The organism is Nostoc sp. XA010 (assembly GCF_020829625.1).
Classification (GTDB): Bacteria; Cyanobacteriota; Cyanobacteriia; order Cyanobacteriales; family Nostocaceae; genus Nostoc.
The window spans coordinates 1-57671 of the sequence record NZ_JAIVFX010000002.1 but is presented as its reverse complement, the minus strand read 5'-3'; the positions used below and the strand labels follow the sequence as shown (position 1 = coordinate 57671).

Below are 57671 nucleotides of genomic sequence, written 5' to 3'. Positions count from 1 at the left end.
ATGCCTTTAACCCCAAAGCTACTGTACCCCAAATGCATGATTATACAATTGTCCATTTAGCGACTCATGCAGGCTTTGTCGTCGGTAAACCAGAAGATTCGTTTATTTTATTCGGGAATGGCGATCGCGTTAACTTCAGAAATGTCGGCACTTGGTCAGCGAGAAAATTCATTAAAAATTCATAATTCATAATTGATAATTCATAATTGCGTTATGCAAATAGATTTAGATCCAATCAAAACGGGGTTGCTTGCTTGATAGTTGCAGGTTCTTTTAACCTGGCTTTTAATTATGAATTATGAATTAGTAATTATCCTGTGCGTTTTACTAACCTTCCAGCTAAAGGCTCAGAATCCGGCTCGTGAGGTTTTGGCAGATACAAAAAAATGTGCGATGGGCCAGCCACGGGCCAATCACTTAATGGTAATGGAGAACAGGTAAGAGCGATCGCTAACTAAGCCACCGTTACCAATTACCAATAATCAATTTCTAATTTGCCATCGGCCTTTGGAACCTTAATACTTCTTGGCAAGAGTTTTAGAGCCTGTATCGGTTTGCATAGATTGCTTGACAAGATCAGCCAGATCGTCTAATTGGCTAATCGCCTCTGCACCTTCTAGCTTCATTAATTCGCGGTCATCCCGCATTTCCGTCCAAGTAATCCCGTAATCGGACACCAAAAACCGAATCAGGTGGTTATCACCAAGGCTAACCATAAACGATGCACTATTCATTTGATCGCCACAGGTGTAGCAGGATGCAGGATATCCGCGCCGTTCTAATACAACGGCCAAGGCTTGCAGGTTCATTACCAAGTCTTGGACGAATTGTCGATGTTGATGTGCTAGTCTCAGAAACACTTTTGTCCTCCAGACACCACAGTAATTTGAGTTTCTTTTATATTTTCTTTAGATTTTCTCATCCATTGGTATTGTAAACTATTCAATACAATTACCAGACAGATGATATTGAGTCGTTAATTGACTACCTTGTTTAGGGTAGTGGATCAAATTTTTGAGCGCCGTATCAAACTATTCAGTTTGCAAATTAAAAATCTCGGACAGAATTTCTAAATTTAACTATATCTTTATACACTTCTGTCAGGGTAGATTCTTACAAGAAGCGATCCGCTTTAAGAGTAAGTTAAATCTGGCACTAGTCAACTACAGGAAAGCTACATATTTCGCTTTAGAAGGCGGGTTGCAGCCTAAATAAGTGTTATTAGAGGTTATAACGTAGTTTCACATTGTTATACTCTCTTTTGTTTAGATGTTTACTATGTTCTCCTTCTAACGTAGATTTTGGGTAACCGCTCAATAATCCGGGGTAAATTGCTCAGTGACAAGGCTCAAATGGCGTAAAATCGTTACTTATTTGGTAGTTCGCCCCGATTTATTGAGCGGATAGATTTTGGTATATACAAGGAATTTAGTATACCAAATTCGTTCCTCCTGTATATATCAAGTTGAGCAGATAACAGTGCAAATTTGATATTCAGTACTACAACCAGGTTAGTTATAGTTCTTTATACAAACTTTACGTAATTAATAGATAAGTCTGAGTAGAGAATCCACAATGGATAAACCCAACACTGACAATACCTAAAGTCAGCAGAGCAATGTTGCCATTTAGGCAATATTTTCAAATATTTTGGGATTACTCTAAAAAAGTTGTATAAAACAAAGCACAGAAATTTGGAAAACTCTTTATCTTAGTTTGGTTTTGCCAAATTGAATGCTCATCATATAACATATTTTGATTATTTATTCAAAGTTAATAATTATTTTTTATAGTAGTGCTCGTTGAAAACCCTTGCAAAAGAAAACTATAACCGAGGAAGCGTAAAAGTAAAAAACCTTGACAGTTTTACTGCCAAGGTCTTCTACGATTTTCTGTTACCTGTACGTAAGCCTTATGGATAAGGCACAGAGCCAAATAAGATGTGTAAATAATTTTGCATTACCAAGAAGCGGAGGGGCAGGGAGCAGGGGGAGGAAGCCCTACCCGAAGCCATGGAGCAGAGCGGAACATGGGTATAAAGCCCCGCCATAAAGGGCGCTCTTGCTGGGGCGGAGTAACAAGCTCCGTCTCAGCTTTCTCCCTTGCTCCCTGCCCCCTGCTCCCCTGCCTCTTTTGACTACTGATTACTTACTAAACATTACCTGTAGTGCTAACAAGTTTCTCCCCTTTCAACATCCGCGCCGCAGCTTCAAGTAGAGCTTCTTCGAGATAAGGCTTGGTAAAGTAGCCACTAGCACCGAGTTGAGCTGCAATTTGTCTGTGCTTGTCTGCACCTCGTGAGGTGAGCATGGCGATAGGTAAGTGGTTGAGATTAGAGTCTTTCTGAATGCGAGAGAGTAACTCTAGACCATCGCAACGGGGCATTTCGATGTCGCAAAATACAATATCGCAAGGCAGACCAGAGCGGAGTTTATCCCAAGCTTCCTGTCCATCACGCGCCTGTTCTACACGATAACCTGCCTTATTAAAGGTTAGGGAGAGCAACTCTCGGACTGTAATCGAGTCATCGACGATTAGCACTGTCGGGTCAATCTTCGCAGGAGAGGTGTCTACAGGAATTCCTTTCTGTTGCCAAGAATTGCCACCAATTTGTGTAGAAATCCGTCCTTGGAAGATGTCAATTATTTCTAATACGTCAGCAATGGGCATAATCCGACCATCACCCAGGACTGTAGCACCAGCTACACCAATGGGTTTAGGCGCTGGCCCTTCAAACTGCTTAATTACAATTTCTTGTTCGCTCAACACTAGGTCAATCTGTAGAGCAATTAGGGTATTTGCCGATCGCACCACGACCACAGAAACCATATCATCATCTCTAGTGCCACCATAGACATTACCGCGACTGATTTGGCGATTGAAGGTTAAAAGTTCCTTCAGGGGACGGAATGGCAGCACCGTATCGCGCCAGGAAATAAATGATTCCCCATTGGCATCGTGCTGGATATTTTTGACTGGTATATCCAGCGTATCTTCTACACCGTCCATCGGGAAAGCGATTCTGGCTCGATCAGAGACGCAGCAGAGAGCTTTACAAATACTCAGAGTCAGTGGCAGACGAATGGTGAAAGTGGTTCCCTTACCGATCGCAGAATCAGTGTTCACTGTCCCCCGAATTTCGCTAATTTCGGAGCGTACTACGTCCATACCCACACCACGACCAGAAATTTCATCTGCTTGGTCTTTGATGGTAAAACCAGACTGGAACAGCAGATCGTAGACTTCCAGGCGAGACATGGCTTTAGCCTGCGCTTCTGTAATCATGCCAATCTTCACCGCTTTAGCCTTAACCTTTGCTGAATCGATGCCTGCGCCATCATCGCCTACAGAAATTATCGTTTGGTTGCCTTGATGGAAGGCGCGGATAGTAATGATTCCTATGGGTGGTTTTCCAGCAGCTTGCCTTTCTTCTGGCGTTTCAATACCATGAGCGATCGCATTATTCAGCATGTGAGTTAACGGATCGGTGAGATGATCTAAAATCATCTTGTCAATTAAGGTATCGCCACCTTCGATCACCAACTCTACTTGTTTGCCGCACTTAATGGCGTTATCGCGCACTCCTCGCCGCCAGCGATCGATAGTTTGGGCAAAAGGCACCATTCGCGCTCTTGTTAATCCCTCTTGTAGCTGGGTAGTTACTTGGCGGAACTGCCTTGCTACGCGCTCGGTTTCTTCGGTAACAAAATCAATGTCACTTGCCGACTCACGCACTCGCACAATGCGCTCAATCATCTGCTGGGACAGGGTATGGAAGGGAGTAAAACGATCCATTTCTAACTCGCTAAAACCCCTTTCGGCATTGAAATCAGGCGCTTGGAAGCCGGAGTCTTTCTTTTTGCGTCCAGCTAATAGAGAAGCTTCTAATAGCGATCGCTCGTACAACTCCTGCATTCTTGCGCCTACATCCGAGAGTTGTTGTACCTGAATTAGCAAGTTATCTAATGACTGCCGCAGCCGTTCATGATCCTGCTCTAAGGTATTGCGATTTACCACCAACTCCCCAACTAAATTACTCATATCGTCCAGTTGCTTAACTGGAACCTTCATCGTTTCTTCAAATCTCGCAGCCCGACGAGTAGAGGGACGGGTAGTTTTGTTAGTGTTAGGTTTTACTGATGGTGAATGGGATATTGTTTGATCCGCTTCTGCCAGCAACTTTTCTAAGTCACCAAATTCATCTATAGATGGTAATGGAATGACATTTTTCGCTAAGACTGGTTGAGTGTTGAAGGGCTGGCGTTGGCGTAGTCCGTCGTTGGCATCGCTGGCGTTATCTGTACCTAGCAATTCTTCCAGCGCTGCAAAATCTACTTCTGGTATCTCCCTAGCTTTGAGGTTAAGTGGTACTTCCTCTCCTAGTAATGCTTCCAAGTCGGCAAAATCATCTTCTGGAACAACTACTTCAACGTTTTCTGTTGTTACCAATTCTTCAATTGAGGTAACAATAGCGTTTTCGCCCTCTGACACTGGTACAGATTCAGATGTCTCTGCTAGATCCCACAAATCGGTTTCTATACCTTCCTGAATAACCGTTTGCGTATCAATTTTTGTCGCACTTTCTCCTAAATCTTCCTGCTTTTCTGCTTCTAATAGAGCAGTTTCTGTAAACAATAAATCATTTCCTAAACCCAGCTCTGTATTTTCAAAATCTGTATTTTCTGGGAACTCAAAGGCAGTTTCTAAGTTATTGTTCGGCTCAGTACCTAAAACTTCTGGGCTTGTCTGGGCTAAATCTGTAGTTTCTCCAAAACTGATATTTTCTATAGCCGATAGTTCATCCACAGTATTATCTGTGGTTTCCATCTGAATATAGGTGGATGTGGCAACATCTTCAAACAGCAGTTGCAAATTTTGATCGAAAGAGCCAAACAAATCATCTTGCTGTGCTTCAAGTAATGCTAAATCTGAACTTTCTTCAAAACTGATACTTTCTATAGCCGATAGTTCATCCACAGTATTATCTGTGGTTTCCATCTGAATATAGGTGGATGTGGCAACATCTTCAAACAGCAGTTGCGGATTTTCATCGAAAGAGCCGAACAAATCATCTTGCTGTGCTTCAAGTGATTCTAAATCTGAACTTTCTTCAAAACTGATACTTTCTATAGCCGATACATCCACAGTATTATCCGTGGTTTCCATCTGAATATAGGTGGATGTGGCGACATCTTCAAACAGCAGTTGTGGATTTTCATCGAAAGGGTTGAATGAATCAAGTTCCAGATCAAGAGCAGATATCTCTGGTGGCTGATTAGTAAATTCTGGAACAAAATCTAAAGCTTCTGGTTGTTGCGATCGCTTGATAATTTCTTCCCCTGGATGCTGCGCCAACAAAGGCGTTTCAGGCGCGGAAGGCTGTATGCGATCGTTGATTGCAGGGGAAATGGTTGAGTTACTCGGTGCTAACTCATCAAAGAAATCATCTCCAGAATCTGATGATAATATCAAATCTAGCTGTTGCTGCTGGAAATTGATATCAAAATCTTCTTCTATGTCAAAACTGGCTATAGGAGAAGGTATTGGCTGCTGACTGTCGGCAAAAATGTCATTAGTTGCAGCAAACAAACTCTCCTCTAAAGCCCTTTCCACATTTTGCTCAATTAAGGAATTGAATTCGTCCTGTTCCTCTGTGCTTTCCTGGTTCCAGAAGTTGCTCAGATCATTTTCTGATTGAGAAAACTCTGGTGCTGTTACAGGAGATGTATCAAATAAATCACCGAGTTCTGGTTCGCTTGTAGGTAGTAGTGACTGTTCTTCCGTTCCAGCAAATAGGCTGTCTAGAGACAAGCCTGTTTCCTGGGGTAATTCTATGTAGTCACTAGGAGTAATTTCTTCTACCCAATTTGCATTTCTAGTTTCTAAGAATAAGTTATCAAAACTGTTTTGTTCGTTGGTAGATAGTTCTACAGAGGCGTTTGCCTCAGTTTCTGGTTGAGTTACTTCGCCTGTAGGTAATAGTTCGATATCATCTAGTGCCAGTGTCAATAAATCTTCAACGACATCGTTTTTGTTGACATCAGGAGGCAGGTTTGTATCACTAGTATCAATAGATTCTTGTAAATCCTGGGAAGAAGAGTCTAAATTTATATTAAGTACGTTAATAAGTACGTTAATATCGCTTAACTCTAAAGTCGTAGCAGATGTTTGTTGATTTTGCGATTCTGAATTCTCTTTTTCTAAGAAATTTTCGCCAAATAATAGGGATAAATCTTCTGTCGTGGTTGTAGCTGTTGGCTGCTGCTCGTTACTTGTCTCTTCATCAAAGGAGAGGAAATCTGATAAATCGCTATTAGCGTCCTCAGTGTCTGTGCTGTTGAAATCAATCCCAAAATCATCGGTGGCAGCAATATCTAAGATTTCTTCTTGATGCCAGCTTTCATCTAGTTCGGGAGTATTTCCGTCAAATAAATCAGCAAGGGTATTTAACTCAGCTATTCCTACCTCTGGCCCATTGTGGTCAAGATTGCTACTGATTGGATGTACTTCGTCATGTGTGTTAAAACTAAGACTAGTGTGAGTAGTAGCGTTTAATAGTGCCCCTTGTTGAACATAAGCGCGATCGCCCTTGACGTTGGCGTAACCAGATTCTCGCGGACTCGCTAACGCTGCGCGATCGCTAGTATCCTCTTCTAAATTAAGTTCTTCACTTGTCTGGGCTAGGTTAGTTATGACTAACGGCTCGGTGTTACCAGATAAAATTGCCTCTGACGCAGTTGATGATTCTGTCAAAGATACAGATTGTTCGTTAAACAAATCTGTGGTAACTTCTAGCAACTCAATTTCTGCAAAGTTCAAAAGCGCTTCTAGTTGCTGACTAATTGTAATTTCAGCTTCTCTACCTTGCAGGACTAATTCTTGAGCTTGCTTGATTTCGGTAATGACAATTTTAGCTAACGTCAGATAAGTATTTTCCGGATTGCCGATCGCACTCGCTGCTGCTTGACACAAACCACACCACTTGGACAAGTTCCAAGTTTCACCAAGCCTGACTAACTGGTAACAGCATTGCTGAAGGTTTTGTCGAGTTGAAGGTGTTGTTGTTTGCTTAAACAGTTGCAACATTTCCCGCAGTCTTTGCAGCACCTGGGCTTGAAATTCGCCCCAATTATTATTTTCTTTGGCACTGAGAGGCGATAGCGCAGCGTTAGCGAGTCCGCGAGCGTCTCGCACCTCTTGGGGCGCTACCGACAAAGATATTTCTGGAGATTCCTGATGGATGTCTTCTGCCAAACTGGGAATATCTGGCCGCAGGAAAATTTCTGTAAGTGTAGAGACATTCTCTACAGAGGTTGTCTTTAGTTGGCTTGTACTATGTGATCCACTTTTTGCTTGTTCTACAAGTAGTTCCAGATGCTGATATAGCCATTGAAAGACTGGCTCAGTTTCTGACATCAAAGTATTAGCCGCATCTTCAGAAAGACCATAAGGGCCACTCAAATGCTCTAACAGTGATTTCAGGGTATCAGATACACCGAGAAATAAAGACTCTAACTTTTGGTCAATCTGAACCGGATTATCTTTGAGAACTTTAAAACAATCTTCCAGACGGTGAGAGGTATGCTGGATGCTAGTCAATCCAAGCATCGCCGCTCCTCCTTTGATGGAGTGAGCCGCCCGGAAGACTTCACTGATCATTTCCGGGTCGTTCAGGGTACCCTCTAAATTCAGCAAGCCCTGCTCAATAGTATTCAGGTGATCCCTGGCTTCTTCGATAAAGTAACCCAAAATCCGCTGTTGTTGTTCCGGCAGCATAGTTTTTTAGTCATTGGTCATTGGTCATTGGTCATTGGTCATTAGTCATTGGTCATTAGCAAATAAGAAAGGACAAAGGACAAATGACATATTTATCTGGTTTCTGTAGTTTCCACTCGGAAACGTTCAACGGAGGCGATTAAGTCACGGGATACACCTACTAAGTGTTGTAGGGCACCTGAAACTCGCTGTGCTTCCTGGGAAGTTTCTTGGGCGGTGAGTTCTACTGATTGCATTACGTGAGCGACAGCGCGGGAAGTTTCAGTTTGTTCCACAGTGTCGCTGGTAATCGAACGTACAAGAATATCAATGCGATTCGCTACTTGAATAATGTTTTCGAGCGATCGCTTGGCTTCTTCTGCCAATTTTGTACCTTTAATTACTTGTTGTGTGCCTTCTTCCATCGCGGTCATTACAGAGCCTGTTTCGCTTTGGATTTGCATCACAATTTGTTCAATTTCCTTCAAGGATTTAGCAGATTTGTCTGCTAACTGGCGCACTTCGTCTGCTACGATCGCAAACCCGCGTCCAGCTTCTCCTGCCCTTGCCGCCTCAATACTAGCATTGAGTGCTAGTAAGTTTGTTCTGGAAGCAATTTGGGAAATCAACGCCACAATTTTAGAAATTTCTTGGGAAGATTCCGCTAACCGTTTCACTTTTCGAGTGGTTTCGGCAACGGTTTCTCGAATTTCCAAAATCCCCGCCACGGTATTTTCTACTGCTTCTCCACCTTTGAGAGCGATCGTACTAGCATCACGCGCAACCGTTTCAGCTTCCCGTGCCGCCTCTGCTACCCGTTGAATCGAGTCAGTCATTACCTGTACAGAATTTAGCGTCACCGCCAACTCTTCTGCTTGGCGTAAAGCATCACTAGATAAGGCTCTAGCAAAGGTTTCGGAATTGGTTGCACCTTTTGTCACATCCTTCGCCGCCACTTTTACCTGTTGCACAATATCCCGCAGGTTTTGAATTGTCAGGTTAAAAGCATCAGCTACCGCTCCCAATACGTCGGCTGTAACTTCAGCTTGGACTGTTAAATCTCCTCTAGCAGCACCTTCCACATCATCTAAGAGGCGAATCACCTGGCGTTGCAGGTTTTCTTTGGCTTCCTCTTGTTCATCAGCTTTCCGTTGGGCTTCACTTGTGGTTGTGAAAATTACCCGCGCCATTTCATTAAAGCCAGTAGATAAATGGCCCAATTCATCTTCGGAAAACACTGTGGCTTGAGCATTCAAATTTCCTTGACGTACAGCCTCAAACTGAGCTTGGAGATCATTAGTGGTGCGCCGAATTTGTTTGAGTGCAAGATTCCCCATGACGCCTGCGGTAGCAAAACCTGCAATCCCAGCTGCAAGTGACATTGCCCAACCTGTGTTTCGTACTGATTCTCGTTGTTGGGCTGGCGAGAATGTGGTGGCGACAAAGCTAACTGTGGCTACAACCAGCGCCGAGACAATGCCCACACTTCCAGCAATTAACCATTGTTTCCTCTCTATGGAGGCATTTTCTAATGGTGCTAACCATCCTTGCTCAACGCTGACATTGGGTTCTAGTTTTGAGACATCTGTTTGGCTAAAGACTGGAACTTCTTCATGGGAACCAGTCATTGTGAATAGTTCCTCTTCGCGATCGCTGGCTGCACTACTCGCAGAAGCCTCCACGGCTGGAGAACGTTTACTGCCACTGGTTTCTAATGAAGCAGAATTCATTGCTAGATCGCCGAAGTTAGAATCTCCTTCGAGCAGGTCAAACCCTGGAATATTACCTAAATCATCAAATTCCTCAAAGTCATCTAAAAATTCTATATTGCCCTTAGAATTTTCTCCATTCAGTATATTGTTTGAGTCTTCATAAGGGCTTAACCCCTCTGAGCCAAAGGCAGACTCAAATGCTTCCATATCAAAATTATCATCGTCATCAAAGCTATTTTTACCGATGATTTCGCCTGATTGAAACTGTTTGTCTTTTACAGGTAGATTGCTGCTAAAAGAGGAAAAATCATCAGATAAATCCGGCACAAAAGCTTCTTTTGCTGCATTTTTTTCCGGCTTCAACCAATCATCGTGTGCTTCGGTTTTAGGCACATGTTGACTCTTGTTATTTGTTGACGAACTATTTTTAAGTTCTTCTTGAACAAAAAGTAAGGTTTCGTCTCCCAAACTAGATTTTGTATATTCAAAGTCCCCATTACTAAACTTTGGAGACTTTGGCTCACTCAACAAATCAGCGAAATTATTCTCGTTATTCCCAGTTTTTGAATTAGAAGAGGAAGAGTTATTATTGCCAATAGCTGAATTATTGTCATCAGAATTAATCTGATTATCTGAAAAGTGACTATTTATTAATAGTTCTTCGTGGTTCTCTTCTGATATATCTTCTTGCCAGAAAGCAGGCAACTCTAATTCTGTTTTATCCTCAAAATTGCTGCTATTTAATTCTTGCTCCTGTAGTTCTTTGAACGCAAAAGGATCGTCACCAAAAGCTGTAGAAGAATCTAATATTTTTCCTGTTCCAATACTATCTTCTGTTGGTAGATCAAATGGACTTTTTGAAGATAGCTCTTCAACGCCATTTACAGCTTCTTGATGCTCTCCAAAAAAGTTCAAATCAAGGTTATCGCTGTCAAAATCCTCATTAGCGCCCAAATCTTCTAATTCTTGTTCGCTATCTGCCAGTGCATTAGACATCTCTGGGGAATTGATTTGCTCTTGACTATCTGATGTATTAATCTCCCCACTGAATGACTGTAAATATTGATTGATATTCTCAATTCCATTATTGGCAAAACCAATAATTTCTTGATCGTCAGTCAACTGTAATACCTTTTGATATTCTTCTTTTGCTACATCATACTGCTGTAAAACATAGTAGATGTGACCCCTTAATAAATGGGAATTGGGGTCATTTGGTAAATTTTGCACCACTTGGTCAACTAAAGTGGCAGCAACCTCATAATTCCTTTGAACATAGGCGGTCATCGCCTGTTGATACGTTGGCTCGTAATTATCAATACTTGTTGCCATTTCCTCCTCCAATTTCATCCTGCCCACCTAGCACTCCGTAAAATTGCCATTTGATCGAGTAGTCGCAGACACTTGTTGTTTTTAGCATCTAATAACCACTCTCCACGTAAAAAGGGAGCCATAGTATCTGGAACACTAGTTGTTGGCATGAGATTCTGGACATCCAACCAGTCCATGCCACCAATTTCTTCTACTGCTAAACCCACTATTGTGTCTTGCTCTTCAATGGCAATCACCGAAATTTCAGCTCTATCCGTGTTTAATGCACTTGTTTCCCCAAGAAATTGACCCAAATCAGCTACCCAAATAACTCGACCTCGTAAATTTAGAGTACCCAAAAGTAAAGGAGAAGCATTAGGAATCGGGGTGATTCTATCGGGACTTAGTTCAATTACCTCCCGAATGCCAGTTGCTTGTAGTGCAAACTCCTGATGCGAGGGAATGTAAAACCTCAAATGTAACTCACCTTCAGGACTTTCTACTTGTAATTCTGGTCGGAAATGGTCTTGACCACTGCCACTTAAAAAGTCCGGTTTGCTGACCATATTGCTTTTGTCCTTATCCTCGCAGCAGTTGTTTGACTGTTCCCACCAACTCGGTTGGTTGAAATGGTTTGGCTATGTAAGCGTCTGCACCCTGCTTCATGCCCCAATAGCGATCAAATTCTTCGCCTTTGGAAGAACACATAACCACAGGGACATTTTGGGTTTTTGGATCGGATTTTAAGCGCCTACAGACTTCGTAACCGTTCATTCGGGGCATGACAATATCCAATACCACTAAATCGGGAGGTGCTATTTGAATTGCCTCCAATGCTTCTAATCCGTCGCTGGCATGGGTTACTGTTAGTCCAGTCGCTTTCAGGAGGTCTGTAATCATCTCCCTTTGCGCGATACTGTCTTCCACAATCAGAACTGTACTCATAAGTATCTATTTACCCCCTGATGTAGACGTTCCTATTTGGAACATTCTTTGATTCCCCCGCAAGTATTAACTGTATAAATTAATTGTATGTTCTCACTATTTTCCGGGATATTGACGTTTCACTAAGTAGCTGACTCTGTGATAACATCTTTTAACTGATCTTTTAGTAGATCAACAAATCTTGGATCACTTTATATGCTCCATACCCCCTCAATTTGCGTTAGCGAATCATTGAGCGTCTTTTAGGTTTTAGATTGTTCAATCCAAAATCCAGAATCTATAATCTAAAATTATTCTGCCCAATTCCCAATGCCTTATTTTCATTGGTTGTTGATATATTTCTCTACGAGCATAAGTAACTCAGTGTCTGTAAATGGTTTTGTTAAATAATCTGTTGCCCCGACCATACTAGCTTTGACTCGATCAATAAATCCATCTTTACCAGTGAGCATAATAATCGGTGTGAGCCGAAATGCTCTTGAATGTCGCAGCATGGCGCAAACCTCGTACCCTTCCAATTCCGACATAGCAATGTCACATAAAATTAAGTCCGGTTTGAGTTGAAAAACCAGACTCAGTGCCTCTAAGGGATTGGTGAGAGCGATCGCTTCATAACCTTGTGCTTGTAAGATGGAATTTATAGTCTCACCGATGGCGATCGCATCGTCAATACATACAATCCGCCCCCTGTGTTTTCCCTTCAATTCCCCGTCAACAGTGTGGGTATCTATTTTAATAGTGTCTGAATATACTAGTTGTAGCCAACTCTGTTGCACATAAGGATATATTGCCTTAGCGACTGTCAAAATGTCTCGGTTAAGATAGCGAGCTAATTGACGCAAGGATGTTTTACCATCAGCCCAATGTTGTAGTTTATTTACGGTTGCTTCTGGTAGCGAGGATTGTAGGTGAACTTTGTCAGATAGCACTGGCAATTGTTCTGGAGACTGAATATGTGGGTACAGCTCCTTCCACTCTTGCACCTGCTTAGTAATTTTTGTAACAAATGGAGCAATCTCGAAAGTGTTTAATTGCGGGGCAAGTGCCGCACCCTGATGGAAAATAAAGTTCCCTTGGTGTAAAGTCAGGAGGTCAAAGAGAGTTTCATGTACCAAGCCGTGAATGATACTACCAGCGATTTTGGGGTTGATAATATTCCGCTCCAAGAGCGCCCACAGATAGGCATACTCTGGCGCGTCGGTTGATGGTAAGGAGGCAATTTGTTTGTCGGTAAGTCGCATCTCGACTCGATAATGACGTAAATAATCGCTAATTCTGGATAAACTACTCTCACCTTCTTGGCAATAGATAATTTGACCATTGAGGAAAAAGACGAACCAAGACTGTTGTTTGAGGCGATAAATGTTTGCTCCCTCTCCACCCAGTTTGTTGTTATGGTGAGAGCTAGTAGCTCTGACCCATAGTTGCCCAGTTCGTTGTCCCAACTCAATCAATTGCAGAATACTGCAAATATCAATTTCATTTAGATTTCCCTGCATTTATCTAAAAAATACTCCTTGTAATGCCGTTAATATTATTTTTAAATGGCTTTGGGCTTAAATTGACTATGATCTGTTGCATCCAAAGGAGAACTGCTATAGATTCAGCTATAAAGTTTAATCTTTCGTAATACACTTTGACAAAGCTAGTGTTAACACGGAAGTCATCATCACTGTCATCAGTACAAAATATAAAGGCGCGACTAACTCACTTTTATAAATATCAAGACGTAATATCTCGCGTCTATACTTTTGTCTGTCTTGTTTTCCTAAACTTCGGTTCAGTGAGACAAGTTAACAGAATTATTCAAGGTATATCCTAAAACATAAACTTTAAGTGCATCAATAAAGGACTAACGGTGTGCTGTATTTAGCAGAAGTACAAAAACAGAAGGGTGGTTTACTCAGTGGCAGTGGTAAAACTGAACTGAAATTACTAGCTTGTCAGCGAACTGACCAGAATTGGAGTCCTGTGTCAGAAGAAGTGATTGCGGCTGAGGAAGCAAGCAAATTAAATGATGGTGCTTTAGTACTGGTTGAACTGAATCCAAACCGTCAAGTACAACGGATTCAAGAAGCAGGGCGGCCACTAGTCAACATTTTGCAGAATTTTTCCCGCCAATTGGAGAAATTTAAGCTCAAGGAAGATGAAATTGATCAGTGGAAGCAATCGCTGACGTTTCAGGCGCAAGAGTTGAATCGCCGTGAAATGGACATGGAAGTACGCTCTGAACAGTTGCACAATATGGAGGATGAGTTGCAACAACTGGAGCAGCAAAAACAGAAAGTTAACACATCCCGCCAGGAAATTGAACGGTTACAAACAGAAGTTGGGCGCAACCGCCTAGAATTGGAAGGCGCTTGGGAGCATTTGCGGGGTGAGCAGCGCCGCTTGGAGGAACGTCTTGCGGATTTCCAGCAGGGGACGGTTTTAGATGAGGAGCAAAGTCGGGTAATGAGTGAATTACTCGATCGGTTATCTAGTCGTGTTGCTCCCACGGAAACAGTCAGAGAACACCTCCATCTGGCCTTTGAATTGGTCGAAAAGCAGCAAGCTACTCTTACCCCGCATTGGCAAAAATTGGAGGAGCAAAAAACTGCGATCTCACAACAGCAAGAAGAAGTCGAGCGTTTGTCACAAACCTTTAGCGATCGCCAAAATGCATTGCAACAAGCACAAAATTTTCTAGTCCAGCAAACAGCCCAATTGCAGATAAATACAGCAGACCTTAGCAGCAAGCAAGAGTATGCTCGGATAATTAAAGAGCAGCTACGAAACGCCGAAGAGTTATATCAACAGATTCACTCTTTGTCCGCGTCTGGAGGTGTAGTCATCGGCCAGCAAGCTAATGTGGAAGCTCTAAAGAAAATGCCTTTAGTAGAACTGCAAAAGATAGTGCAAGATTTGCAGTACAAGTTAGAAATAGACGCTAGCTTTGTTCACGATCAAGAACAAGAATTGAAATATAAACAAGAAGCTATAGATGAACTGCAAAATAAATTAAATCACGCATCTGACCATGACCATATCAATTTTGAACTGGAACTAACAGATGAAAAAGACCTCTATCAGATGCTAAACTCCAGTTTGGTGGGGCAACGCCGCAATATGTTACAGCATCAAAAGTTTCTCAAGCAACACCAAGCTGTATTGCTACGGCGACAAGGACATACTGTTGTTGATGAAGAAGAGGGTAATAAAGTTAATTTAGAACCGATTCTGTTACAACTTGAAACCCAGCGACAAGAATATTCACAGGAAGTCCAAAAGCTGGAACGTGAAATTGATCAGATTCGTTCTGGTATTGAGCTAAATCAGGGAATGATTGAAAATCAAACTCACGATTTGGATGAAAAGCGCCAAGAACTGAAAGCGATGGAGGAAAATTTGCTATACCTAAGAAGAACAACTGCTGAATGCTGTGGTCGAGTGAATCTTTATCAAGAAGCACTACAACCAATTCAAGATTCTTTAGATGGATTACGGCAGAAGCTACAAGGAATTGGAGAATCTTTAGAGCAATTCCATGAAACTGGTGAGTATCAAGTCCAAGCCATCGCTCAGTTGCGTCATACTCTCCAAAGTTTAATGCCTCAGCCAGAATTACTAGCGTCTTAGCAAGTTAGGAGTTAGGAGTGATGAGTTATGAATTAAAAAGAATTTCTAACTCATAACTTTTAACTCCTAACTATTTAAAACAAATCCAGTCGCCTTCTACTTGAGCGATCGCACCACCAGGAAATGGATCAGTTTGCGATCGGTTGGGCGCTATAATTAAAGCCGTTAATTTCTCGATGTGTTCAAAACTGGGGGCATCAGTCAGTATTTGCTGCAATACCTGACGCATCACCCGACGTTGCAGCGCCAATGGTGCTTTCTGCAATACTCGACGATTTAAGCGTAAGGGAACAAGAGCAGTAAGAGAATCTTCCTCATCCCCAATACCCATAGCCTTTTCGCGCAACTGCTGGGCAGCTTTTTCTAAATATTCTACTTCTGCTTGGAGAAGTTCTGCTGTTTGAGCTAAGGCTGATTCTACTTGGGGATTAAAATTTTCCTGCAAATATGGTATTAACTCTTGGCGAATGCGGTTGCGAGCATATTGCAAATCTTGATTGGTGGAATCTTCCCAAATTGGCAATTTAAATTCTTGACAAAATTGCTCTGTTTGTAAACGAGTAATTTCTAACAGTGGACGCACTAGCATAATGCCTGTATTTAGGGGGCGTTGCCAAGTTAGGGCTTGTAAGCCATCAGCACCAGTACCGCGAATTAAATTGTAGAGGAGAGTTTCGGCGCGATCGCTTGCGGTGTGTCCTGTAACTATATATTGATAATTATTTGCTTTGGCGATCGCACTTAAAGCTTGATAGCGCCAATCGCGTGCAGCAGCTTCACTATTTATAGGTTCGTTCGCTGTTTCTAAATAAAAGGATATATCCCAAGTTTTAGCTAAATTTTCAACGTGATGAGCATTAGCTTCGGAGTCAGAACGCCAACGATGATCACAGTGGGCAATACCTAAATCCCATGCCCATTTGGATTGTAAATCTAAAAGTAATTTTATTAAACACAGAGAATCCTGTCCGCCGGAGACAGCGATTAATAGACGCTGGTTGCGCTCAAATAAGTGGCGCGATCGGATTGTGCGATGGATTTTTGCATGTAGGGGAGTCCATACCATATTTAGAACTTCTCATAGTTTTTGGATTTGACTTGCAGCTACAACTTGTTTAACAGTTAGTTCTAGTTTGGGGAAAGTAGTAGAAATAATACGGTCATTGTCTGTAAACTTTTGAACTTGGTATTGACCCTTAACCAATTGGTAAACAAAAACCGTGGCGAGTTTGGGATTACCGAGATAAGCACGAGAAGCGATCGCTAGATAATCCACAATCCAATACTCAGGGATACCCAGTCGCTGATACTCATCTAATTTGTCAACATAATCATCATCCCAGTTTGTTGAGGTAACTTCTACAGCAAGTTGAATCGCCTCAATCAGCGCCCCGTAGGCTAAAACATTACTGTTCCACTGTGATGCACTAACTACGCTCACATCTGGATTTCTGCCTTGTTCTTCCCCAGCATCAGTAAACGTCCTAATGATGATATCTTTGTCAGCAATATATTCAAGTCCCAAGCGTCTAATTTCATCATTGAAGGCAAGCATTAAAAACCTTGCGGCATTCTTATGCGCTCTAGTTGCCTCCATTGGTATAATCTCTCCGTTGATCAATTCGTAAATGCCACCATCAGGATATTGCTCTAGAAACTCTTCAAAAGTTAGTTTTTTAACTGGAATTTGAACCATATTGTTCACCTGCTAAAAAAAGGACTTAAAGTAATTTGCAATTGATAATGACCTTCCTACATTGCTAACGTAATTCGGAATTTTTGAAAGTCAGATTCAATCTGGGTTTCCAGGTTTGCGTCTATTGCCTTATTTTAGGCAATTCTTGCAACACAAAGAAAATACTTTTGCAATACTCTCTGTTTCGGTGTGTGAACCTTATCGCCAATTCAACGCATAATAATACAGAATCTTGGATAAATTCATGGGTGATTTAATGGCAGGAATTCAAGTCGGTATTGAGGGTGAAGGCGCACCAGCAGCAGCCGAGGCTTTGCTAGAAATTCCTGGAATATCGGGAAGCTATGAAGTTCCGACGCAAAGAGAGGGAACTTTGGCGGCGATCGCTACTATTATTGGCATTGTGGGTGGTGCTGTGGCTTTAGCTGAACAAATTCGCAAATGGTATCAAGAATGGCATAAATCTCATCCAGGAAAGCAATTTGATGTAGTAATTCTTGACCCTGATACTGGAAATAGGATTTTACTCGAAGAAGCTACCATAGAGGAAATCACGGAAATCCTCAAATCTATCAGCAAATAAGTGCAAACTATCCGCATTCAACTTCGGGAAAGTACGCAGGAAACAGTTGAACTCAGGTATTGGCTACCTCAAATAAAGCACTATGAATCACGTCGCCTGAAATTAGCAGCAATCGCTGATTTACTCAAGCAACGGGAAGACGATTACTATAAACCGCTGCCCTATCTACTAGGAATGGGGCAGCAGTTATTTTTTTGGTTAGATGGGGATGGACGGTGGTTGAGTCGGGGAATTGCTAACTGTCGCGGTGAAGGGTTGGTAATTGCCATTGATACCGATCAAAAATTGGCACATTTACCTTGGGAAGTGCTGCATGATGGTGAGGATTTTTTGGTCAAGCGGGTTAATCCAGTGGTGTTACCTCTGCGCTGGATTGAGAAAGAAACGGAACCGTTTTCTGTGGAAGCACGACAATTGCGAGTATTGTTTATGGCAACCGACCCGGAAGATGTGCAACCAAAGTTAGAGTTTGAACAGGAAGAAGCGAGAATTCTGGCTGATACGCGAGATTTTGCTGTAGATTTGCGGGTGGAAGAAAGCGGTTGCGTTAGCGAGTTGGGTAAGGTGTGGAGTCGCTATTTTAATGACTTTGATGTGTTTCACCTCACAGGACACGCCTCAATTAAAGATGAAGCACCTTACACGCCTTACTTTATCACTGAGACGGAAGTTGGGGAACGCCAGGAAACCACAGCCGCAGAACTTGCCGAAGTCTTCCGGTTTCGCTTTCCTAAGTTGGTGTTTTTATCTGGGTGTCGGACTGGACAAGCACCAGATAAAGGGGCTGTCCCTTCAATGGCTGAGGCACTTATTGCACAAGGGGCGAGGGCTGTTTTAAGTTGGGGGCGGCCTGTGGAAGATCGGACAGCTACAGCCGCCGCCGCGCACCTCTACGGCAAATTGGCTGCGGGATATCAATTAGCTGAAGCACTTGCTAGCACTTTCCAGCATTTGTTTAAACAGAAAGTGCGTGACTGGCATTTGTTGCGGTTATATGTCCAGGGAGAATGTCCCGGTGCATTGGTGGAAGTGTTGGGAGATTTGCCACCCTCACTGCCGGAACCTGCTTATGAACTGTTTTTAGATCCCGATACCCAACTGGTGCGGGTAGCGAAACCCTCTGAGTTTGTTGGCAGACGGCGGACTTTGCAAAGTTGTCTCAGAGCAATTCGCATTAATTTGGGGGTACTAATTCACGGGCTGGGGGGTGTGGGTAAGAGTACTGTGACGGCGCGACTTCTGGAAAGGATGGTTGGCTATCACAGGCTGGTGAACTTTCGGCAACTCGATGAGGACAAACTGCTCAAAACCCTTGCTGAACAATGTACCTCGGAACGGGGGCATGAAATTTTCAATGGCAAGTTACCCTTGATGCAGCGCCTCACCAAGTTTTTCACTGAAGGACTCAATACCAAAGAACAGCGCTTTGCCTTTGTGCTGGATGACTTTGAGGCAAATTTGGATTTACGAAATGGGGTTTATGTCTTGCAACCACAAGTTGTGGATGTACTGCTGGCGTTGCTGAAGGCGATTCAAAATTCCCAACTTTCCCACAAGGTAATTATTACCTGTCGCTACAATTTCACATTGTCGGAACTGAATCATCGTCTGTACCGCGAACCTCTGGGTGCTTTGGGTGGGGCAGATTTAATTAAAAAGTATAATCGTCTCAATTCGTTTAATGGCAGTTGGCAATTTCAGCCAGATTTGCCCGAACGTGCCAAAAAAGCAGCAGATGGAAATCCTCGGCTGTTGGAATGGTTAGATAAGATTTTGCAAAATTCCCCGAAGTCGCCAGAAGCTGAGAGGGGAGTTGAGATGATTCTGCAAAAGATGGCAGATAAGGAAAAGGAATTTCGTGAGGATATTTTGGCTGAGGAATTGCTGAAGCAGCAAACTCCAGCTTTGCGTCTTATGCTGGGGAAGTTGTTGGTGTATGAGTTACCTGTTCCTCAAGCTGCTATTGACCCGATTTGTGAGGATATCTCAAGTTGGGAAAGTCATATTCAACGCGCTGAAATTTTGGGTTTGTTGGAAGTTACCCTCACCAACAACAAAGAGAGGTTGTATCGTGTTCCCCGGATTTTGTCACCGTTGCTAGAGTTTCCAGAAAACCCCAAGGGTGAAGAGTTGTATAAACAAGCTGCACAAATTTTGTATCGGCTGTGGTGGGAAGAGGAAGGTGCGACGGAGGTACAAGACTCAGAAATTCATCGCTTGGCGTTGCTGGGGAAGGATGAAGAAATCGCAGGGAAAATAGGTAGTTCATTGGCGAACCGCTTGTGGAATCAAAGCCGTTTTCGGGAAGCAATACATCTCTGCCAATCAACTTTAGAAATTACTAAAAACCATAGTGTTCTCAAAGAAATGGCTTATTGTGAACACCAAATGGGTGAGGTTGATCAAGCATTAAACTATTACCAACAAGCTTTAAATCTTTGTCCCGCAGAAGACGAAGAAGAATTAGCAGCAATTTATCATTATTTAGGGATGCTGAAAGGCGATAAAGGGAAAGTTGATGAAGCGCTCGCACTTTTCAATCAGTCTTTGGAAATAAATGAACGCATTGGTAATGTTCAAGGTAAAGCAACCACGTTGCACCAACTGGGAATTCTCTACGCCAACAAAGGGGAAGTGGATGAAGCGATCGCACTTTACAATCAGTCCTTGGAAATAACTGAACGGATTGGAGATGTCGAAACCAAAGCGGCGACGTTGCACCAACTGGGAATTCTCTACACCAATAAAGGGCAAGTGGAAAAAGCGATCGCACTCTACAATCAATCTTTGGAAATAGAAGAACGCATTGGTGATGTCCAAGGCAAAGCAGCTACGCTGCACTGTCTGGCAATTCTCTACACTGACAAAGGGGAAGTAGATGAAGCAATCGCACTCTATAACCAAGTTCTTGAAATTGATGAACGCACTGGAAATGTCCAAGGCAAAGCAGCGACGTTGCACCAACTAGCAATTATCTCAGCCAACAAAGGGGAAGTGGAGCAAGCGATCGCACTCTACAATCAGTCTTTGTCAATAACTGAACGCATTGGAAATGTCCAAACCAAAGCGGCGACGTTGCACGAACTGGGAATTATCTACGCCAATAAAGGGGAAGTGGATCAAGCGATCGCACTCTACAATCAGTCTTTGCAAATAACAGAACGCATTGGTGATGTCCAAGCCAAAGCGGCGACATTAAACAATCTGGGAATGATCTACGCCAACAAAGGGGAAGTGGATCAAGCGATCGCACTCTACAATCAGTCTTTGGAAATAAAAGAACGCATTGGAGATGTCCAAGGCAAAGCGGCGACGTTGCACAATCTAGCAGGTATCTACGCCAACAAAGGGGAAGTGGATCAAGCGATCGCACTCTACAATCAGTCTTTGGAAATAAAAGAACGCATTGGAGATGTCCAAGGCAAAGCGGCGACGTTGCACAATCTAGCAATTATCTCAGCCAACAAAGGGGAAGTGGAGCAAGTGATCGCACTTTTCAATCAGTGCTTGGAAATAACTCAACGCATTGGAGATGTTCAAACCAAAGCGGCGACGTTGCAGCAACTGGGAATTCTCTATGCCAACAAAGGAGAAGTGGATGAAGCGATCGCACTTTTCAATCAGTCTTTGGAAATAAAAGAACGCATTGGAGATGTCCAAGGCAAAGCAATTACTCTGTGGTGTTTAGGACATTTGGCAGAACAGCAGGGTGAATACACTAAAGCGATATCCTATTTGCAACCAGCTTTAGAGATTTTGCAGCGATTGAAGTCACCCGATGCTGAAAGTGTGAGTGCAAGTCTTGATAGGGTAATGGGTAATTCGTAATTCGTAATTACTGAAAGATTTTTGTCTCACGCAAAGGCGCAGAGGCGCAAAGAAGAAGGCAAGAGTGTGGTTTAAGTAAATGAAAATTGCTGTAATGAGTCTTTTATACTAGTGGACGAGTCTTTGATACTCGTGAATGAGTCTTTGAACTCCATTAATGAACCTTTGAGCTTCGGTCGTGAACCTCAGAGCTTCGTGAATGAGTCTTTGAACTCCATCAATGAACCTTTGAGCTTCGTTCGTGAACCTCAGAGCTTCGTTAATGAACCTTTGAGCTTCATTAATGAACCTCAGAGCTTCGTGAATGAGTCTTTGAGCTTCATTCGTGAACCTCAGAGCTTCGTTAATGAACCTTTGAGCTTCATTCGTGAACCTCAGAGCTTCGTTGATGAACCTTTGAGCTTTGTTGATGAGTCTTTACAGCAATTCAGGACAGAGAATCAGGATTTATGCCGAGCGATCGCTAACGATAAAAATATTTAAATGTTTGGACTTTACAACAAATCTAAAAATTTTTCTAAGTTTATCCGAGCTTGTTTTAATATCTTAGCCAGTGTAGTGCGTTTAACTGGCCGATGGGCAGGAACAGTCAATTTCAAAACTTCATCCGGCATTTGTTTTTGCAGTCTAATGTGACTACCTCTTTGACGTACAACTGTCCATCCATCTCGCTCTAAAGCTGTAATAATCTCAATGTATGACAAGCTAGGAACTTTAGTCACAAAACCAATTCCTTCACTATGGCTCCCTGTCCAATTATCAATTCTTCTTCCAGTGGTTCCAAGTAAAGTTTTATCGCTTCTTGAATATTTTCTACTGCTTCATCAACAGTTTCGCCTTCACTAATGCATCCTGGAAGTGTAGGGACGAAAACTGTATAACCACCTTCATCGCTTGGTTCTAATACTACTTTTATATTCATAGATTACTTGACTTCCTATTAGTGTGGACTTTGTTAATGTAGCAGAAGTTTTTTAAATTAAATCAGGATCTACACCAAGCGATGTCTAACGACAAGCCGCTGACGCTCCAACTCTTGGAGACGCTACGCGAACGTCGCTACCGCTTCTCTACGAGAGGCTTGTCTGCGACACGCTCCGCGTAGCTTGCTTCCACGGAGTGGTACGCCAACGCTAATGCGTCTACGCAATTGTTATGCTTTATTTCATTAATGAATTTTGATAGCAATTCAGGTGAGAGAATCAGGATCTATGCCGAGCGATCGCAACCGTTCTTGTAATAATTGAACTTTTTGTTCTGCTTGCTGCGCTTTTTGTTCTGCTTGCTGCGCTTTTTGTTCTGCTTGCTGTGCTTTTTGTTGAGCAAGTTTTTTGTCTTCTTCTGGTGTTAAAAGCTTTTGCCCTTGCTGGTTATACCAATACATCCACTCGCGTGGAATGCCTAAATAAGTTCCCTGTTCTATGCCAATTCCTAAACTAATCTCTGGCAGCCAAACAGGATTACCATCTTGAAATTCATAAACATTATTAACTAATTTGTAAACTTCTAAACGTGGCTTACGGCGACGAAATGGATTGTAAACTACATAATACAAAATCCCCAATCTTGCATACTCTGCTTTCTTGGTTGAGTACTCACCACGATATGTCTGAGATACCACCTCCAGCACTAATATGGGTAGTTTCTTCTCTTCCCAAAGAACGTAACTAGGGCGGAGGTTTTGATCATAAAATCGCTCTACGCCCAAACTCAAAAATCCATCTGGGACTATCGCTGGTAAATCTGGGTCATGATAAATCCCCATATCTACACCAAAAAACCAATCCATGCGCTCTGGCCAAGCCATTGCTAGGGTAGCTTTGAGTAAACCGGGAATTAAATCTTGTAATTCATTATCCACAGGGGTATCGTCAGAGTCTGGCAGTTCCTCAGATGAAGGCAAACAAGCTAATGGATCGTACTTTAGCATGATGGGTTTACTCTTTCTCAGTTATTAGTACATCTTTATTTTATTAATGAATTTTGATAGCATTTCAGCACATCCTATTTTATTTGCAAACATAGAGAGACTCAAATCCCCGACTTCTTAAATAAGTCGGGGATCTTTTCGTAATTGGATATTAGTTTTCTACTTGTTTGAGCCTTTGAAAAATTTCATCAAGTGGCGACTCAGATTCATCAGGACAAAATTCTAAAGCAAGTCTAACTTTTCCTTTTTTCCATCCCTGAGTACTAAATTGCAAAACCTCACAATTTAATCCTTCGGTATACAAATTTACTTCATCTGCCTCGTCTGCTCCAATATATTCCTTAATTGCTGTAATCAAATCACGAACTTTAAAAGTTTTAGCAATATTTAACTTATTAAAACTGTCTGGTTCTATAGACACAACTTCATCATGGTTTAGTCTCTCGAATCCATCTTCCATAAAAATCTCCTGTCAATAAATCTATATTTTCCAGGGATATAACAGTTCATCCGAAACAAAATGATGATTTTATAGATTTAGTGCTAGTCAAATAAAAGTTTAGTAATAATTTGATGTACGATAAATTAGCCTAGAATTCTCGCGTTACCCCTCCCCAACCCTCCCCAAAGCATCGGGGAGGGTGCGCGGCAGCACGGGTGGGGTAGTTTTATTTAAACGGTTCTTAAAAGAACCAACCGTAAGAATGTAAACCTTTACCCAAAAGATTCACACCGAGATAGCAAACCCAAATCACAACAAAGCCGGTGGCGGCTAAAATTGCCGGACTACGCCCTTGCCAACCGCGAGTGATTCGGGCGTGGAGATAGGCAGCGAACACTAACCAGGTGATTAATGCCCAAGTTTCTTTGGGGTCCCAACTCCAGTAGGAACCCCAAGCTTCGTTAGCCCAAACGCCACCGGCAATAATACCAATTGTCAGCAGGGGAAATCCTAGCCCAATGATGCGATAGCTGATGTTGTCGAGGGTTTCGGCAAGGCTAAGGCGCTGGGGTGAAAGAGGTTCGGCAGATGCTATTTGAGACTCAGAGGTAGTTATTAAACCCAAAACTGCGGTGTTACCGTTACCGTTGCCGTTGCTACTAGTTTCAAAACGAGCAAAGCCGTTATTTTCGCCAGAAGGGGCTAATGGTTGAGAAATTAGCTCAGATGCTTTGTTTAAGCGGTAGCCGTTGCTTCGATAGCCACCAGTACCTACAGAACTACCTTGTAATTGGATGTTTTGACCGCGAGTCACAACTAAAAAAGCGATCGCTAATAACGCACCCACCATCAAAGCAGAATAACTCAACATCATGACGCTGACATGCATCATCAGCCAATTTGACTTCAAGGCAGGTACTAGCGGTTCTGACGTTTGCATCTGGGATGGTAATGTGATGGTAGCAAAAGCAGCGATCAACATTGCCACAGGAGCTGTAACAACTCCTACTAAGCGGCTACGGCTACTACTTTCAGCAATTAGATGGACGGTGGTAATTCCCCAAGTTAAGAAAAACAGGGACTCATAGAGATTACTTAAGGGAAAGTAACCAGCTTCTATCCATCGTGCCCCTAGTAGAGTTGCCATGCACAAATTAGCGATCGCCATCCCAGCTGTCCCCAAAGCGGCTAAATAAGGCAGATTCGGAAAAGCTGCTCCTCCCCAATACACGAGCATTGTTAGGAATAAAATGGCAAAGGAGGCATTGTCCAGCCAGTTCTGGAGTACAACCAAATTCATAAAGTCTTCTCTCCGTGGATAATTTAAAATATGGATTCTGACTGTTCTGATCCTATATGCTTAGAGGGTCATGGGACAGGGGAAATACGAAATAGGGAGTAAGGCATTAAGAAGAGATAAGGAAGAAACTTCTTCAATAGTTCTCCCTTGTATCCCCTCATGTCACTACTCCCCACTCCCCACTCCCCTATCTAACAGAACTGCTCTTATTACTTTCTGGACTAGGTAAGGGAGTCGTGTTCCTAACTTTTTTAAGTGCTATAAAAATGTCGTAAAGGTTACTGCGACTGTCGCTGACTGCGGATGTCATGCCAATTGAGCGCGTTGCATCAAGCAAAGCTTGTTGATTGGGAATTAGAGTTGGTAAAGGAAAATTTTTCACAGTTCGTTCCACATCCAGGAAAAACTGACCATTTGTCGGATTTGGTTCTGTGGGAACTGTTTGTTGGAAGGGGATAGTGCTAGCTAGTGTGGTGTTGGGTTTGGGAAGAATTTTATCAGTAACGGGAGCGCCTACTACTAGAAAGGCGACATCTCCATCTAACCAGCCGTGGGTGGCAGTTAAAGTACCATAGGGTGAAACCCAGTTAACAACGGGTTGTCCTGCGACTTTCGCCGGTTGGACTTGGAACTGGTATTGATTTCTCATCACCTCATCAAGCTGTTTTATTGATGCTTCAGCTGAATTATGATCCTTTGTCTGTACCATGAAGAGTAAACCCAGACGAAAATCATCTGGTGAACCTTGTTTTGGAGTAGTAGGAATCAGTGATAAGGAAAACTCGCCTTTCATCCAACTGAGCAAATCCTTATCTAAATCGAGAGTGGTAAGAGATTTTATACCACCTCTAAATTGTTCTGGTGCGATCGGTGAGAGGGGATTTCCTTGAGATGTTAAAACATAATCTCCCCACAACCTCTGTAAGTTCCCCCCCGAAAGCATCATTAAGGTTTCTGCTGGTACGCGGTTTTGCATTTGCCCAGCTTTGTTTTCTACCGCCAGCACCCGTTGACTATTAGGATTTAACCAAGAAACGCCCTTGAAACGGATTCCTTCTGCCTCTAAAGTCATTGTCCCTGCTAAACCTTGGTTATTTTGCAGTTGAGCCAAAACTTGAGCAGGTAAAGGGCGGTTTGGAGAAGCTGCGGCTATTTTAGCTGCTGTTGGTACATTGACGTAAAACTGGCCAAAGGGTTGGTAGTCGGCAATTTTTGGAAAGTTCTCAGCAAAGCCCCCTGTTGTAGCTAAAGATGTTTGATTTTTGTAAGCGTCAATTGCTCGTTCTGTGGCTTTGGGACTATCAGTTATAACTAAAAAACGCCCATCTAGTAATGCTGCTGAGAAGTTTTCTCCTGCTTGTCCCTCACTTTGTTTAATGGCGATCCCTTGATAAATACGGTCAATCCATTTGCCTTGTTTAAGGGTTTTGGGTTGTGCCAAAATATTTTTGGCGATTTCTGGGTTTTTCACTGGTAATACCATTACCATCGACTGCTGATCGTTGGCAGCATCTTCATTGGTGGTAACTGGTTTGGGTGCAGCTTTACTCGCTATTGCTGGGGCAAGAATTGCCATTGTAACGTCATTGCCTACCCAAGGAGCGATATCTTTCTGGAAGTCGTAACCGTTATTAGTGAGAAAGCGATCGCGCAATTCAACTAAATTTCTGTCCAGTTCTGCTTGGGTTTCTTTTGTGCCAAACTCCCGCAATTTCTGCCACTGCTGGGGATCTGTTGTCAGAGAAACCGCAAACAGGGCATCACCAGGAATAATATTTGCACCTACTAACAAATCGCTAGAAGATCGTTGTCTCTGGCTTAATAACCAGTATGCTGCACTTCCCACACCAATCAATAGCCCAGCAGCCGAGAGCGTCAGCACCAGAGACGGTTTCTTATTTTTCTTCATCGGAACAGACACAAGAGGCGGTGCCATTGAAACCTATACCTTATACTTGCAAACTTATTACTTGCTTGATTAGTCAAGTACACCAACAGGTTTAACCATTCTTTAGAACAGCTAATTATATTAAATTTTTCTACCCTAGATGTTGATGATACTTCGGTAATCAACCTTCCCTACTCTTTCAAAAGCTGTGTTTTTGACTCAGTTACCATTTTTAACACGCTTTGTTGAATTTCGTAGGACCTTTCCCTGAGATTAATTCCTTTGTCGGAAAGTTTTCGCAAGTAAATCTGTTATTCCAAGCAATTTGAGAATATAACTAACTCGACAAAGCTGCAACTCAAGTTCAGCTACTTGGCTTTGCTCGGTTGCGATATACGATCGCCTACGGTAGCCGGGTATGCGATCGCGCCACATCAAAAGTGCAGTATTTTTTGGGATAATGTGGTATAGCAAAGCTATACCTTCAGGCTTATCATTTACCTATACTTGCAACTCAAATCCAGGTAATATATCTTCTCCAGAAACAATCGCTGGCATTTGCACAACTTCTACAGCTTTCAAAAGTCGGTAAATTTCAACTTGGCGATCTTGAGGATTAATCAACCAACCCAAACGCAGACCATTTTTAATGTATTCTTGCATTTTCTCTTGAATTGGTGCAAGGCGATCTGTCTCCGATCGCAGTTCAATCAAAAAGTCGGGTACAAGTGGCGGAAATTTTTTTCGTTGTTCTGGTGTTAAAGCTTCCCACCGCTCCAATTTTACCCAAGCCGCATCAGGGGAACGTTTTGCACCGTTGGGAAGTATAAAGATAGTTGAAGAACTAAAAACTTTCCCTAATTTTGCTTGACGATTCCAAATTTCTAAATCAGCGATCAGTCCAGCTTCTTGATTTCCGCTTTCTCCTCCTACTGGTGGCACAATTATTAATTCTCCAGATGCATTCATTTCCAGGTTTAAATCACCATTGGCAATACACAATTGATAAAATTGCTCATCGCTTAAATGAGCAATTGGTTCTAGATTTAGCACAACAGTATTCATGAAACCTTTCCTTGTGTCTTTCTTGCTAACATCAGTAGGAAATTCTTGCTTGTTGAAAGATTTCTTGAGGTGTAATTTGCAACCCTCCTATACTTGCAATTCAAATCCAGGTAATATATCTTCTCCAGAAACAATTGCTGGCATTTGTATAACTTCTACAGCTTTCAAAAGTCGGTAAATTTCAACTTGACGATCTTGAGGATTAATCAGCCAACCCAAACGCAGACCATTTTTAATATATTCCTGCATTTTCTCTTGAATTGGTGCAAGGCGATCTGTCTCCGATCGCAGTTCAATCACAAAGTCGGGTACAAGTGGCGGAAATTTTTTTCGTTGTTCTGGTGTTAAAGCTTCCCATCGCTCCAATTTTACCCAAGCAGCATCAGGGGAACGTTTTGCACCGTTGGGAAGTATAAAGATAGTTGAAGAACTAAAAACTTTCCCTAATTTTGCTTGACGATTCCAATTATTTAAGTCTGTAATTAAATCTGCTTCTTGATTTCCGCTTTCTCCTCCTACTGGTGGCACAATTATTAATTCTCCGGCTGCATTCATTTCCAGGCTTAAATCACGATTGGCAACGCACAATTGATAAAATTGCTCATCGCTTAAATGAGCAATCGGTTCTAAATTTAGCACAACAGTATTCATTAAACCTTTCCTTGTGTCTTTGTTGCTAACATCAGCAGGAAATTCTTGCTTGTTGAAAGATTTCTTGAGGTGTAATTTGCAGCCCTTCAAATAAGGAATCTTCTAAACTATCGATACCACGTTTGGTTTGAGGGAGAATATCAGGAAAAAAAATAGTAATAGTTTTTGCTCTAAAATCAATAATCCAAACTCGTTGAACTTTAGCTTTTAGATAATCAGTGGCTTTTTCGGTCATTTCTCCGAAAGTTTGACCGGGGGAGATAATTTCAATGACTAATTCGGGTGCAACAGGACAAGCCTCATCTTGCAACCAATCAGCAGAAAGACGATTATAAGAAACATAAGTCAAATCTGCTACAGGAACCCAGTCTTGTTGATTTCTTGTTAGCTTAATTGCCCATTCAATTACAACCCGCCCCTTTCCTTGCGCCCATGCAGACAATAGTATAAATAACGCACCTGTTATAGAACTATGAAAAAATTTTGGTGCCATCTCATCGTTTTTGAATTTGGGAACAGCTTCTCCATCAATGAGTTCGTAGGTAATATCTCCTTCGGGAAGTGCGAGAAATTCTTCGAGGGTGAATTGGGTTTTAAGTTGAATCATGGTTGAACTTGGGGAATGACTCTATTTTAGAGAGGATGCGATCGCCTAAAACGGCAAACCATCACCGAAAACTCATTATTTTAACGGCACTAATACCAAATTTGATAATTTCATTGTATGATTTCAGCTACTTGGTTTTGCTCGGTAGCGATCGCCTACGCCATTGCACCACATCATGCCTTTTTACTGATTTTTGGAATTTAATTGCATATCTCCCAAATATTTAGTTAAATAAGGCGAAAAAACTTCATAAATTAACGTTAATGGCTGTCCATGATGCCAAAACAAGTAATGGCGACCCCAAAAAGGCCCAGTTACATCAAAACCGGACTCTAGGGCCGATGAGTCACCATAGTAAATTCCTCGAACATCCCGATACAACTCTGTGCGGAGACGAGCTAAACTCGCCCAAATTGGTAATGAACGATTTTGCAAATACTCATCTACATGACTAGCTTCCCACCACGAGGTTGCATAGGCTAATCGCTGACCAGAAGCGGTACGCAGCCAGACTTGCCGCCGTAATCGCGGCCCTGGGACAGCTTGGATTAAATCAGGAGCGCCATCTAAGTCCATGCCAATCAATGACATATCAATAACATCTACTTCTACAGGCTCACCTGTAAGCAATTCTAGGTGACGTGTTGGAGAGCCGTCACCCAAAAGCATTAGCTGCCAAGCCGGTGCTAGCTGAGTATGAGGTAAACTTTTTTGAATTATTTCCTCCCCTCCTTGCCAAATCGGAGTGAGGCGATGCCAAGCTGCTGGCAGTGTTAAGTTGTTTGTCGCCGTAAAAGTAATACTCAATGCTTTTTACAAAACTTCACGTATCTCTATAAAAGCATAAAAAACCAGAGGTATACCAAGATTTAAGGGCCAACGGTCTAAGGTCTATTGACCCTCGACTATTGACCCTTGACTAATAAACAAAATATGCGGATGGCGAGACTCGAACTCGCAAGGCAAAGCCACACGCACCTCAAGCGTGCGCGTATACCAATTCCGCCACATCCGCACGGGTTGTCTAAACATAGACTATAGCATAAGAAACTAATTATAGTAAGGTGATATCTAAAGTTATATTTCTCAAAAATATAAATTTCCTCAAGGCTGTATCAGACTGACAGAAATCTAGCATCTGCACAAGTGATATTAAAAAGGGTAGAGCGACTGTGAGAGGTGTGGTGCGATCGATCATCGCATACCCGCCTGACGTAGGCGATGTTTATAACGGGCTATGACGCTCTCTACGAGACGCAAACTCGCGAACGCAAACTCGCTAACGCTACGCTATCGGCGTCACCAAAACCCAGTTTAGTAAGCTAACTAAGACTTACAGCAGCAATGTTGTTAGTCTAGTAAGACTCGTAGAGGCAGCAAGCCTGCAATATGCGAGTTTGCTTAGTAATCAGGGTGGCGAATCTCCTGTGATAATTTGAAATAATGCGAAAGCGTCGTTCCAAGTTGGATCAGAGAAAATGTCAATCTACTGGTAATGACATCGAAACTAAAAAATGAAGTTTGACAAAATATTAATTGCCAATCGGGGAGAAATTGCCCTTCGCATTCTCCGCGCCTGTGAAGAAATGGGAATTGCGACAGTCGCGGTTCATTCCACCGTTGACCGGAATGCTCTCCACGTCCAACTTGCTGATGAAGCGGTTTGTATTGGCGAACCTGCTAGCAGTAAAAGTTATTTGAATATTCCCAATATTATTGCTGCCGCATTGACGCGCAATGCGACTGCGATTCATCCAGGCTATGGCTTTTTGGCAGAAAATGCCCGGTTTGCGGAAATCTGTGCCGACCATCATATTGCTTTTATCGGCCCAACTCCAGAAGCTATAAAGCTGATGGGGGATAAATCCACTGCCAAAGAAACCATGCAAAAAGCTGGAGTTCCGACAGTACCAGGTAGTGAGGGGTTGGTAGAATCCGAGGAAGAAGGATTAAGATTTGCCAAGGATATCGGCTATCCAGTGATGATCAAAGCCACAGCCGGTGGTGGCGGACGGGGTATGCGCCTAGTTCGTTCTGAAGATGAATTTGTCAAACTTTTCTTAGCAGCCCAAGGGGAAGCAGGAGCAGCTTTTGGTAATTCTGGCGTTTATATAGAAAAATTTATTGAACGTCCCCGCCACATCGAATTTCAAATATTGGCGGATAACTACGGTAATGTCATCCACTTGGGCGAAAGGGATTGCTCAATTCAGCGCCGGAATCAAAAGCTACTAGAAGAAGCACCAAGCCCGGCTCTCGACCAAGACCTGCGTGAGAAAATGGGACAAGCTGCTGTCAAAGCTGCCCAATTCATTAATTACAGTGGGGCGGGTACTATTGAGTTTCTCTTGGATAGATCGGGTAAATTCTACTTTATGGAAATGAACACCCGGATTCAAGTAGAACATCCTGTAACAGAGATGATTACTGGAATAGATTTGGTTGCCGAACAAATTCGGATTGCTCAAGGGGAAAGACTTAAGCTTACCCAAGAGCAAGTAGTCTTGCGGGGTCATTCTATTGAGTGCCGGATCAACGCTGAAGACCCAGAGCATGACTTTCGCCCTTCTCCTGGACGCATTAGTGGCTATCTTCCCCCTGGAGGCCCTGGTGTTCGCATTGATTCCCACGTTTACACAGATTACCAAATCCCGCCTTACTACGATTCCTTAATCGGTAAGTTAATTGTTTGGGCCCCAGACCGACCCACTGCTATTAACCGCATGAAACGCGCACTCCGGGAATGTGCCATCACTGGACTACCTACCACCATTGGGTTTCATCAAAGAATTATGGAAACTCCACAATTTTTGCAGGGTAATGTCTATACAAATTTTGTGCAGGAAATGAACGGCTAGGGAGTGGGGAGTGGCGAGTAGGGGGAGATGAGGGAGATGGAGTGTAACCAATGCCCCATCCCCATCCCCAATGCCCAATCCTTAATTCACACGAGATAGCATAGTCAGCAATCCTTGTTGACCTAGTAATATTTCTCGCACCAGACTGAAGATACCAACCCAAATAATAGGTGTAATGTCCACTCCGCCTATAGGTTGTACCAGTTTTCGCAATGGCACTAAAAATGGTTCGGTGGGCCAAGCTATTAAATTAAAGGGCAAACGATTCAGATTCACTTGCGGATACCAAGTGAGAATGATCCGAAATATAAATAAAAATGTCATCAGCCCTAATACAGGGCCAAGAATCCAAGCAGTCAGGTCAACACCAGTCATCGGTTTAAGGTACTATCTATCGTAAAGAAAAAAAACTTAGGCAACGGCAAGCCGCGCTTCGCTAACGCCACAAAATTTGAAGCTTTGTAAAGCACTCTCATCATCATTTTAACCAAATGCTGCCACTTCCTTCTGGAATAGAAAAGCAAACTCGCTCACAGCAGTTACCAAGTTTGACAGTTCAGAGTTAGAGGCTTCTCAAGAAAGTAATACACTATTAAAATTAGGATGAAGTGTGTAAAAAAAGGTTTAGAAGTATGACGCCTTCTTTAGCAAATTTTCTTTGGAGTCTGTTATGGGGTACTGCAATTGTTGTGATACCCGTTACAGTTGGTCTAATTTTCATTAGCCAAAAAGATAAAATTCAGCGCTCATAATGCTTATGAGAGTCAGTTTGACTCTCACAAGCGATTGTCTGTTAGCTATTTATAATTGCACTAAAAGCAGCAGTATTTGCCGCTAGAAGTAGTTGTAGCTAACAGACATAGGTTTTTTTATTTTTTGGTGAACAGCTTCAGAGCTTCTTTGCCAGAGGCTTTGAAGCTTCAATATATCGTGACTAATTACAGTAGTGATTTTAATTGTGACTCGCTAACATAGATTTGATATTGGGAAAACAGCAATGATAAATTTTGGGCTGAACTCAGCCAGTTTTCTGGCTCAGGTAAATTTTGGGGCAAACTCAGCCAGTATTCTAGGAATTTTCCTGGCTGTGGCTGGGGCAGCACTGTATTTTCTCCGCACTGTGCGTCCAGAATTGTCACGGGATCAAGATATCTTTTTTGCGGCAGTCGGTTTGCTCTGCGGCTTCATTCTCGTGTTTCAAGGATGGCGCTTAGACCCGATTCTACAATTTGGTCAACTGCTATTAGTTGGCACAACTGTGTTTTTTGCAGTTGAAAGTATTCGTCTGCGGAGTATAGCGACCCAGCAAGCAAAGCGCAACACTCCGATTGTGGACGATGAGCGAGAGGTAAGCGGAAACTATTCAATGAACCGCAACCGCAAGAAGTATGGGGCTGAGATGGAGGCAGACTTAGATCCACTGCCTTATGAAGACGAGGAAGACCGCCCCGTGCGTGCCCGGATTCGCGGTAGCAGGGATGAGATTTCAACTCGTGATGACTACTACGAGGAGCAACCCCCCCGTCGTTCAGAACGCCGCAACAGCAGCAGTAGTGAAAGACAGACCCCAGTAGATAGAACGCGGCGGCGGACTTCTGGGCGTCCTGTGAATCGCCCTTCTGAAACCTCTGAAGAAGAAAATTGGGGTTCTTCATCTAGGCAAGTTGATGATTGGGAAAGTTCGAAAGGAGAAGCCAGAAAACCTTCTCGGCGTAATAATAACGGATCTGGGCGTCCAGAAAGCCGGGAAGATGATGTTGCTCCCAGACCAAGAAGGCGTCGTCCACCAACGGATTCAACTCCTCGAAGACCGCGCGAAGATGATGAGGCGATCCCAACTGATTATGTGCCATACAACCCAGTTGAAATGCCAAATGAGGGGCGAGATAATTCGACCGATTTTGATGACGATGTTTAAAACAGTTGGGGTGACACTAGGTTTAAAGGCGACGGAAAACAGTTGAGGTGGAAAAATTTACGCCTACATTTTGGCTCCAAAGACCAATTCATTGGAGCCTGGTTTTTGGCTTAACCAGTTTGCTTGCATCTTGTGGTTATAACGATATTTCTATAGGGCCTACTTCCCTCAACAGTCGCTACACTGAGGAGCAACCTGCTTTAAGTGGAAATGGGCGCTTTTTAGCGTTTGTATCTAATCGGAATGGTAATCAGCAGCTACTGGTTTTCGATTTGGAGAGGCAACTGTTTATTGGTACACCGGGCATAAACCGAGCGGAGACAATTGCTGAAAGTCCTAGCTTGAGCTATACCGGGCGTTATATTGCTTATCTTACTAGTGACCAAGGTAGACCAGTGGTGGCGCTTTACGATCGCGCTACACAACAGTCGCAAATCGTCACACCAACCTATCGCGGCTGGGTCAGAAAACCAAATATCAGCCCTGATGGACGTTATGTTGTCTTTGAAACCGCCAGCCGTGGTCAGTGGGATATTGAAGTCCTAGACCGAGGGCCAAATATTGAGTTAGATATTCCTAATGGTGCAACCGTAGGTTCACCTCCGTAGGGGAGCAGGGAGTAGAGGTAAAGGAGCAGGGGAGGCAGGGGAGGCAGGGGAAGCAGGGGGAGAATAATTATTGATTAATAGCTAATTACTATATATATGAAACGTGTTTTTTTTATACCTGCATTTTTATGCCTAAGTTTATTGACTGGGTGTTTTGGCTACCCTCGCCTTTTGAGTTATCCCTTTGATCCGGGGGGGCGGAGTCTCAATAGTTTAGCGTCGGAATTAAACCCCCAAATTTCTCAGAGATACATTGTTTTTATTACTGACCGACGCGGTAGCCAAGATGTTTATATGTTTGATACAGTCACTCGTGATTTGGTTGATTTGCCGGGTTTAAACTCCCTCGATGCGATCGCAACTCATCCTAGCGTTTCACAAGATGGTCGTTATGTAGTGTTTGGTGCTAGCCGTCAGGGGCGATCGGCTATTTTTCTCTATGACAGGGAAACACGCCAATCACGAAATTTGACTAATAGCCTACAATCTGAAGTCCGCAACCCTACAATTAGCGCTGATGGTAGTAGGATTGCTTTTGAATCCAGTAACAACGGTCAGTGGGATGTTTTAGTATATGACCGTTATGGGCAACCGTTGAATATACCTCAAGAACCACGTTGAACTACAGTTAGGAGTTAGGACTGAGGAGTTATAAGTTAAAATTCCTAACTCCTAACTCATAACTGCTAACTTTTGTTTTCTACTTGTTGCACAGATTCAATGAGCGATCGCACTTGTTCTGTCCCTTCAGAAGGTTCAAAGGACAAGGGAAACTTACCCCGGAGGATCATCCGCAAACCGAGGGGTGCAAGACTGAGTAATCCTCTTAAATCTTTAAAGTAGTTACCGACAACTTGTAAACCAAATTGACGTTCATCAATCCAACCACCTTCTTTAACTAAATCCACCAATACTTTTCGGTGACGAATTGAGCGACTATCACTGGCTTGTTTGTGGGTGAGAATTTCTTGTTTAATTTTGGTGATTTGTTCTAATGGTGCAACCTCCATTGGACAAACTGAATCACAGTACAAACAACGGGTGCAACCCCATACGCCTTTAGTACCTTCGTTGTAGCTTGCTAAACGATTTTCGGTGTCGCTATCGCGGGAGTCTGCTACCATCCGGTAAGCTTTAGCAAGGGCATGGGGACCAACAAAGTTTGGATCAACTTCACGGGCATTGCATTCAGAGTAACAAGCACCACACATAATACAGTTACCAGTTTGATCGAGGCGCGATCGCTCTTGTGGTGTTTGCAAAAACTCTCTTTCTGGTACTTGTCGTGCTGCTGTACTCACATAAGGAGCAACTGCTTCTAGATTATTCCAGAAGCTGCTCATATCTACAACCAAATCTTTAATCACGGGCATATTCCCTAGAGGAGCGATCGTGATTTCGGGAATGGCATTTACTTTACTTTGGGATGATGCTATTTGTTGTAATCTGGCAAGTTCACTGCCAACATTTTCCTTACAAGCTAAAGCCGAACGCCCATTAATTCGCATAGCACAGCTACCACAAATTGTATTACGGCAATTTTTGCGAAATGCCAAAGTTCCATCTTGCTCCCACTTAATATGATTGAGGCAATCCAGGATTGTATTACCTGGTTCTGCCTCTACGAGGTAGGTTTGCACCACTGGGGAGGAATTTTGTTGCTGTCGAATGACCTTAAAAATAACTTCCATGACCACTAACCAATATTTTAAAATTGCTTCACCAGCCTCAACAATCATGAGTAAAGGCAGGGAGTTCTGAAAAGTGAGCTATACTTTTTTGCTCTTCATTAAAAGCCTGGTGTTAATAGGCTGACCATGAAAGAGCGACTGATTCTAGTTTAACGATAACCATTCAAAGTTTACTTGTAGCAGCGCTATAGGCAAGATTTGTGTCAAATTCTCAGATAAAACGCCAAAAATGTAATCATACCTTTGCCTTGAATTTACCTGTTTAGGAATGTAAACGAAAGAGCAATTTACCTTCATCTCTGACTTAGCGATCATATCCCAATTAAATGCATGTCAGGTTAGCGACACCTCTTGATGCCAACTTGAGTTAGAGCAACTAACTAGAAAATTCAGCAGAAGCCACGCTTGACGGAATTTTTTGATTATATAGAAGTGTAAAAGGGTATGTTCAATATATAGTAGTGGCAATCAAGCGATAGGCAGATGTTAAGAGATTTATTCTTCCCGTAGACAGACGTACAAAATTCTCTGACTGCTTTTGAGCAAAAGATAATAAACTGAGGAAAAATCCTCACCAGTTTAAAATAAAAGTTATTGTACCGGGAATCCCGGATGCGCGAGACTTTTAGATTTTTGCTTCCTCTCAATCAAGAAAATATTGAATTTAACACATTGGTCAAAACTGCTCGTCTAAATTAGATAAATTTTTATAAAAGGCATAGAGCAATACTCACGCTTGCAATAAAGGGTGAGGATTTTCCTCAGTGCTTTTTCCAAGCTTTCAGTCCAGGAATTTAAATAAAAATTTACCAGCAACTTTAATTCAAAATTAAACAACTATTTTGCTATTATTAGTCCATGCTAGTATTTAATATAAAATTACGAAGACACAAAACAGAATCAATAGCCGTATCAGCGCGGCTACTACTGCTTTGTTAAATCGTAATGTAGAGACAAGAAAATTCATGTCTCTACTGGCAGGACAAAAGGGCATAAGCCCCTAGGACTCTATTGAAATACTATGCTGTCCTAAGCTTGAGAGAATAAGTAGAAAAACTCTACCTTCTCATTGACCAGAGGGGCAAGCACTAGAAGTGGAAAACCTGCATTTTTTGGGATCTACAACTTATTTGGAGTAGAATTAACCCAATTTGAAAAGGTGGCTGAAAGTTACACCGCTACAGTAGCGCCAAAAGAGAAAATAATTTCATTTCTGATGGCGAATAATGGTTAAAAGTGCCGTGAAATCAGCGAAATCAATTTCTATGGCAACTATGACCTCTAACTGGTTGTGGACAACCATATATAGAAGTACTTTTGGCTCCTATCGGCAGAAATTGACCCGTTACACTAGAGTCCTAAGTAGCTCTATGCAAATGCTAAAAAGCCAAATGCTGACATGAGACTACATCGTTTTTCAGTTTGGAGAGAGTAAGGAAAATTTGAGCATAATGACTGAAACTGCAACCGCGCCATTAACCGGAAAAGCACTACTTGCTAAAGTAAAAGAACTTTCCACTTTACCACGCCGAGAAAGAGCTAAACAGTGCGGCTATTACACTGTTACTAAAAATAACCAGGTTCGTGTCAATCTCACTGATTTTTATGACGCTTTGCTATCGGCTAGGGGGATTCCTCTAAGTCCAGAAGCACCTAAAGATGGTCGTGGTCGTGAACCGACATATCGGGTTAGTGTCCATCAAAATGGTCAGATTGTGATTGGTGCCACATACACCAAAGCAATGGGCTTAAAGGCTGGGGATGAGTTTGAAATTAGGTTGGGATACAAACATATTCATCTGATTCAACTGGGTGAAAGTGACAAAAAACTAACCTCAGAAGATATAGACTCCGACGAATCGGACGAAGATTTGGAAGACGAAGAGTAAATTTGCTGATGGTAGGGATAAGTTTCAGGTTATGATAACTTATCCTTACCCCGACAGAAAACTAGTGCAGGTCGGCGGAAATAAACGTACTATTTCATTACAGCCATAAAGCTCAAAATTAAAGCTTTTTGACTTTTGACGTTTGACTTCCACCTTGCGGTACTAGTAGCTCTATTTAAAAAATTTTGTCATAAGTAAAGAATACGATTAGACCCCTTGCAAAAGTCACCAATTTTAGTAGAGTCTTGATTAATCAGCAAGAAATCTATAGTGCAAGAAGTCTATCGTGTTTTTTTTGTTTAGTTTAGTAACTTACTTTGAGTCTCCTATCAACGCTTTATTGGCGTTTATGGGAAATGCACCAGCACTAGTTGTAGTGATGGCATTTTTTATTTTCTGGATAGTTTGCTGGTTGCCAGTGGCAACAGTATCAGCAATATTGCTTAATTGGCAACCCCCTAAACCTTTACAGCCAGAGCAAAAGATGCCGTTATTGGTGTCACTCTACCTATTAGCTCCCCTAATTCTCTGGGGAGTTAGTTGGCTTACCAATAAATCTTTTTCGGATTACGGCTTTATTGGGAATCTTTCAACTATTGGTTCTTTAGCACTAGGTTTTGCTTTGGGAGTGGTGAGCCTAGCTATTGTATTTAGTGGGCAATTTGGGTTAGGGTGGTGTTCTTTTGAAAAGACGAATTTCAAGTTAGCGCTACCCATCTTGCTACCGATTTTCTTGATAGCGTTATTAGTCGGTGGGATAGAAGAGTTAGTTTTTCGCGGTTTCCTGTTTACTGAATTAGCGCAGGATTATCCAGTTTGGGTAGCAGCAGTAATTTCTAGTTTGATATTTGCCTTGCTGCATTTGGTTTGGGAGCAACGAGAAACCGCACCCCAACTCCCAGGATTGTGGCTGATGGGAATGGTGCTGGTGTTAGCACGCTTTGCCGATCGCAACAATTTGGGTTTAGCTTGGGGATTGCACGCGGGATGGATATGGGCGATCGCTACCATAGACACAGCAGAACTAATTACTTATACAGGTAAAGTCTCTGACTGGTTCACAGGTAAGAATAAAAAACCCCTAGCTGGCTTGGCAGGAATTATTTGTGTATTGGGAACTGGAGTGATTATCTGGTTTTTCTCTAGGTATTTTTAACTTCGCTTTAGGCTGCAATATTTGAGAGGCGAGCCTGCTAACGAAGCTTGCCTTTCAAATAATATCTTGCAAAGACCGACAAGCGATGCATTATTAAGATAGAACTGGAGCAGAAGTCTATGGCATACAGTGATTTTAGTCTTGTTAAAGTTAGAGATGCATTTAGCTTAACTTTGTCAGAGACACGCAATCTGTTTCTGACTGTAGGCGGGGTGCAGCCCTCTGACTTGCTAAAGCGGTTGCTGGATGAGAACCTAACTTTAGCAACTGCCATTAACAGTGAAAAAGCTCGTTCTGAGTTCTTAATCGCTCCTATTCTGTCTGAGGTCAGGCGACAGTTAAATTATCAGATCAGCTTATTTTCAGGTACAGAGTTCAATATTGATCCTGCTAAAGGACTCTCAGGCTTTTGTGACTTCATTATCAGCGCATCTCGTGAACAGTATTTTATCAGTGCCCCAGTAATCACTGTTATAGAGGCCAAAAATGAGAATATCATCGGTGGGTTGGGGCAATGTGCAGCTACAATGATTGCTGCTCAGATGTTCAATCAAAGAGCAGGAAATGATATTAAAGTCATATATGGAGTTGTCACAAGTGGAACCGCTTGGAAATTCTTGACTTTAGAACAGAATACTGTTTGCATTGATTCAGTAGAATATCATGTTAATGCAGTAGATAGAATTCTAGGAATTATATTGCAGACCTTTGAGAGTTCGTTGTCTAAAACCCTAGTTTAGAGAAATGCTAAGTAGATAGGCATAATTAAAGTGAAAATAGGGTGGGCGAGACGTCCACCCCACAAGAGATGATTAATTTTTGTAGGGTAGCATCTTTAGGACTTACGCACAGGTAACGGAAAATCGAACCACAGAGGCACAGAGAACACGGAGTAATAAGAGTTCGAGAGGTATTTTGCGTAATTCCTGATCTTGTCCACTAGAGATTCGTTAGCTAATCGCTAATACTTAACCTCCAAAGCCAGGAATTAAACGCTTGAGGGCGCGATCGGTAACGTCGCTATACCGCAGTTCTCCACAGAGAATCTTACCCATGATTTTGGCACCAGAGGGATGTTTAACACCAACTTTGTAGCCAATAGCAGGAAAGCGATAGAATGCTCCAGCTAATTTTTGTGCCCAAGCCATCTCAGTACCCCATTCTTCATTAATAGCTTCAGTATATTTTTCTAAAGCGTTGGTATCACCAGAAAGGGCGTCATTAATAGCTCCTGCTGCAATCAAACCGCTAAAAATTGACGGACGAATGCCTTCTGCTGTCATGGGATAAACTACACAAGCAGCTTCCCCAGCCAAAACTGCATTTTGGGTATGCAACTTTTGCTTTCCATTCCACAAGCAAAGGGGATAACCATAATGCTTGCTAGTTTTGATATCTAGATCAAACGATCGCGCGTACTCATCTAAAATCTTTTTAAAATCTTGGGGTTGACCACCAACAAATGTACCGATACCAATGGAATAACCATCCGCCTTCGGGAAGTTCCAAATATAGCCATTTTTCACCAAGCCCAACTCAAGGTGAATTGTAGATTTGTCTTTCACAGTTGCAGAAACTTCTGCTTCTAAAGCTGCTGCTAAACTGCGTTTACGGTCTTTGAAGCCTAGCCATTTTGCCATTGGCCCTTTAGCACCATCAGCCGCGATTAAGTAGCGACCTGTAACCGGCCCATTGGTTGTGTTAATTTGCCAATAGTCACTTTTAAATTCAATACCCGTTACTTCAGTATTATCTCGGAGTTCAGCCCCTTGCTTCTGCGCCTGCTGTACTAGGAAATGGTCAAAAATATCTCGTCGCACCATCCAGACTGGTTCTTCTGTGGCGATTTTTGCTTCCACTGGATCGCCCAATTTCCAGGTAAAGCGAAAGGAGTCGGCTTTTACAGAAATTGCTGGGCTAAAATCAAAGTCAAACCATTGAGCGATCGCTGGAGATACACCACCGCCACAAGGTTTATATCTTGGCAGGGATTCTTTTTCTAACACTAATACTGAGCGACCCTGTTTGGCTAAATGATATGCAGCTGTTCCACCAGCTGGCCCAGCACCGACGATGATGCAATCGTACATAAGGCTGAATTTTTGCTCCTGAATTAGTTTAATTAATTTTTGTTAATATCTAACAAATGATAAAGGCTGAAGAATTTATCCATCATCCTTCAGCCTTTATGCTTCAGACATTAAACTTTAAACAGTCGTGATGTCTTTTTCTTTTTCTGCCAACAGTGAGTCTATTTTGGCAGTGTACTCGTTTGTCAGTTTTTGCAAGCTATCTTGTTGGTCTTTTGATTCATCTTTGGAGATTTCAGAGGCTTTCTCCTGTTTGCGAATCGCGTCTATGGCATCGCGGCGAATGTTGCGAATAGCAACACGACCCTCTTCAGCATATTTAGATGCCATTTTGACAAATTCTTTACGGCGATCGCTGGTCAAAGGCGGAATATTCAGCCGAATTACAGAACCATCGTTACTGGGGGTTAAACCTACATCTGAGAGGGAAATAGCCTTCTCAACGATGTTTAGGGAATTACGCTCGTAGGGCTGAATCAGAATTGTCGAGGCATCTGGCGTGCTAATATTTGCCAGTGATTTTATGGGCGTGGGCGAACCGTAATAGTCCACTAATACCTTATCTAATAGACTCGCATTGGCGCGACCAGTGCGAATCGTGTTAAAAGCTCGTTGAGTTGAATCAACAGAACTTTGCATTTTACTTTTCGCGTCAGCTAATATCACAAGAACCTCCCACAAGGGTACCGATGGATTCTCCCAAGACTGCTCGGTGGATGTTACCTCGCACCGTTAGGTCAAATACCAGAATTGGGATATTATTTTCTTTACACAAGGCGATCGCAGTACTATCCATCACCCGCAAATCTTTCGCTAAAACATGCGCGTAGGTAAGGCTATTGTAACGCTTGGCGTCAGGATAAATATGAGGATCGGCATCATACACTCCGTCTACTTTGGTGGCTTTAAAAATCACTTCTGCATCAATTTCTGCGGCTCTTAATGCCGCAGTAGTATCCGTAGTAAAGAAGGGATTTCCAGAACCAGCACCAAAAATTACCACCCGTCCTTTTTCAAGATGGCGGATGGCACGACGACGGATATACGGTTCTGCTAATTCTTGCATAGCGATCGCAGTTTGCACCCGCGTCTGTACTCCTATGCGTTCTAGCGAATCTTGCAACGTCATGGCATTCATTACCGTGGCAATCATCCCAATATAGTCAGCGGTTGCCCTGTCCATCCCCGCCGACGCTGCTTTGACGCCACGAAAAATATTGCCGCCGCCAACAACTATGGCGATTTGAGTGCCAGTGGCTATCACCTCTGCTAATTCTTGTGCTATACCTTTGACCACTTCGGGATCAATGCCATAGCCCATGTTGCCCATTAAGGCTTCACCGCTCAGTTTGAGTAAAACCCGTCGGTAATTCGTTCCCATGAAGTTCCGCTTTATCAAAAAAGTTGCAATTGCCTCCAATTTAAGATAGCAGTTACAGGGACTATCTATGTCTAGTTACGCCAAATCAATGTAGTACCTATTGGTTGTGTTTCTGGAATATCTATTTTTTCCCCAAGAAACAAAGAAGCGATCGCAGTTCTTAAATAATCCTCTCCCGCCGATAATGGATCTTGGGGATGATCGTCAATTTTACCTTTGTAGCGTACTATACCATTAGTATCTATAAGAAAGGCTGTTGGTGTTTTTGTCGCACCGAAACTACCGGTCACATCTTGGGTTGAGTCCCACAGGTAGGGGAAGTTCAACTGGTGACGCAGGGCAAAAGCTTTCATATTTTCAAAGCTTAACTTAGTGCCGCTATCAACATTACTACCATTCAGGCCAATTAATGTGAAGCCTTTCGGGGCAAATTCGGCTTGAATGTTTTTTAACCTGTCTATGTACCACTCTACATAAGGACAGTGGTTACATAGAGAAATAACGCCCACTGCTCGGAACTTCTCAAGATAACGCCTAAGATGGTGTACTTGACCGTCAATTCCTGGCAGTTCAAAATCGGGTGCATAGCTCCCAACGGGAGTATCAATTGTTTCTAGTAGATTCATGATTTCTGGCCCGCAGAACTAGGAACAAGAAAAATATTATTAAATTCAGCGTCAGTTTCCAGTTGCAAACCCACCCCTTAGCCGATGCCTCATATTCGACAATGTTATATACCAAATTCGTGATCGTAAATTGTGAAACTACTGAATCTAGCAGTGATGCTAATTCGCTCACATCTAAAAATAGCGAAAATATGACTCATATTGTAGAAGTTATGATTTCTAATACTGACATAATCTAATTTGTGAGTAAATTACCTCTATCAACAAGACGGAAATCTATGCTGAATAAAACTCTATCAGCCTAGAAGTTTTCGTGGTGTTTGTCTAAGCTATCACTAGAGCAAAGGATTTACTTTGAAAATCTGATAAATTTTATTCAAATTCACAACAATTTTACTTGCGTCTTGCTGCTGAAAAGTTTTTACCCTTCTATTCATCAAATTTTTATGACAACCTCAAGTTCAAAAACAGCACTTAACTCTACAAAAACCTGGATTTGGCAAGATTTCCCTATCTGCTATCAAACCCAAGGAACCACTGGGCCATCTGTTGTTCTGGTGCATGGATTTGGTGCTTCTTGGTGGCATTGGCGGAAGAATATTCCCGTATTAGCACAAAGTTGCCGGGTTTATGCGATCGATTTGATTGGTTTTGGTGCTTCTGCAAAACCTCAACCTGGTGAAAAAATTGCCTATACACTAGAAACTTGGGGACAGCAAGTAGCAGATTTTTGCCGCGAAGTTGTCGGTGAGCCAGCTTTTTTAGTGGGAAATTCTATTGGCTGTATTGTCGCCATGCAAGCAGCAGTAAGCAACCCAGATATTGCTTTAGGAGTTGCTTTGCTCAACTGTTCTTTACGGCTTTTGCACGATCGCAAACGGGTAACTTTACCTTTATCTCGTCGTTACGGAGCGCCTCTACTGCAACGCCTGTTATCTATCAAACCAGTTGGTGATTTCTTTTTCAATCAACTCGCCAAACCGAAAACAGTGCGGAAAATTCTGCTGCAAGCTTATGCAAATGCTGAGATGGTGACAGATGAGTTGGTAGATATTCTCACTTCACCAGCAAGCGATGTGGGGGCTGGTGCTGTGTTTCTTGCTTTTACTTCTTATTCTACAGGGCCACTGCCAGAAGACCTTTTGCCACTGCTACCGTGTCCGGCGATTATCTTGTGGGGAACGGCTGATCCGTGGGAACCAATTAAGTTAGGGAGAGAATTAGCTAACTTTCCGCAAGTAGAAAAGTTTATTCCTTTAGAGGGAGTGGGGCATTGTCCGCAGGATGAAGCACCGGAGTTAGTCAATCCGATTTTACTCGATTGGATTTTGGAGCGATCGCGGTAATAGATTTGACTCAATTTTCACATAATGGAAAGATTAGTAACTAAGAACTAACTGACTTAAAAAGAAGGCGAGGGCTGCACTACCCAAAGGAACTGTTAAATTGTCAATACCCAAAAATGAAACAGCCTCTAAACCAGTAGCGATAACTGCTACTAACAGTGATACTGCCCAAGTTTGCCAACTGTTTCCTTGAGTTCCAACTAAAATCAAACTACTGACTACATAGCTAACGAGCATCATAGTTAGGGAGCCTTCCCAACTTTTTTCTGTCCCAAAAACTTTATACTTGTGTGTACCAAAGCGTTGCCCAATTAAGGCTGCTAGTCCATCTCCCCAAGTCATCACCAAAATTCCGAGTGCTGCGTACTGGGGTTGTTGTAAATACCAGAACCAGGCAACTAAAATACCGAAACTGACAGAGTAAAAAAATGTCCCTAAACTTTGCCGTCCAACGCTATTAAGACCAGGAAGAATTGGTAATCGGTAGGATAATAAGGTGATTGCACTGGCTAAAATAGAAGCTGTAATCCCTACACTGGCGGGAATATTTAGCCACCAAGCGATTAAAATCACATTACCAGTGCCAATATGAACTATCTTCCGCACGATTTCTGGCTTATCGGCAAAGCGGTTTACCACCCCTGCAATGAGAAGGATGAGTAACACCCAAATTGCAGCCGACGCAATTTGCAGCCAGAAAACCGGAATTGAGGTGAAGTCAGAAAATGTAATTAACAAAGATGCGACAAATGAAAAGTTTTACCCTTGTTACTAATTTATAAGATTTGGGTAGCTGCAATGAAATTATTATTTATTTGGCTGATTCGGGGCTACCGAATGTTTATCTCGCCGTTGTTTCTCCCGACTTGTCGCTTTCAACCAACTTGTTCGATGTATGCTATTGAAGCCATTGAACGATTTGGAGTGTTGCGTGGTAGCTGGATGGCAACTCGGCGGATTTTGCGCTGTCATCCGTTTCATCCAGGTGGTTATGATCCAGTGCCTGAGGTGGTAGAAAAGGTGAAGGAGGAGTAGTTTTGTGCAATTGGTGGGGAATTGAGGTTGGATTTTAAACGCAGAGGGGAGGCAGCGCGTTGCGGGGGTTCCCCCCGTTGTAGCGACTGCCGTCGCGCAAAGGAAGCGCAGAGGGACGCAGAAAATGAGAAGAGGGGTAAATTATTAAAGGATGTGTTCGTGAGTATAGCTATTTGGGAAGATGTCAACAGATGAGGTTGTCATCTAGCGTGGGAAGGTTAAATAATTTAATTTAGACTTACGATGATTAATCCTACTGCGATTTCTATACCCGAACCACAAATTCCTACTCCTGGCCCAAGTCCACTACCTAGTCCCAATCCTGAGCCGAATCCGTTACCGGGGCCTGTACCAGAACCAGTACCTGCTCCCATTCCTCAAACAGTTCCAGGGCCGATTCCCCAAACCATACCGGAACCTGTTTAGATTAACTTGGTAATGTAATCCAAAATCTCAAATCTAAAATCCAAAATGCTAAGAGCCGGAATTGTCGGACTTCCCAACGTCGGAAAATCTACTTTATTTAATGCTGTAGTTGCTAATGCCAAAGCTGAAGCAGCTAACTTTCCTTTTTGCACGATTGAACCGAATGTCGGCGTTGTCGCAGTACCGGATGAACGGTTAAATGTTCTTGCTAAAATTGCCAGTTCGGCACAAACTATCCCGGCGCGGGTTGAATTTGTAGATATTGCCGGTTTGGTTAAAGGTGCTAGTCAGGGTGAGGGACTAGGGAATCAATTCCTGTCCCACATCCGGGAAGTTGATGCGATCGTCCATGTGGTACGTTGTTTTGAGAATGACGATATTATCCACGTTGCTGGTTCTGTTGATCCAGCGCGAGATATTGAAATCATTAATATAGAACTGGGTTTATCAGATTTAGCACAAATTGAGCGACGAATTGACCGGACTCGTAAACTTGCTCGAACCAGCAAAGATGCACAGTTTGAAATCGCAGTTTTAGAAAAATTAGCTGCGGCTTTAAATGAAGGTAAATCGGTGCGTCAGGTGAGCTTGAATGAAGAGGAAACAGAAATTATTAAAGGATTAGAACTGCTCACTTATAAACCGATTATCTACGCTGCGAATGTATCTGAGGATGAGTTGGCAACTGGTAATCATTTTGTGGAAACAGTGCGGCAAATCGCAGCGACAGAAAATGCCCAAGTTGTGATAGTTTCGGCTCAAGTTGAAGCTGAATTAGTGGAATTACCAGAGGAAGATAAAGCTGATTTCCTCGCGTCTTTAGGTGTGGAAGAAGGCGGTTTGAAATCGTTGATTCGAGCAACTTACATGCTTTTAGGCTTGCGGACATATTTCACTTGTGGGCCTAAAGAAACTCGCGCTTGGACAATTAATGCCGGAATGTCTGCACCTCAAGCTGCTGGTGTAATCCACAGTGACTTTGAGCGGGGATTTATTCGCGCCGAAACTGTTGCTTATAAAGATTTAATAACAACTGGTTCGATGAATGCTGCGAAGGAAAAAGGGTTGGTTCGCAGTGAAGGGAAAGAGTATGTTGTGCAGGAAGGGGATGTAATGTTGTTCCGATTTAATGTGTAGATGTAATTAATAAGTGGCCGTTATCGATAAGATAATGGTCAACCCCTTCTGTGCGTTCGCGCAGCGTGTCGCAGACAGACGCTACGCGAATGGGGAAGTCAAAAGTCAAAAGTCAAAAATTTACCAAGCCCATAAATAAATTTATTTGCTCTGATTCAACTAACGTAGTATTTATTGCACTACGTGTCACTACATACATATTTTTTATTTTCCATAACCAAATTTACTTGCTCTGTTCTTGTTATATCTCCAATTAAATACAATCGAATCGCTTCTTTAGTTTTAGCGTGTCCTATAACTAGCAAGGCAAAAGAGCTTAGTTTTGAAGTTCCACTTGTTGAGGGAATGCAAACAAAAGGAGTTGTGTTATCCGACCAAATTAAAACACTCGATTGGAAAGCTAGAAAGGTAAAATTTGTTGAAAGTGTTTCACAAGATTTAATAGAAGAAGTACAGGCAAAGCTTGAGACATTAATTTTATAAAACTAATTTTATTTGAATTTAGAAGTGCGATCGCACCCTCAACAAGCTAAAAGTAGTTAGGTAGACAGAATGTCTGCCTATTCTCATACTCATTGGACATAGTTCAACTATTTCCACCCACAATGTATACATAAGAACCCAAATTCTCATCATCTGTACCAAGAATCACACCGCCTTCTGCACCGGGAACAAGTTCCATACCTTCAATTTTGTGGTAATCAGAGCGGTAAAGGGGAACAAGTTGAGGGTTTTGCCGCCATGCAATTTTGTTACCACGCAATCCCAAGTAACCAGCGACATAGATAGCTGACTGAAATGGCCCATCATCTCCGGCATCACTTGCTGAGGTGATGTATACAATTCCTACGGGGTCTACTTTAATATCTGAAATATGACGAACTTTGCCAGATGGAAACGGTACTTTCAGATTGGCAGAACCTGCGAGAGTAATTTGATATTTAGCTAAGTCAAATATTCCCCAAAAAATAGTTGCTGGTTGTTCTCCTTCACCTCTATCTCCCCAAATAGCAACTAATTTGCCGTCTATATTTTGTAATCCAAATGATTCAAAATTATTTCCTTGAATAATTCCTGGTAAATTGAATTCTTTGATAATAGAGATAGTCTTATTGGCAGCCTCTAACCTGATATAATAAGCTTTTCCAGAACTAGTTAAAGCGATAAATGATAACTTTGTTTTTTCTGGAACAGATGTTAAAGCTTCTAAATCGATGGGTAATTCTATTTTACTTGGCCAGTTCAATGGAAAATATTCAAGTTGGTTTTTACCCTTTATGCTGATAATTGCTAAACGACCTTGGTTTTTTTGTTTGTTGTCATGGACAATCAAAAAATCGAGCGTATTGTTTTGTTGCTCTATCAGAGCCATACCACTGATACCGAAAGGCATACCACCGCGAACCGGACGCCAATCTTGCGCCCAAACTTGCTGGGATATGGCTAACAATGCACCTAAGATTACTATATTGATGATTAACCTAAGAAACCGAGGCATATTGATTTAGCCAAGCTATGAGTATCGGTAAAAGGACGGTGTTAACGGATGCTCAATCATATTAAATCAAAGCAATTTGCACGCACATCAATAAAGCAGCCTTTTGTACTCTTAGCCATTAGCAAAATTACGCAATTAATTCACCTAATTTTAGATTTTGGATTAATGACTGTGGTTAGCATAACTATTTATACGGTTGTGAGATGAAACAAATCCAAAATCTAAAATCTAAAATCTAAAATTGTTTGGCTCACGATAGTACTTTCTCTAAAGAAAGCAATAATTCGTTGACAGTATAGGGCTTTGGCAAAAAAGTATTGACACCAATGTTAGTTAATGCACTGAGCTTCTTGTCAGACATAAGTCCACTGCTGGCAATAATTCTAACTTGGGGGTTGATTTTTCGCAGGGTACGGATTGCAGTTAAACCATCCAGCGAGGGCAGCATAATATCCATTAGTACAGCACTAATTTTGTCCCTATTTTTAGCGTACAGCGCGATCGCCTCAATGCCATCACTGGCAACTAAGATTTTATAATTGTGAGCTTCTAGTGATGTTCTGGTAATCTCTTGAATGGCAACTTCATCATCCACAATCAAAATTAATTCTCCATGTCCTGTCTGTGGTAGCAATTCTTCTGGAGTAAGTGTTTCCATCCCCTCCACTGCTGGCAAGTAAACCTTAAAGCTAGTGCCACTTCCCACTTCGCTATACACGTTCACAAAACCTCCGTGGCTTTTAACTATCCCCAGTACGGTGGAAAGTCCTAAACCAGTGCCTTGTCCTACATCTTTTGTAGTAAAGAATGGCTCGAAAATTCTATCTAAGATTTCTCTAGGTATCCCACTTCCAGTATCGGAGACAGTAACCACTGTGTAAGGCCCCTCTTTGGCTTCTAGGTTCATGCGAGCATAATTGTCGTCAATCAACAGATTCTCAGCATAAATACTCAAACTACCGCCATTAGGCATAGCATCGCGGGCGTTAACGCAGAGGTTCATCAGCACTTGATGCAGTTGTGTGCTATCTCCAGAAACCATCCACAAATGCTGTGGTACATCAGTGCTGATTTCTATGGATTTGGGAAATGTCTCTTTAAGAATCTTGCCAAGTTCCACAATTATATGTCTGAGTTGCAAAGTGATGCGCTTTCCTTCTACACCCCGCGCAAAGGACAGCACCTGTTTGACTAAATCAGCACCGCGTCTAGCGTTGATTTCCAAAATTTCTAGTAGATGGCGAGTTCGCTCATCTGCATCAGGAAATTTGAGTGGTAACAATTGCGCTCCTGCCAAAATCGGTGTCAGGATATTGTTGAGGTCGTGAGCAATGCCACTAGCTAAAGTACCTATACTTTCTAGGCGTTGGGCGCGAAACAATTGGGCTTCTAAGTGTTTTTTCTCGGTAATATCTGTATCAACGGTGAGAATCGATTTGGGTTTCCCTTGTTCATCGCACACCAGACTCCAGCGACTAGCAACAAGGATTTCCTTGTCAGTTTTGGTAAGTTTAGTTAACTCGCCCTGCCACTTTCCTTTACTAAGAACTTGTAAAAGAGCCGCTTCGATTTCTGGTGAAAATTCGTCATACAAAAGCTCACTAGCATTTTTGCCATAAGCTTCTGTTGCTTGCCAACCGAAAAGTGTTTCTGCGCCTTTGTTCCAGAAGATAATTTTATTGTTTAAATCTCGCACGCAAATGGCATCTGTGGTGACATCAAGTAATGCTGCTTGTTCGCGGATTTTTTCTTCTGCCAATTTGCGATCGCGTAGCGCAGCTTGCTGTTCGCGCAGTGCGGCTTGTCGTTCGCTAATATCAATACTGGCGCATGTTACGCCGACAATTTCTTGCGACTCATTCCGCAATGGCTCAACTGTCAAATCGTAATATCTAGTTGTATCTTTGATTGTTATTGATACTTCCTCTCGCGTTCCTATGCCAGTAGTTAACACTCCACGTTTAATTGTGGTGAGATGTCGAGCATCTTCATCTGGAATAATATCCAAATCTTGTTTGCCCAACATTTCTTCAACTGTCAATCCATCGGAGGGATTGTAAACCCAGGTGTACCGTAAGTCGCAATCTTGGTTGTAGACAAAGATGGGAGAGTTTTTGAGGGCCACCCGAAATCGTTCCTCACTCTGTCGCAGTGCGTTGTCTGCCCGTTGACGTTCGATGGCATAACGCATGGAGCGCACCAGCAAGTCGCCAGTTACTTGCCCTTTTACCAAATAATCCTGCGCTCCTTCTTGCATTGCTCTAGTTGCCAGGGTTTCATCGTTTATACCGGTCAGCACAATTATCGGAGTGGCTTTTGCTTGATGGTGAGCGATGACAAAAGTTTCGAGTCCCTGGCTATCTGGCAGCGAGAGGTCTAACAAAATGACATCAAAAAATTCTTTAGCTAAGTAGTTGAGTGCTTCAGAAAGTCGCTCAACGGGAGACAAATCAACTACAACTGTAGTAACTTCCTTTAACAACTCTTGTAATAAAAAGACGTCGCCAGGGTTATCTTCTACTAATAAGACTTTAATATTTTTACCTGCCATTTCCACTACTCCGGTGGCAGTTTTACGATCGCAAACCAAAAATTTTCTATTGATTGGACAATTTTAACGAATTGATCGAAATCTACTGGCTTAGTTATATAACAGTTTGCACATAAATTATAGGCTTTGAGGATGTCTTCTTCAGCTTGGGAAGTTGTCAAAATTACTACAGGAATTCGCCTGAGGTTTTCATCTGCTTTAATTTCTGCCAGTACTTCCCGCCCATCTTTTCTGGGGAGATTTAAATCGAGCAGCACAATATCTGGATGGGCTGCTTTAACGTATTTGTCCTGCTTTCGCAAAAATGCCATAGCCTCCACACCATCTTCGACCACATTCAGGTGAATCGATATTTTGCTATCTTCCAGGGCGATACGTGTCAGTTGGGCATCGCCAGGATTATCCTCTACCAACAAAACCTCAATAGGCATAATCGGTGTTATAATGCCCACGATTGCTTACCTGCTCTATCTGGAATTGTGAAGTAGAAAGTCGAGCCTTGACCCAGTTTCGATTCAACCCAGATCCGGCCGCCGTGGCGTTCTATAATTTTTTTACAAATTGCCAGACCAATTCCAGTACCCGGATACTTATCTCTACCATGTAAGCGTTGAAAAATTATAAAAATACGTTCAGCATATTGGGATTCTAAACCAATGCCATTATCGCACACCCAGAACAACCATTCATCTACCGACGGGGTAACATTTAAACTTTCCCCATCTGGATTTGCATCTGTCTTCGCTACCCCGATGTGAATTCGTGGCTGCTGATTCTGGCAAAATTTGATTGCATTGCCAATCAGGTTTTGAAATACTTGGATCAATTGGGTAGCATCAGCCATAACTTGAGGTAGAGGATCGTGAGTAACAATTGCTTGACTATCAGAGATCGCAATTTGCAGATTAGCGATCGCTTGTTCTAAGACAATACTACAATTTACTCGCATAAAGGGCTGTCCACGGGTGCTAACGCGAGAATAATTCAACAAATCATTTATCAGCGTCTGCATCCGCCGTGCCCCATCTACCGCGTAGTTGATAAACTGATCAGCATTATTATCAAGTTGATTTTTGTATCTTCGCTCTAGTAGTTGTAAATAACTCGTTACCATCCGCAATGGCTCTTGTAAGTCATGGGAAGCCACATAAGCAAATTGTTCCAATTCCGCATTAGAACGAGCCAGTTCCTGACTTTGCTGGCTTTGTTTTTCTAATAGTTGCGCTTGAGATAAAGCAATCCCAATTTGGTTAGCTAGTTGCTTTAACAGCTCCGTCTCAAAGTTATTCCACCGTCGAGGTGCAGCACACTGATGAGCCAGCAATAAGCCCCAAATGCCGTCCCTGACGAGAATTGGTACTACGAGGTTAGCCTTGATAGCAAACTGCTGAAGAAATTCTCGATGGCATGGTTGAATGTGAGCGGTTTCAACGTCTTCCATCGCACTCACTCTTCCTTGGCGATATCTTTCTATGTATTCTTCCTTAAAGCAGGGGTCAAAAAGATTTCTTCCCAAAATTACCGGCCAACCAGGTAGCACCGCCTCTTGCACTACTGTTCCCGAACCATCAGACTCTAGCTGAAAAATTAAAACTCGGTCAGCTTGTAGTAATTTTTGTACCTCAGTAACTGTGGTTTGGAGGATTTCCTCTATTTGTAAAGATTCTCGAATTTTCAGAGTGATTTCAGCAAATAATTGCGATCGCAAATTCTGTCGCTTTAATTCTTCATCAGCCTGCTTGCGATCTGTGATATCTGTATAAGAACCCACCATCCGCACTATATCACCCGATGCGTCCCAAAGTGCCTGTCCTCGATCTAGAATCCATTTATAGCTGCCGTCTTGGCACTGGACTCGATATTCACAGACGTAAAACGGTATTTTCTTGGCAAAGTGGTCTTGGAAGGCTTGAAGTACCCAATCTCGCTCATCGGGGTGGATTAGTTTTTTCCATTCATCCCAACCGTTGGAAACTTCGTGGTCTTTATAACCGAGCATTTCCTTCCACCGAGTTGAGAAGAACACTTCATTAGTCTTGAGGTTCCAATCCCAAATACCATCATTATTACCATTTAATGCTAATTGCCAACGTTCTTCACTCTCTCGTAGTGCTTCTGCTGTTCGCCGTCGTTCAGTGATGTCTTGGAAATAAACAGACAAGCCGTCTTTTGCAGGATAAGCGTGGACTTGCAGCCAGCAGTTTAGTGGCTGATAAAACTCCTCAAATTCCACACTCACCTGTTCTAACATTGCCCTGTGATACTCACGATAGAATGTTGTGTCTATGAATTCTGGAAATACCTCCCAGATGCTTTGACCTAATAATTCATTCTGGGTTTTTTGCAATAGTAGTTCTGCTTGACCATTAATGTAGGTGAATCGCCACTTTTTATCCAAGGCAAAAAACGCATCAGTGATGCTTTCGAGCAAATTAGCAATGCGGATTCTCGCCGATTCAGACTCGGCGTGTGCTGCTTGCTGGTGCGCCACGAGTTTCTCAGTAACTTGAGATACCTCAGTTACATGACGCCTGAGTTCTAATTGGTCGATTACCAAGCGGCTCAGAGCTACAAGCGCCTCCACTTGTTTTTGGCTCAATTCTTTTGGAGCTTGGTCAATTACACACAGAGTTCCCAACATATCTCCCTTGGGAGTAATTAGGGGTACACCTGCATAAAACCGTATATATGGATAACCAGTTACTACCGCATTATTTGCTAATGTTTCATCAGCTAGGGTGTCAGGAACCACCACAACATTACGCCGCTCTTGGCAAAGGTAAGATAACCCAACACACCGGGGCATTTCTGATACATCTAAACCTACTTTTGCCTTAAACCATTGACGGTTTTCATCAATGAAATTTACCAAGGATATGGACGTGCCACAAATAAATGCCGCTAACTGAGCAAGATTGTCGTAAGCTTCTTCCGGTTCGGTGTCAAGAATTTGATACTGGCGGAGGGCTTCTAGCCTCGCCACTTCTGTATCAATTTGTCCAGCTTTCATTAACTTTTCTTAATAAATTTAAACGTAATATCCAGTCATCAGGGTGGCTATCTCAAGAATAGCTTAATCTCTTGTAATAATTCTTAGTCTTTTCCCCGCCTCTGGCTGTTCAGGAAAGCTTGTTAAATTTTGTCAAAATGGTACATCCACATTGAAAGTGGTGCTTAGAGTAAGCTATTCCCTGTCTACGCCGCAAAGTTATTGCGTAGGCGTAGCCCGTCGTAGACATCGCAGCTAATTCTAGTGTAAACAAATTTAGTCTGTATGAGGAAATTTAATTGTTGCAGACTATCTACTAATCATTAAAACCTCACCTTGTCCTCACAGACATCCCTCTCCTTAACAAGGCTACGTTGTACACCCACAAGTCTCTTAACCTGCAATGCCATTGTATTGACTGGCAATGCGATTGTATTGATTGACAATGCGATTATATTGACTGGCAATGCGATTATATTGACTGGCAATGCCATTGTATTGACTGACAATGCCATTGTATCGATTGACAATGCCATTGTATCAACTAACAATGCTATCTATTTCTCTCGTTTCCATGCTCTACATGAAAATAAGGAAAACGTCATCAAGCTAGGTTTTTAGGACTTGTGTGTACACCGTAGCCTTAGTAAGGAGAGGGACAGGTTTTGCACAAGCAAAATCAGGGTGAGGTTTCTTTGGGCTATTCGATAAACCGTGAATTACGTCACCTTGACAGCACTACTATTACACCTCTACCAAAACGGCTTCTCGCAACTTGGCAATCACGTCACTTAAATTACTCGTATTTAGGCGGTAACTCAAAGGATGGGCAATCAACCGCGCCGTGCTTTCATAGAGAGTCGCAATTTCAATCAAACCATTTTCGCGCAAAGTCCGCCCTGTAGAAACCAAATCCACGATCGCTTCTGACATTCCAGTAATCGGGCCTAGTTCAACTGAACCATACAACGGTACTATTTCCACAGGTAAATCTAGACTATGGAAATATTCACGAGCGCAATTGACATATTTTGAAGCAACTCTACCATGCGGTGGTAAATCTAAAGGCGATCGGTAAGAACTGGATGCTTTTACCGCCACGGACATCCGACAATGCCCAAACTGCAAATCCACCAAGTGGGCAACTTGCGGCTGCTTCTCTCGCAGCACATCGTAACCAACAACACCCAGTTGTGCTTGGCCATATTCCACATAAACAGGCACATCCTGCGCCCGCACCAACAAAGCTTTTGCAAGTCCCTTAGTATCAGGAATTTGAAGTTGGCGAGTTCCTGAATCTAAAAAAGCACTAAAATCTAATCCCACAGATTGTAGCAGGCGGATGCTATTTTTAAGGAGTTCCCCTTTTGGCAATGCAACAGTCAGCATTCTTTGTTTAATATCCTTGGCGTTCTAGCAGTTGAATAATATTGAGAATATCTCTATATGCTTACCACAAGCAGCATGAGAATTTTATTAGTTGATGATGAAGTTGAACTAACTGAACCCTTGAGTCGCTTATTAACTCGTGAGGGTTACATTGTGGATGCCGCTTACGATGGCACAAGTGGTAACGAATATGCACAAGCAGGCAATTATGACCTACTAATTTTAGATTGGATGCTGCCAGGAAAAACGGGGTTAGAAATTTGTCAGCAATTGCGACGCCAAGGCAAAACTACTCCCGTGCTGTTTCTCACAGCTAAAGATACTCTAGATGACCGCGTACAAGGTTTAGATGCTGGTGCAGACGACTATTTGGTTAAACCTTTTGAACTGCGGGAGTTACTAGCGAGAGTCCGTGCTTTATTGCGTCGTTCCGGTTCCCAAACCTATGAAACCACTACCGGACGTTTAAACGTCGCTGATTTAGAACTCGATTGTGAAAATCAAGTAGCCTATCGCCAAGGACGAATAATTGAGCTATCGCAAAAAGAAAGCCAGCTACTGCAATACTTTATGGAACACACTGGACAACTAATGACTCATGCCCAGATTATGGAAAATTTGTGGCAAGAGGAAGAACAACCCAGTAGTAATGTAATCGCGGCATTAATTCGTTTGCTGCGCCGTAAGATTGAGGTAGCTAAAGAAACTACACTGATTCACACAGTTTACGGCAAAGGTTATCGTTTCGGTGCTTCCTCAGTGGAGTCAGTTTAGCGAAGAAATTTTTCTCTGGTGGACATTGCTTAGTGTTTACTTAAACCTTAATTTTTAGAGAAAACAATGGTCATCAGCCTGAAAGAACTCTTAGACGACCCAGAACTTGCAGATATTGATGATCCGGAGGAAAAATTTGTCACTAGTGGGGTAAGCTGGCAAATGTATGAAGCTTTATTAGCCAAACTAGAAGATAATTCTCATTACCGTGTCACCTATTTAGATGAAATCTTAGAAATTGTGTCACCGTCTATCAGACATGAAAATATCAAAAAACGTTTGGCTATTTTGATAGAACGCTATCTCTACTTAAAGCGAATTCGATTCAGCCCAATGGGGAGTTCTACAATTAAAAAACAACTTAAGGGAGCTGGGGTTGAACCAGATGAATGCTACTCGATTTCCGAGAAGAAAAATATCCCAGACTTAGCTATAGAGGTAAACATCACTAGTGGAAGCATTGATAAATTAGAAATTTATCGCCGTTTGGGAGTTGCTGAAGTTTGGATTTGGCAATTCAATCGACTTAGACTTTATCACTTGCGAGAAGAAACACCATCTGAGTTTTTAGATACTTACGGCTACGAACAGATTACCTCAAGTGAATTATTGCCGGAACTAAATATTGCTTTATTAGAACAATGCATCCAGATTTCAGATGAAATTTAAGCCATTGACGAATTTGAACAAGGTGCGTAAATCTTGATAAAACTCTCCCGTTCCTCGTTCCTAAAAATATATGACTTGACACTCCCCGCTCTAAAGAGACGGGGATTCTTGGTTCCCTGACTCGCCGTTAGACAGCAGGCTTGCGCCAACTGCCCAAGAGGGCAAATCTCCCCAAGCGTAGTTTCCGGTGTGCCCCACCGTAGTTAATCCAAGTTTAAGAATATTGATACTGGCGTTCACGTCCCTATCTTCTACATAGTTGCAGTGAGGGCAAACATGGGTTCTTGTAGATAGAGACTTCTTCACTTT

The 57671-nt window shown here is 42.4% G+C and carries 52 protein-coding genes, 1 tRNA gene and 1 pseudogene (1 of these 54 running past the window's edge); 21 read left to right on the top strand and 33 right to left on the bottom strand.

All coding sequences use genetic code 11. The annotated features are described in order from the left end of the window. A pseudogene (locus LC608_RS03100) lies at positions 1-158 on the top strand (CHAT domain-containing protein) (its annotated part extends 424 nt beyond the left edge of the window); the annotation flags it as partial. Between the two features lie 357 nt (positions 159-515). Here the strand turns inward: LC608_RS03100 and LC608_RS03095 are convergent. From LC608_RS03095 to LC608_RS03070, 6 genes are all read right to left on the bottom strand, one after another. Next, positions 516-860: a DUF1815 family protein gene (locus tag LC608_RS03095; protein ID WP_100898754.1), complete on the bottom strand. Its 345-nt coding sequence runs from the start codon at positions 858-860 to the stop codon at positions 516-518. 1291 nt (positions 861-2151) lie between these two features. Further along, the gene (locus LC608_RS03090; RefSeq protein WP_229552131.1) at positions 2152-7776 is read right to left on the bottom strand and encodes a response regulator; all 5625 of its coding nucleotides are present in this window, start codon (positions 7774-7776) and stop codon (positions 2152-2154) included. A 92-nt stretch (positions 7777-7868) separates the two neighbouring features. Further along, entirely contained in the window at positions 7869-10799 is a 2931-nt protein-coding gene (locus tag LC608_RS03085; RefSeq protein WP_229552130.1) for a methyl-accepting chemotaxis protein, read from the bottom strand. A 14-nt stretch (positions 10800-10813) separates the two neighbouring features. After that, positions 10814-11344, bottom strand: a complete 531-nt coding sequence (locus tag LC608_RS03080; protein ID WP_229552129.1) for a chemotaxis protein CheW — start codon at positions 11342-11344, stop codon at positions 10814-10816. Positions 11345-11357: 13 nt separating this feature from the next. Next, the gene (locus LC608_RS03075) at positions 11358-11723 is read right to left on the bottom strand and encodes a response regulator transcription factor (RefSeq protein WP_069073698.1); all 366 of its coding nucleotides are present in this window, start codon (positions 11721-11723) and stop codon (positions 11358-11360) included. 320 nt (positions 11724-12043) lie between these two features. Next, positions 12044-13222: a response regulator gene (locus LC608_RS03070; RefSeq protein ID WP_229552128.1), complete on the bottom strand. Its 1179-nt coding sequence runs from the start codon at positions 13220-13222 to the stop codon at positions 12044-12046. Between the two features lie 361 nt (positions 13223-13583). On the opposite strand from LC608_RS03070, the gene hmpF reads away from it, so the two are divergent. After that, on the top strand, positions 13584-15341 hold the full coding sequence (hmpF, locus tag LC608_RS03065) for a pilus motility taxis protein HmpF (protein ID WP_229552127.1): 1758 nt from the start codon (positions 13584-13586) through the stop codon (positions 15339-15341). 70 nt (positions 15342-15411) lie between these two features. Here hmpF and tilS read toward each other — a convergent pair whose 3' ends face one another. After that, positions 15412-16407 (bottom strand): tRNA lysidine(34) synthetase TilS, encoded by a 996-nt coding sequence (tilS, locus tag LC608_RS03060; RefSeq protein ID WP_229552126.1) that lies wholly within the window; start codon positions 16405-16407, stop codon positions 15412-15414. A gap of 12 nt (positions 16408-16419) precedes the next feature. Further along, positions 16420-17037: a Uma2 family endonuclease gene (locus LC608_RS03055; protein WP_229552125.1), complete on the bottom strand. Its 618-nt coding sequence runs from the start codon at positions 17035-17037 to the stop codon at positions 16420-16422. A gap of 256 nt (positions 17038-17293) precedes the next feature. On the opposite strand from LC608_RS03055, the gene LC608_RS03050 reads away from it, so the two are divergent. The 3 genes from LC608_RS03050 (at position 17294) to LC608_RS03040 (ending at position 21931) form a co-directional block, all read left to right on the top strand. Further along, the gene (locus LC608_RS03050; protein WP_229552124.1) at positions 17294-17620 is read left to right on the top strand and encodes a hypothetical protein; all 327 of its coding nucleotides are present in this window, start codon (positions 17294-17296) and stop codon (positions 17618-17620) included. After that, positions 17621-21448 carry a tetratricopeptide repeat protein gene (locus tag LC608_RS03045; RefSeq protein ID WP_229552123.1) on the top strand — a complete coding sequence of 1276 codons (3828 nt, stop codon included), beginning with the start codon at positions 17621-17623 and terminating at the stop codon, positions 21446-21448. A 144-nt stretch (positions 21449-21592) separates the two neighbouring features. Beyond that, on the top strand, positions 21593-21931 hold the full coding sequence (locus LC608_RS03040) for a hypothetical protein (protein WP_229552122.1): 339 nt from the start codon (positions 21593-21595) through the stop codon (positions 21929-21931). Positions 21932-21942: 11 nt separating this feature from the next. Here LC608_RS03040 and LC608_RS03035 read toward each other — a convergent pair whose 3' ends face one another. The 12 genes from LC608_RS03035 to LC608_RS02980 all read right to left on the bottom strand — a co-directional run bounded on the left by LC608_RS03035 (position 21943) and on the right by LC608_RS02980 (position 30346). Then, positions 21943-22170: a type II toxin-antitoxin system HicA family toxin gene (locus LC608_RS03035; RefSeq protein ID WP_229552121.1), complete on the bottom strand. Its 228-nt coding sequence runs from the start codon at positions 22168-22170 to the stop codon at positions 21943-21945. After that, positions 22167-22370 (bottom strand): type II toxin-antitoxin system HicB family antitoxin, encoded by a 204-nt coding sequence (locus LC608_RS03030; protein ID WP_229552120.1) that lies wholly within the window; start codon positions 22368-22370, stop codon positions 22167-22169. Before LC608_RS03030 ends, LC608_RS03035 begins: the two co-directional genes overlap by 4 nt. 267 nt (positions 22371-22637) lie before the next feature. Beyond that, positions 22638-23378: a Uma2 family endonuclease gene (locus LC608_RS03025; RefSeq protein ID WP_229552119.1), complete on the bottom strand. Its 741-nt coding sequence runs from the start codon at positions 23376-23378 to the stop codon at positions 22638-22640. A gap of 151 nt (positions 23379-23529) precedes the next feature. Beyond that, positions 23530-23838 carry a KGK domain-containing protein gene (locus LC608_RS03020; RefSeq protein ID WP_229552118.1) on the bottom strand — a complete coding sequence of 103 codons (309 nt, stop codon included), beginning with the start codon at positions 23836-23838 and terminating at the stop codon, positions 23530-23532. 223 nt (positions 23839-24061) lie between these two features. Next, entirely contained in the window at positions 24062-25120 is a 1059-nt protein-coding gene (gene ccsB, locus LC608_RS03015; RefSeq protein WP_229552117.1) for a c-type cytochrome biogenesis protein CcsB, read from the bottom strand. A gap of 187 nt (positions 25121-25307) precedes the next feature. Continuing rightward, on the bottom strand, positions 25308-27056 hold the full coding sequence (locus tag LC608_RS03010) for a DUF3352 domain-containing protein (RefSeq protein ID WP_229552116.1): 1749 nt from the start codon (positions 27054-27056) through the stop codon (positions 25308-25310). 225 nt (positions 27057-27281) lie between these two features. Beyond that, positions 27282-27482 carry a hypothetical protein gene (locus tag LC608_RS03005; protein ID WP_229552115.1) on the bottom strand — a complete coding sequence of 67 codons (201 nt, stop codon included), beginning with the start codon at positions 27480-27482 and terminating at the stop codon, positions 27282-27284. A 27-nt stretch (positions 27483-27509) separates the two neighbouring features. Then, positions 27510-28073 (bottom strand): Uma2 family endonuclease, encoded by a 564-nt coding sequence (locus LC608_RS03000; RefSeq protein ID WP_229552114.1) that lies wholly within the window; start codon positions 28071-28073, stop codon positions 27510-27512. An 87-nt stretch (positions 28074-28160) separates the two neighbouring features. Further along, positions 28161-28724 carry a Uma2 family endonuclease gene (locus LC608_RS02995; RefSeq protein ID WP_229552113.1) on the bottom strand — a complete coding sequence of 188 codons (564 nt, stop codon included), beginning with the start codon at positions 28722-28724 and terminating at the stop codon, positions 28161-28163. A 31-nt stretch (positions 28725-28755) separates the two neighbouring features. Further along, positions 28756-29331: a Uma2 family endonuclease gene (locus LC608_RS02990; RefSeq protein ID WP_229552112.1), complete on the bottom strand. Its 576-nt coding sequence runs from the start codon at positions 29329-29331 to the stop codon at positions 28756-28758. A gap of 183 nt (positions 29332-29514) precedes the next feature. Further along, on the bottom strand, positions 29515-30138 hold the full coding sequence (locus LC608_RS02985; RefSeq protein ID WP_229552111.1) for a chorismate lyase: 624 nt from the start codon (positions 30136-30138) through the stop codon (positions 29515-29517). A 127-nt stretch (positions 30139-30265) separates the two neighbouring features. Further along, positions 30266-30346 (bottom strand) — tRNA-Leu (locus tag LC608_RS02980). Between the two features lie 499 nt (positions 30347-30845). On the opposite strand from LC608_RS02980, the gene accC reads away from it, so the two are divergent. Continuing rightward, positions 30846-32189 (top strand): acetyl-CoA carboxylase biotin carboxylase subunit, encoded by a 1344-nt coding sequence (gene accC / locus LC608_RS02975; RefSeq protein WP_229552110.1) that lies wholly within the window; start codon positions 30846-30848, stop codon positions 32187-32189. Between the two features lie 81 nt (positions 32190-32270). Here the strand turns inward: accC and LC608_RS02970 are convergent, their stop codons facing one another. Continuing rightward, positions 32271-32564 carry a YggT family protein gene (locus LC608_RS02970; RefSeq protein ID WP_229552109.1) on the bottom strand — a complete coding sequence of 98 codons (294 nt, stop codon included), beginning with the start codon at positions 32562-32564 and terminating at the stop codon, positions 32271-32273. Positions 32565-32821: 257 nt separating this feature from the next. Between LC608_RS02970 and psbX the strand changes: the two genes are divergently transcribed. The 4 genes from psbX to LC608_RS02950 all read left to right on the top strand — a co-directional run bounded on the left by psbX (position 32822) and on the right by LC608_RS02950 (position 35336). Further along, positions 32822-32941 (top strand): photosystem II reaction center X protein, encoded by a 120-nt coding sequence (gene psbX, locus LC608_RS02965; protein WP_012412183.1) that lies wholly within the window; start codon positions 32822-32824, stop codon positions 32939-32941. Positions 32942-33186: 245 nt separating this feature from the next. Beyond that, positions 33187-34107, top strand: coding sequence for a Ycf66 family protein (locus tag LC608_RS02960; protein WP_229552108.1), 921 nt, complete (start codon positions 33187-33189; stop codon positions 34105-34107). Positions 34108-34154: 47 nt separating this feature from the next. Further along, positions 34155-34715: a TolB family protein gene (locus tag LC608_RS02955; RefSeq protein WP_109007294.1), complete on the top strand. Its 561-nt coding sequence runs from the start codon at positions 34155-34157 to the stop codon at positions 34713-34715. 96 nt (positions 34716-34811) lie between these two features. Then, positions 34812-35336, top strand: coding sequence for a Tol biopolymer transporter periplasmic protein (locus LC608_RS02950; protein WP_229552107.1), 525 nt, complete (start codon positions 34812-34814; stop codon positions 35334-35336). A gap of 65 nt (positions 35337-35401) precedes the next feature. Here LC608_RS02950 and LC608_RS02945 read toward each other — a convergent pair whose 3' ends face one another. Next, positions 35402-36454: a succinate dehydrogenase/fumarate reductase iron-sulfur subunit gene (locus LC608_RS02945; protein ID WP_374108362.1), complete on the bottom strand. Its 1053-nt coding sequence runs from the start codon at positions 36452-36454 to the stop codon at positions 35402-35404. Positions 36455-37857: 1403 nt separating this feature from the next. Between LC608_RS02945 and LC608_RS02940 the strand changes: the two genes are divergently transcribed. The 3 genes from LC608_RS02940 to LC608_RS02930 all read left to right on the top strand — a co-directional run bounded on the left by LC608_RS02940 (position 37858) and on the right by LC608_RS02930 (position 40191). Next, positions 37858-38295, top strand: coding sequence for an AbrB family transcriptional regulator (locus LC608_RS02940; protein ID WP_109007297.1), 438 nt, complete (start codon positions 37858-37860; stop codon positions 38293-38295). 286 nt (positions 38296-38581) lie between these two features. After that, positions 38582-39451, top strand: coding sequence for a lysostaphin resistance A-like protein (locus LC608_RS02935; RefSeq protein ID WP_374108361.1), 870 nt, complete (start codon positions 38582-38584; stop codon positions 39449-39451). Positions 39452-39570: 119 nt separating this feature from the next. After that, entirely contained in the window at positions 39571-40191 is a 621-nt protein-coding gene (locus LC608_RS02930; RefSeq protein ID WP_229552106.1) for a hypothetical protein, read from the top strand. A gap of 228 nt (positions 40192-40419) precedes the next feature. Here LC608_RS02930 and LC608_RS02925 read toward each other — a convergent pair whose 3' ends face one another. The 4 genes from LC608_RS02925 to LC608_RS02910 form a co-directional block, all read right to left on the bottom strand. Continuing rightward, entirely contained in the window at positions 40420-41541 is a 1122-nt protein-coding gene (locus LC608_RS02925) for a geranylgeranyl reductase family protein (protein WP_229552105.1), read from the bottom strand. A gap of 117 nt (positions 41542-41658) precedes the next feature. Further along, on the bottom strand, positions 41659-42207 hold the full coding sequence (frr, locus tag LC608_RS02920) for a ribosome recycling factor (RefSeq protein ID WP_229552104.1): 549 nt from the start codon (positions 42205-42207) through the stop codon (positions 41659-41661). Further along, the gene (gene pyrH, locus LC608_RS02915) at positions 42194-42922 is read right to left on the bottom strand and encodes a UMP kinase (protein WP_100898733.1); all 729 of its coding nucleotides are present in this window, start codon (positions 42920-42922) and stop codon (positions 42194-42196) included. Before pyrH ends, frr begins: the two co-directional genes overlap by 14 nt. A gap of 71 nt (positions 42923-42993) precedes the next feature. After that, positions 42994-43548, bottom strand: coding sequence for a thioredoxin family protein (locus LC608_RS02910; protein ID WP_229552103.1), 555 nt, complete (start codon positions 43546-43548; stop codon positions 42994-42996). 446 nt (positions 43549-43994) lie between these two features. Between LC608_RS02910 and LC608_RS02905 the strand changes: the two genes are divergently transcribed. Next, positions 43995-44894 (top strand): alpha/beta fold hydrolase, encoded by a 900-nt coding sequence (locus LC608_RS02905; protein ID WP_229552102.1) that lies wholly within the window; start codon positions 43995-43997, stop codon positions 44892-44894. Positions 44895-44927: 33 nt separating this feature from the next. Here LC608_RS02905 and LC608_RS02900 read toward each other — a convergent pair whose 3' ends face one another. Then, a complete protein-coding gene (locus LC608_RS02900) occupies positions 44928-45632 on the bottom strand; it encodes a diacylglycerol/polyprenol kinase family protein (RefSeq protein WP_229552101.1) in 705 nt (234 codons plus the stop codon). Between the two features lie 60 nt (positions 45633-45692). Here LC608_RS02900 and yidD point away from each other — a divergent pair, with 60 nt between their 5' ends. From yidD to LC608_RS02880, 4 genes are all read left to right on the top strand, one after another. Beyond that, positions 45693-45929 (top strand): membrane protein insertion efficiency factor YidD, encoded by a 237-nt coding sequence (gene yidD, locus LC608_RS02895; protein WP_012412579.1) that lies wholly within the window; start codon positions 45693-45695, stop codon positions 45927-45929. Between the two features lie 243 nt (positions 45930-46172). Then, entirely contained in the window at positions 46173-46355 is a 183-nt protein-coding gene (locus tag LC608_RS02890) for a hypothetical protein (protein WP_229552100.1), read from the top strand. A gap of 45 nt (positions 46356-46400) precedes the next feature. After that, positions 46401-47492, top strand: coding sequence for a redox-regulated ATPase YchF (gene ychF, locus LC608_RS02885; protein WP_229552099.1), 1092 nt, complete (start codon positions 46401-46403; stop codon positions 47490-47492). Between the two features lie 183 nt (positions 47493-47675). Further along, the gene (locus LC608_RS02880; RefSeq protein WP_229552098.1) at positions 47676-47975 is read left to right on the top strand and encodes a type II toxin-antitoxin system PemK/MazF family toxin; all 300 of its coding nucleotides are present in this window, start codon (positions 47676-47678) and stop codon (positions 47973-47975) included. A gap of 103 nt (positions 47976-48078) precedes the next feature. Here LC608_RS02880 and LC608_RS02875 read toward each other — a convergent pair whose 3' ends face one another. The 4 genes from LC608_RS02875 to LC608_RS02860 form a co-directional block, all read right to left on the bottom strand. Beyond that, a complete protein-coding gene (locus LC608_RS02875; protein WP_229552097.1) occupies positions 48079-48990 on the bottom strand; it encodes a hypothetical protein in 912 nt (303 codons plus the stop codon). 250 nt (positions 48991-49240) lie between these two features. Then, the gene (locus tag LC608_RS02870) at positions 49241-51541 is read right to left on the bottom strand and encodes a response regulator (protein WP_229552096.1); all 2301 of its coding nucleotides are present in this window, start codon (positions 51539-51541) and stop codon (positions 49241-49243) included. A 5-nt stretch (positions 51542-51546) separates the two neighbouring features. Continuing rightward, entirely contained in the window at positions 51547-51972 is a 426-nt protein-coding gene (locus tag LC608_RS02865; protein ID WP_229552554.1) for a response regulator, read from the bottom strand. A gap of 8 nt (positions 51973-51980) precedes the next feature. Next, positions 51981-54551 carry a GAF domain-containing protein gene (locus tag LC608_RS02860; RefSeq protein ID WP_229552095.1) on the bottom strand — a complete coding sequence of 857 codons (2571 nt, stop codon included), beginning with the start codon at positions 54549-54551 and terminating at the stop codon, positions 51981-51983. A 315-nt stretch (positions 54552-54866) separates the two neighbouring features. On the opposite strand from LC608_RS02860, the gene LC608_RS02855 reads away from it, so the two are divergent. After that, on the top strand, positions 54867-55151 hold the full coding sequence (locus tag LC608_RS02855) for a hypothetical protein (protein WP_229552094.1): 285 nt from the start codon (positions 54867-54869) through the stop codon (positions 55149-55151). A 123-nt stretch (positions 55152-55274) separates the two neighbouring features. Here the strand turns inward: LC608_RS02855 and hisG are convergent, their stop codons facing one another. Continuing rightward, positions 55275-55919 carry an ATP phosphoribosyltransferase gene (gene hisG, locus LC608_RS02850; protein WP_229552093.1) on the bottom strand — a complete coding sequence of 215 codons (645 nt, stop codon included), beginning with the start codon at positions 55917-55919 and terminating at the stop codon, positions 55275-55277. 75 nt (positions 55920-55994) lie between these two features. Between hisG and rppA the strand changes: the two genes are divergently transcribed. Further along, entirely contained in the window at positions 55995-56693 is a 699-nt protein-coding gene (rppA, locus tag LC608_RS02845; protein WP_229552553.1) for a two-component system response regulator RppA, read from the top strand. Positions 56694-56759: 66 nt separating this feature from the next. Then, a complete protein-coding gene (locus LC608_RS02840) occupies positions 56760-57362 on the top strand; it encodes a Uma2 family endonuclease (protein ID WP_229552092.1) in 603 nt (200 codons plus the stop codon). Between the two features lie 90 nt (positions 57363-57452). Here LC608_RS02840 and LC608_RS02835 read toward each other — a convergent pair. After that, a partial coding sequence (locus LC608_RS02835) for a transposase (RefSeq protein WP_229552091.1) occupies positions 57453-57671 on the bottom strand: 219 nt, incomplete at its 5' end.

Excerpts from the sequence above, each read along its gene's own strand:
- LC608_RS02995 (WP_229552113.1), bottom strand. The coding sequence starts at position 28,724 with ATGAATACTGTTGTGCTAAATTTAGAACCGATTGCTCATTTAAGCGAT.
- LC608_RS02950 (WP_229552107.1), top strand. The coding sequence starts at position 34,812 with ATGAAACGTGTTTTTTTTATACCTGCATTTTTATGCCTAAGTTTATTG.
- LC608_RS02925 (WP_229552105.1), bottom strand. The coding sequence starts at position 41,541 with ATGTACGATTGCATCATCGTCGGTGCTGGGCCAGCTGGTGGAACAGCT.
- ychF (WP_229552099.1), top strand. The coding sequence starts at position 46,401 with ATGCTAAGAGCCGGAATTGTCGGACTTCCCAACGTCGGAAAATCTACT.
- LC608_RS02840 (WP_229552092.1), top strand. The coding sequence starts at position 56,760 with ATGGTCATCAGCCTGAAAGAACTCTTAGACGACCCAGAACTTGCAGAT.
- LC608_RS03050 (WP_229552124.1), top strand. The coding sequence starts at position 17,294 with ATGGCAGGAATTCAAGTCGGTATTGAGGGTGAAGGCGCACCAGCAGCA.
- LC608_RS03080 (WP_229552129.1), bottom strand. The coding sequence starts at position 11,344 with ATGGTCAGCAAACCGGACTTTTTAAGTGGCAGTGGTCAAGACCATTTC.
- LC608_RS03030 (WP_229552120.1), bottom strand. The coding sequence starts at position 22,370 with ATGAATATAAAAGTAGTATTAGAACCAAGCGATGAAGGTGGTTATACA.
- LC608_RS02865 (WP_229552554.1), bottom strand. The coding sequence starts at position 51,972 with ATGCCTATTGAGGTTTTGTTGGTAGAGGATAATCCTGGCGATGCCCAA.
- tilS (WP_229552126.1), bottom strand. The coding sequence starts at position 16,407 with ATGGTATGGACTCCCCTACATGCAAAAATCCATCGCACAATCCGATCG.
- LC608_RS03020 (WP_229552118.1), bottom strand. The coding sequence starts at position 23,838 with ATGGAAGATGGATTCGAGAGACTAAACCATGATGAAGTTGTGTCTATA.
- LC608_RS03070 (WP_229552128.1), bottom strand. The coding sequence starts at position 13,222 with ATGCAGGGAAATCTAAATGAAATTGATATTTGCAGTATTCTGCAATTG.
- LC608_RS02875 (WP_229552097.1), bottom strand. The coding sequence starts at position 48,990 with ATGCCTCGGTTTCTTAGGTTAATCATCAATATAGTAATCTTAGGTGCA.
- LC608_RS03090 (WP_229552131.1), bottom strand. The coding sequence starts at position 7,776 with ATGCTGCCGGAACAACAACAGCGGATTTTGGGTTACTTTATCGAAGAA.
- LC608_RS03010 (WP_229552116.1), bottom strand. The coding sequence starts at position 27,056 with ATGGCACCGCCTCTTGTGTCTGTTCCGATGAAGAAAAATAAGAAACCG.
- LC608_RS03055 (WP_229552125.1), bottom strand. The coding sequence starts at position 17,037 with ATGGTTCAAATTCCAGTTAAAAAACTAACTTTTGAAGAGTTTCTAGAG.
- pyrH (WP_100898733.1), bottom strand. The coding sequence starts at position 42,922 with ATGGGAACGAATTACCGACGGGTTTTACTCAAACTGAGCGGTGAAGCC.
- hisG (WP_229552093.1), bottom strand. The coding sequence starts at position 55,919 with ATGCTGACTGTTGCATTGCCAAAAGGGGAACTCCTTAAAAATAGCATC.
- LC608_RS02930 (WP_229552106.1), top strand. The coding sequence starts at position 39,571 with ATGGCATACAGTGATTTTAGTCTTGTTAAAGTTAGAGATGCATTTAGC.
- LC608_RS02945 (WP_374108362.1), bottom strand. The coding sequence starts at position 36,454 with ATGATTGTTGAGGCTGGTGAAGCAATTTTAAAATATTGGTTAGTGGTC.
- LC608_RS02870 (WP_229552096.1), bottom strand. The coding sequence starts at position 51,541 with ATGGCAGGTAAAAATATTAAAGTCTTATTAGTAGAAGATAACCCTGGC.
- LC608_RS02940 (WP_109007297.1), top strand. The coding sequence starts at position 37,858 with ATGACTGAAACTGCAACCGCGCCATTAACCGGAAAAGCACTACTTGCT.
- LC608_RS03000 (WP_229552114.1), bottom strand. The coding sequence starts at position 28,073 with ATGAATACTGTTGTGCTAAATCTAGAACCAATTGCTCATTTAAGCGAT.
- LC608_RS02960 (WP_229552108.1), top strand. The coding sequence starts at position 33,187 with ATGATAAATTTTGGGCTGAACTCAGCCAGTTTTCTGGCTCAGGTAAAT.
- LC608_RS02970 (WP_229552109.1), bottom strand. The coding sequence starts at position 32,564 with ATGACTGGTGTTGACCTGACTGCTTGGATTCTTGGCCCTGTATTAGGG.
- LC608_RS02905 (WP_229552102.1), top strand. The coding sequence starts at position 43,995 with ATGACAACCTCAAGTTCAAAAACAGCACTTAACTCTACAAAAACCTGG.
- LC608_RS02860 (WP_229552095.1), bottom strand. The coding sequence starts at position 54,551 with ATGAAAGCTGGACAAATTGATACAGAAGTGGCGAGGCTAGAAGCCCTC.
- yidD (WP_012412579.1), top strand. The coding sequence starts at position 45,693 with ATGAAATTATTATTTATTTGGCTGATTCGGGGCTACCGAATGTTTATC.
- LC608_RS02910 (WP_229552103.1), bottom strand. The coding sequence starts at position 43,548 with ATGAATCTACTAGAAACAATTGATACTCCCGTTGGGAGCTATGCACCC.
- LC608_RS02990 (WP_229552112.1), bottom strand. The coding sequence starts at position 29,331 with ATGATTCAACTTAAAACCCAATTCACCCTCGAAGAATTTCTCGCACTT.
- LC608_RS03075 (WP_069073698.1), bottom strand. The coding sequence starts at position 11,723 with ATGAGTACAGTTCTGATTGTGGAAGACAGTATCGCGCAAAGGGAGATG.
- ccsB (WP_229552117.1), bottom strand. The coding sequence starts at position 25,120 with ATGAATTTGGTTGTACTCCAGAACTGGCTGGACAATGCCTCCTTTGCC.
- accC (WP_229552110.1), top strand. The coding sequence starts at position 30,846 with ATGAAGTTTGACAAAATATTAATTGCCAATCGGGGAGAAATTGCCCTT.
- LC608_RS03025 (WP_229552119.1), bottom strand. The coding sequence starts at position 23,378 with ATGCTAAAGTACGATCCATTAGCTTGTTTGCCTTCATCTGAGGAACTG.
- rppA (WP_229552553.1), top strand. The coding sequence starts at position 55,995 with ATGAGAATTTTATTAGTTGATGATGAAGTTGAACTAACTGAACCCTTG.
- LC608_RS02890 (WP_229552100.1), top strand. The coding sequence starts at position 46,173 with ATGATTAATCCTACTGCGATTTCTATACCCGAACCACAAATTCCTACT.
- psbX (WP_012412183.1), top strand. The coding sequence starts at position 32,822 with ATGACGCCTTCTTTAGCAAATTTTCTTTGGAGTCTGTTATGGGGTACT.
- LC608_RS03085 (WP_229552130.1), bottom strand. The coding sequence starts at position 10,799 with ATGGCAACAAGTATTGATAATTACGAGCCAACGTATCAACAGGCGATG.